Source organism: Paracidovorax valerianellae (assembly GCF_900102625.1).
Lineage (GTDB): Bacteria > Pseudomonadota > Gammaproteobacteria > Burkholderiales > Burkholderiaceae_C > Paracidovorax > Paracidovorax valerianellae.
On record NZ_FMZC01000023.1, the window covers coordinates 1 to 56,048 of the forward strand.

The following is a 56,048-nucleotide window of genomic DNA, read 5'->3' on the forward strand; positions in this document are numbered from 1 at the left end:
GAGAACTCCAGCTGCTGGGTGCGCGTGTCCCACCCCTGGGCGGGCCTGAACTACGGCAGCATCCACATCCCGCGCATCGGCCAGGAAGTGATCGTGGACTTCCTGAACGGCGATCCGGACTACCCCATCATCACCGGTCGCGTCTACAACGGCATCCAGATGCCGCCCTGGAAGCTGCCGGACAACAAGACGCAGTCGGGCACGCTCACCAACTGGAGCAAGGGCGGCGGCGGGGCGAGCATGCTGCGCTTTGAGGACAAGAAGGGCATCGAGCACCTGGAGCTGTCCAACACCTACGGCAACACGTACCTGAACATGGGCTACCTGATGCACCAGGGCAGCGGCTCGCAGCGCGGGTACGGGTTTGAACTGCGCACGGACCTGTGGGGCTCGATCCGGGCGGACAAGGGCCTGCTGATCACCACTTATCCGCAGGACTTCACCTCCAAGGTGGCGAACAACAATCCGGATGGGTTCGATCAATTGGGGGCCACTTTGGCCAATACATCTTCTCTGATGCAGGAAGCCGGGCAGGCCGTTTCGTCCGCGAATGCCACTATCGGCGCATTGGCAGATGCGAAGTCTTCGCAGATCGCCAGCATGGGGGCAGGCATCGCAGCGATGACCGGCGGGGCAGCGGGCGGCCTTGCCTCTCTAGCAAAGATGGCTGCCTCGGGAAGCGGCGGCGATGGAGGAGCAGGGGCGGAATCAGCCATGCCGACAAACACGGACCCGGCCATGCCGGATGCACGCGGCTTGATGAATCTGTCCAAGGACATCACCAAGCCCATCGTGTCGATCGTGAGCCCTGAAGGGCAGAGCATGATCAGTCCCAAGCCCATCGTGGTGAGTTCTGGGCAGAGTACTTCGGTGCATGCCCAGCAGCACGTGACGATTTCCAGCGGTGCGCAATTAACGCAGCTGGCGAAAGCCGGCATGCTCACCCATGTGACGTCTGGCGGCCAGAGCAACATGGTTTCGGCAGGAGATGTCGCTTCCGTGGCCAAAACCGGCAATATGAATCTGGTGGCCGAGCAGAACATCTCGCTGTCGTCGACGAGTTTGAATGCAAACGTATTGGCCAAAGAAAACGTCGTAGTCAATGCTCAAAGCGACACGGTATTCGTCAATGCGGGCAAGCACATCACGCAGGCGGCGGGGGAGAGCGTCACGCTGATGTGCGGGGCCGCGTCAATCACATTGAAGGCTGACGGCACGATCGTGCTTAACGGCGTCAAAGGGGTTTTCAACTTTCAAGACGACTTGGACCAGTTCGGCAAAAAGATCAATCTCAATTGCTGACCCCCTTTACCTTTGCACGGCTAACCCATCAAAAAAATTCAATGCTTTATCACTTTCAAGAAGGTTGGATCACTGCTCCCCCTCATGTGACAGACCGAACGATGCACCTGCTGGCGCCTGAACCAGGCTCTGGTGGCATGACCATCGCGATTTCTAAAGACCCTTTGGAGGCTGACGAAACGCCACCGGAATTTTTGAAGCGGCAACTCGATGAGCTGTCTCGCCAAGTGAGCAAGTTCACCCGCAGCGAGATCGAGCCCGCATTTCTGGGCGCCAGTCAAAAAATCGGTGGCTCGAAATTTTCCGTGAGCTACAAGCAGCAGGGAAAAACGGTCTACCACGTGCAATCTTTGTTCCTGTTGCCGGAGACGCGCCAAGTCCTGAGCCTTACGTTTTCGCTGCCGATTCCGTTCACCGATGCGCACCACCAAATGGTGAGCGAGGTTTTAGAGAGTTTCGTCTTGCGCGAATGATGAACCTGTAGCTATGACACGCGCCTGAAGGTGCGGCATAAAAGGATGGAGACAAAAAATGGGCGGAATGGCGGCGGCAAGGCTGGGAGACGACATAGGCCACGTTTCGGTGTGGTCGAGGCTGGCACGGGTGGGATTGAGGCTGGCGTCGGGGATCGTGGAGACGTTGCTGGTGGCAGGTGCTGTGGCGCTGCTGGCTGGGGTGTCTGTGGCCACGATGGGTTGCGGGGCGATCCTGGCGTGCGGACTGCTGGCGGGTTTCATCGGGGGGGCGACGGGCTGGAGCAGCTACAAAGAAAAAAAGATCCAGGAGATGACCGAGGACATCGGGGAGCTGGAGATCACGGGAAAGCTGGGTGCGCAGGGAGCGGCGACCGTCTTGATCGAAAAACGCCTGGCCATGCGGGCCGTTGCCGACTTCACCGCTTGCACCAAGCACCCCTCACCCGAGCCTAACTTCATCGCCGAGGGCACCGACAGCGTTTTCATTGAAACCTTTCCCGCAGCGCGCAAGGGCGACAAGCTCGTGTGCGCGGCGCAGATCGCCACGGGTGCGCAAACTGTCTTCTTCGGTGGTAACAAGACCGCATACCTGAACGTTGCCGACGACAAGCTGTGGTGGGAGACTGCTCTTGAAATCGGCATCGGCCTGGCCATGGGACGCGGCAGCTTCCTCGGGCGTGTGGGCTGCTTGGCCATGGGCGCTGTCGTCGGCATGGCTGGAGAATGGCTGGGGCGCGGGTTTCGGTCCCTGATCGGCTACCCGGTGCATCCAGCAACCGGCGGCAAGATCCTGGATGGCAGCCTGGATACCGACTTTGTGCTGCCCGGACCCCTACCCATCGAATGGCGCCGCTTTTACAGCAACCACGACCATCGCCAGGACACCGTTCACGGCGAAGGTTGGAGCGTGCCCTACGACATCGAACTGCACGTCGTGCGGCCTGCGCCGGGCAGCGGCGAAGCTGCGCGCCTTGTCTATGTCAACCCGCAAGGGCGGCACATCGACATGCCCCTGGTTGAGCCCGGCCATGCGCTCATGAACACCGGTGAAGGCATCATCGTCGGCTGCACGGCCGGGGGGCATTTTGAAGTCAGCGGCCTCGATCACATCCACCAGCAATTCGGTCCGGCCCCCGAGGCGCCTGGCACCCACGTGCTTAAGCTGCTGCGCCTGCGCGACCGCTTCGGCCACTGGATAGCGCTGCGCTACGACGGCGCCCGGCGGCTTTGTGGTCTGACCGACCACCTGGGTCGTGTGCTGCGACTGGACTATTCAGGCGCGCACCGCCAGGTGCGCGCCATTCATCTGGTGCAGGCAGCGTCCGGCGAGCAGCTTGGCCTGCTGGCCAGCTACCGCTATGGACCGGCCGACCTTGCCCCTGGTCAGCTCACTGAAGTGGTGGACCGAACGCGCAGCTGTACGCGACGCTTCGCCTATGCCGAGCGCCTGATGGTCCTGCAGGCCGATGCGGGCGGCTTTGAATGCCACTACGCCTGGGAGCGCGCCGAGCAGGCGAGCGGCCCCGAGCGCCAGGACGGCGCGATGGGGCCAGGGCGCTTGCCCTTGCACGACCGGCGCGTCGTGCGCCACTGGACTGAAGACGGTGAAACTTACGACATCGTCTACGCCCTTGCGCCGGGTGGTGAAGGGGAGACCTTTGCCACCGACCAACTGGGCCGGTGCCAGCGCTGGCAGTGGGATCGTCGGCACAACATCACCCGTTACCAAAATCCCCTTGGCCACACCTGGCAGCTGCGCTGGAGCGAGCGGCGTGAGCTGCTCGCCTGCACGCGTCCCAGCGGCGCCACCATCACCTTCCAGTATGACGAAAACGCTCTGCAAAGCGGCGTCGTCGATCCTCTGGGGCAGCTCACGCGCATCCTGTGGGACAGCCGCTGGTTCGTACCGCTGCGCGTGACCGGGCCGGATGGCGCCACTTGGCGCTGGGAATACGACGACAGGGGCCTGCCCACCACCGCCACGGCTCCAGACGGCATCACCACTGAAACCGCGTGGGACGCCAGCGGCCTGCCCGTGCAGATCGTTGACGCGAATGGCGGGCGCAAGACCCTCGTCTGGAACGAACGGGGACTGCTCACGCGCTATACCGACTGCTCCGGGCAAAGCACCCACTACACCTACGACGGCCACGGTCAATTGCAAAGCGTTACCGATGCGCTGGGTCAGACTACCCGCAGCACCTTCGATGCGCGCGGGCGCCTGGTATCGGTGGCTCTGCCCGACGGCAGCAGCCAGACCTTCGAGCACGACCATGTGGGACGTCTGGTACAGCAATCGGATGCCCTGTCGCGCATCACCCGCTACGGCTACAACCGCCGAGGTCAGCGCCTTTGGCGCGTGGACGCCGAAGGCCGTCAAACCGGCGTGCGCTACGACGCGGCGCACCGCATGGCCGAATTCACGACAGAAAACGGCGCCAGCTACCGCTTCGGATACGACGCGGCTGATCGTCTTATCGCAGAGGAGCGCCTGGATGGCACGCGCATCGCGCTCGAATACGACGAGGATGGCGAGGTCATCGCTATCACCCACCACCCGGCTAGCGGGGATGACGTCTTTACGGAAATCGAAGCGCAAGGGCAGGATGGCACGCTGGCACAAGGTTCTGCGGCGCAGCGCGCGGTGGCACCGCGACGCACCGAGCTTGTGCGCGATGCGCTCGGGCGCCTCACGGAAAAGCGCTGTAACGGGCAGATCCTGCGCTACCGGCACGATGTGGCGGGCCGGGTCTTGGAGGCCGAGCGCCTGCGCGTTGACGGGACCTTGCACGAACAGCTGCTGCACACCGTGCGCTTCGAATACGACGCCGTGGGCCATCTGGTGGCCGAGCACGCCACGGATGCATTAACCGGCCGCGCCCATCGGTTGCGCCATGCGCACGACCCGCTGGGTCACCGCATCCGCACCGAACTGCCCGATGTTGTGCGCCCGGGCGGACGGGTGCTGCAGCGCAGCCTGAACTATCTGCACTATGGCTCTGGGCACCTGCACCGCATTGGGCTGGGCCTGCGCCTGGATGCACTGCCGGGGAGCGAAGGGTCTGCCGAAGGAGAGGGCGAAGCAGCTTCACTGGCTGCTACGCTGGGGGGTGCGCATCAGGAGGAGGTGCACCAGCTGATTGCCGACTTCGAGCGCGATGTGCTGCACCGCGAGGTGCATCGCAGCCAGGGAAGCCTGGGCACGCGCTATCTGCTCGATCCGCTGGGGCGACGCGTGGGCAGCTGGACGCGGTCGGATGCAGGGCTGCAGGCGGCGGGCTGGGAGAGCGAGTGGCACCAGCAGCAGGCGGAGCTCGCCGAGCACGGCCCCAATCACGCCACGGGCCTGCTCAAGCAATACCGCTATGACGCCTCTGGAGAGCTGCGCGACAGCGTACACAGCCATAAGGGGCGCAGCAGCTTTCAGTATGACGGCACGGGCCGGGTGCTGCAGGCCCTGCGCCTGGGGCCGGGGGCGGGGCCAGGGGGGGGGCAAGCCAGCGGGCCAAGCAACCTGGGTGAGCAGCGACTTCAAGAGCGCTTTGACTACGACCCTGCCGGCAACCTGCTGGATCCCATGGCGGGTAGCCCAAGCCTTACCGGAGCGCGCTCGCACGGCTACCTGCGCGACAACCTCGTTCGCGTGTACGAAGACAAACGCTACGCCTACGATGGCCTGGGTCGGCTGGTTCAGAAGAAAAGCGGGCGGCACACGCTGCAGCGCTTCGAGTGGGATTCGGAAGACCAACTGGTGGCCGTGACCACCGTGCGGCGTCCGGGCACGCCCGAGGAAACCTGCCAGAGCACGCGCTACCGGTACGACGCGCTGGGGCGGCGGATCGCCAGCGAGGATGCGTTTGGGGTGACGGAGTTCGTATGGGAGGGGATGCGGCTCATCGAGGAGCGGCGCGGGGCGCGAGTGACGAGCTATGTGTACGAGCCAGGGGGATACGTGCCGCTGGCGCGTATCGACGCGCAAGGGGTATCGCTCCAGCCAAAAGATCATGCTGGGAACCATGGGAAAGGAGGGCCGGTGCCCCAGGCCGAAGACGGCGCCGAGATCTATTACTTCCATGCAGACCCCTCGGGTCTGCCGGAGGAGCTGACCGACCAGGAAGGGCAGGTGCGCTGGCGCGCCAGCTACCGGACCTGGGGCGGGGCGATTGAGGAGCACTGGGAGGCGGTGCGCATCGACGGCAGCGCGATCCCCGCCGCCCAGGCGCACAGCAAGGGCGAGCCGATCGTGCAGAACCTGCGGCTGCAGGGCCAGTACCTGGATCGCGACACCGGGCTGCACTACAACTCGTTCCGCTTTTATGACCCGGACATCGGCCGGTTCATCAGCGCTGACCCGATTGGCTTGGCCGGGGGAAGCCATCTGCATCTATATGCCGCCAATCCTCTGCGGTGGATTGATCCTTGGGGCCTGGAAAAGTACGTCATCATCGGCGAAGGGCAGGGTGCGGTGGAGGCATATGCCAAGGCAATGAGAGAGAACCCGAAGTTTGCAGGCATGGAGTTCAGAACCATCAAGAGGGATTGGATGTCCATCCTGCAATCCAGCGGCGCTGCCTCCGAAACCATGAGTTCTTACGAGTGGGAGCGCAAGGCGGTGCAAGGCAACATCGATTGGGTCAATGACCGGCACGCGGAAGGCTACAAATTCATCGATGTTGGCGTCGATGCTGCGGAAAATCGAAGTTCTTTCTACCTCGCAGAAAAACAAGCTTTGACAGAGCTTGGTATCAAACCAGCGCGTGGAAATTCAGCGGCGATAGCCGCTGCAAGAGCTGCGGCACCCGTCAGTAGCCGTCCAAAATCTAAATTGGGATGCTGAATGAACTATTCTTCACACGACGACATTGCTACCTGGATCCATGTGCCGATACCCAGAAGCGGGGAAGATTTGGCGAGAGATTTTTATGAGAAGAGCCTAGGGCTCAAAAGGAATTACAGCGAATTTCTGTTGACCGATGACGGCCTGATAAGACTGCAACTGAAGTTCGTCGATCAGATCGAGGCCATTAACGCACTGGGCCCTTCTTCGCTGTGCAGCGTTTTCTTGGCAGGGGATTTCCTGGCCCTTTGCGACCGCTGGGTACGATGTGGTGTCACCATTGACCTGCTGCAACTCGACCCCGGGGGATTCACCGCGGTGGTGCTCGATCCCTTCCGGAACCGGCTGGAATTCCGGGGGGATGAGGAAACCAGTGATTTCTCGGTCGACACGAGTCACTGGCCGTTCTTTCGCCGCTTGTAGAAGGCGCTCTGGGTTGCGCCTTGACTCGACCAAGTTCAGCCCATGCCTTCAGGCTTGATCTGCGCCCGTGCGATCACCGGCTTCCAGCGCGCCTGTTCCGCCTTGATGAAGGCATCGAATTCCGCGCTGGTGTTGCCCACCGCCAGAGCCGTTTCCTGCGACAGCTTTTCTTTCACCAACGTGCTCCGCGCGGCCTTGATGGCTTCGGCTTCCAGCTTGGCCAGATTGGCCTTCGGCCATTTGCTGGGGGCCATCAGGCCGTACCACTGCGTCATCTCGAAGCCCTTGAACCCTTGCTCGGCCACCGTCGGCACATCGGGCAACTGCGCAAGCCGCTGGGCCGTTCCGGTCGCGATGCAGCGCAATTTGCCGGCCTTGATGAAGGGCAGCAGGGCAGGGGCGCCGACCGATGCGGCTTGCAGGCGGCCCGCCATCAGGTCGGTGAGCATGGGCCCGGTGCCGCGGTAGGGCACGTGCAGCATGAAGGTGTCCGTCACCATCTTCAGGTACTCGAAAGCCAAGTGGCCGGCGCTTCCATTGCCCGCCGAGCCATAGTTGAGCTGGCCTGGGCGTGCTTTGGCGTAGGCAATGAACTCGGACAGGTTCTTGATCGGCAGGTCCGGGTGCACGACATAGAGGCTCGGCACCTTGGACACCAAGGTGATGGGCGCGAAGTCCCGGTTGGCGTCGTAAGCCAGCTTAGGAAAAATATAAGGGTTTACGGCCAGCGTGCCGATGTGCCCAAGGATCAGAGTGTGATCGTCGGTGCTGTTGGCGACCTCCTGCATGGCGATGTTGCCCGCCGCGCCGGGTTTGTTGTCCACGAAGACGTTCTGGCCAATGGTCTTGGCCATCTCCGCAGCCACGGCCCGGGCGACGATTTCAGAACTGCCGCCCGGGGCGAAAGGCACCACCAGCCGCAACGGCTTGGTGGGCCAGGCGGCTTGGGCGCTGGCGATGCCCCAGGGAAGTCCCGATGCGGCAGCGGTGGCGCCAGTCAGCAGCAAATGCCGGCGGCTCAAGACCACCGAAGGAAAAGACGATTGCATGGCTTGTCTCCTTATCGTTTTGATCGATTCAGTCAATTGCAGCCAACAAGCCAAGCTGTCACAGATTCATTCATTCGCTCGCTGACCGGCTGCGTTGACTATAAAACCCAAGCCACCGACGAAGTGTTGCTCATTCCTTGAATGCAATCTTTTGCTGCCGGGTCACCATGGTCATCTTGCCCAGTTCGGCATTGAGGTCCACCCAGAAATCTGCCGGCGAGTTGCCTATCGCCTCTGCACCCGCCTCCTTCAGCTTGGCACGCACTTCAGGAACCGCCAGCACGCGGGTGAACGCGCCATGCAGGCGGGTGATGACCGATTGCGGTGTGCCTGCCGGTACGACGACGCCGTACCAGGCTGAATCATTCAGCGTACGCAGTTCGGACTCTCGAAACGTGGGCACGTCCGGCAGGGCGGGGATTCTCTGCTCGGAGGCGATGGCCAGCGCGCGCACGTCGCCCGAGCGGATTCGGGCCATGGAGGAAGGCAGGTTGTCGAACATGATGGGCACGCGCCCATCGACGACGTCTTTAAGCGCAGGGCCGCCGCCTGCATAGGGCACATGGACCATCGATGTTCCTGTGCCCATCTGAAAGAGCTCCCCCATCATGTGGGCCACGCCGCAGTGGCCGCTGGTGGCGTACTGGTACTTGCCGGGGTTGCGCTTGACCTCGGCAACCAGTTCCTTCATGTTCCTGGGAGGAAAGTTCTTGTTGACCAACAAGACGTTCGGGGTCCGGGCGAGGTTGGTGACCGGCAGAAAGTCCTTGATCGGGTGGTAGCCGACCTTTGCATTGCAGGCGGGGTTGACGGCGTGCGTGCTCACCGTCGCCATCCCGATGGTGTATCCATCAGGGCGGGCCCGCGCAACCAGTTGGGTGCCGGCGCTGCCACCACCACCAGCCTTGTTCTCAATCACCACCGGCTGCCCGAGTTCGGCGCCCAGCCGGTCCGCAATGCTGCGGGCGATGACGTCGGTCGTCCCCCCGGGGGCGAAGGGAACAACCCACTGGATCGGTTTGCTGGGGTATGTCTCGGCGTGAGCGACTGCAGCGCCGAGCGACGCCGCGAGAAGAATGGCTAGAACTCTCATGAAGACCCTGGCTTTTTAGGTGGCCAGGAGCTTAGGGGGTACGTGGCTTTTTGGGTCAAGCGCCAGGGCAAGTTTTGCGGAATTCACGACATTTTCTACAGCCCTTGAATACAGTACCGGCTCGTCAACCGGGCCCGTAGCGCAGGTCGGTTACATGAATCAACGGACGAGGTGGCGCTTGGCTCGAACAGATCAAGACTTCAAAACGATATGACGCGCCCGACGTAGAGGGTTGTGTCGTGGCTTTCCACTCTTCGACGGTGGACACGAATCGGGCGATCGCCCCCGATTCCAGCGCCCAGCCGCCCCCGGCTTTCGGTTGGCACTCAATTTCTGGAAAAAACGCGACCGGCAAGACCACATCCACGCCGTGATCCAGTGCATAGCTGTAGCTGGCCGTCAATCTGGCAATCAAGGCGCCTTTGGCCTGCCAGGGGGCCGGTGGTGCACTCAACAACGTGTCAAAAAATCCGCCGAGCGATTCGGCCATTTTCTGTGGAAAGAGCCCGATTTCGATCGGCGAATAGGCTTCAACCAGCGGCACATCAGCACTTGCGGAATAGCGAATGGGACTGCGAAGAATAAAAGCCTGGTTCGTGCTCGCGCCCTGCAGCAGCGACAGGTTCCGCACGATCGACACACCGGCTGATGCGTTCTGGCACGCCAACGGATGCAGCCCGGTGAACAGGAAGGCCTGCGCTTCGCTGGACTCCGTGCTTTGCAGCGCGGTTGCCGGGGAGGGGGCCCCTTTGGGCGGAGTGGCCTCTGGCCAAGCGAACACTAAACGCTGCGCCACAGCGGTGTTCTCAGGAATGCTTTTGGGGTACGCATAGAAAGCCTGCGCCGCCCCGTGAGCTGGCACGCCGCTCGGCGACAGCAGCGTTTCTGTACCGTCAATCGTGGCGTAAACCGACGGCCATATGCCGAGACCGTTCACCGTTTGAACACCTGTCGTCGGGTCCACACAAGTCAAGGCCAGTCGAGCGAGGTCGCCCGACGCGTCTTGCTCCTTTTGCATCTGAAAAGCGTAGGCCTCCGTCCGCGCTGTTGCCGGCGTTGCATCGCCCTCTGACACCAGGGAATCCGCAACGCTGCCAACGAGTTGCGTGAAGGCTCGAGCTGCCGCAAATTGCGTCTCTGTTGCCGTGGTTGCATTGGCTTCCTGCAGCGACGCGAGGTCGCCTTGCAGCACTGGATAGACGGCCATGAACTGTGCAAGCGCAGCGAACAGTGCGGTCGGTGGTGCGCCCGGCACGACGGCCAGATTTGGCGGCGGCGAATTGTCGAAGCTGACGCCGAAGATCGGAACGTCTTGTTCAGCGATGTCCTGGGTTTGCAAAAACTTCAAATCCCATCGGAGCAGATCTTCTACGGTGTGCGGCAGATGGACGGACTGTGCAGTGTGGACCGCCAACAGGATCGGTGGCGGAAAGCTTTTCAACGGAATCGGCACGGCGATCTTGCCCACGGCAGACCGGGCGTCTGACAGCGGCTTGATGAAAGCGAGCCGCGTCGCAGGGGTGGCCGCATCGGTCGTCGATGCAGGGTCGGGCAGTTGCAGCGCAGTCACCGTGTAGTTCACCTTGATGTGCGCCGACCGGTAGTGGGCTGGAGATGCTGTGCTGAAGAGGAAGCTAGCGGTGGCGCCGGGATCAGTCAGAGTGACCTCACCACCCGAAACATTGAATGCGCTGGATGCATCGGTCGGCGCTGCGCTGCTTGCAGTCACGTCGCCGCAAAGACGCGGAGCAGTGGTCGGATCGCTGCCGCCACCGCTCGTCTTCACCGGTATTTGCACGAGCACATTGCCGGTGCAGGCCGCAGAGAGTTCTGCGAGCAGCGCCTGGTACATCGCCGCCTGTGCGTGGCTCAGAGAGCCTTTTTTATCGGAGAGGATGGGTTGCACGCGATGGGAGAGCGCACTTGCCAGCTTCGTTTTATGGGCAGCGATCTGTGTGCCAGCGTCCATCGATGCCGCACAGACGGCAGGATGGAACTGGTCAACTGCGCGCAGGAATGTTTCCAGCCATCCTTCCTGATCGATCGACTGAAACATCTGCATTTGCGGAGGGCCGGAGAGCCCTGTGCCACTCGCATACGGAATCACGGAGACCTGACCGCTGACGAGGGATTTCGAAAGGGGCGGTACGGCGAAGTAACCGGCCTCCGCACCTTCGAATTGGTAGGTGATCCTCGGCCCTTGGGAATGCTCGAAGTTGACGCACCAGAACGTAAGCCCAGCCAAGGTGGGTTCGCTGTTCACCTTCGGGCTGGTGGCAACTTTCACCCCGGGTAGCGCGGACTCGAACGCGATGGCGAAGTCATCAAATCGAAGTGTTCTGCCCGAGTCCGGCTGGGGCAGGGCAACCAGAACAGCCGAAGAGGGCGCCTCCTTGGTGTCTGGATCTGCCACTTTGGGGTCGAGCGACAGGCTGACATTCATCTCCAGCTGGAATGTCGCGGTCGCAAACTTCGGTGTCAGCTTGACCATCAGGCCGGCAGGCGAGGGCGGAGGCACCGGCGCCACCACAGAATCTGCCGCAATGAGCGCTGGCACGTTCGCCAGTTCGACGGTGACGCTGGCCACGCTGGTCTGGGCGCCCTGTTGCATCAACCGATTGACGATGGAATTCAACGTGTCGAAGCGGCCCGTTCTGATCGCCGGATTGCCGATTGGCAACTCGACATCGGGAGCCAGCAAGCCCAAGGTTGCCGCGTTTGCGGATGCCAGCGTCAGCGCATCGGTGCCGTATGCCGCGGCCAAGCCGTCCAAGGTGCCAGCCGGGTTTCCGGCACCGCCATCGCCGCGCATCGGTGGGCCGCGCCACAGGCTGGAGGGCACGACGAGCCCGATTTGGTGCTCGATGCTGGCTGCCAACGCTTCAAGGGTGATCGTGACGCCTTCGCCCTCGAACCTTTCGATGATCGACTCGAAAGTGTCGCCAGCGACTGTGACGATCTTTTCACCACTGGCGAGATCGACGATGGCCTCGCCGACGGCGAGCAACTCGCTGACGCCAGCGTTGAGTGCAACGACGTCCACCGACTGCAACGATAAGCGCTGAGCGATAGCACTGACGGTGTCGGATTCCATGGCGGGGCAGGGCTGGTAAAGCTCGGAGGTATCCAAGGCGCCGGGGATACTGACCACCGCACCGGCGAACAATGCTGTCTGGGTGCCTGAGTTGGCAGCACTGAGCTGTTCAATGGTGACCTTGTTGGCCGCAGCGAACCCGGCGAGCGTGTCGTCATCAGCGGGCACGACGGGGGTGGCGAGACCGGTCTGAAGAAGAGTCTCTGCCGGCCAAAGCGCAGGGCCATCAGCATTCAGGGCTGCGAGTGTCGCGACCTCGATGCCAACCCGTTTGGCGAGCGACTGGAGCGTGTCGCCATCGACCGATCGCACCGTGTTGACCTTGAGACCGGTTCCGTCGATGGGCAGCGCGGTCACGTCCTGGTTCGCGTTCACGACCGCGTTGGCGACCAGTTCAACGCCTGCCAGCAACGGTACCGAGGCGTTGTCCGTTGCCAGCATCGGTACCGTGACACCAGTCGTTCGCGCTGCAATGGCGGCGAGCGTGTCGCCTGGAACCACCATGTACAGGGCTGGCACCTGCAGCAAAGTGGTGCCGAAAAGCGCCGCATAGCGCTGATGCTGATTGGCAGCGAGAAGCTGGCCCAGCGTGAGCCCATAAGCGCTTGAGATCTGCTGTACCGTGCCGTCCACTGCCGTGGCGCTAGCAGGCTTCATCGCTGCATGGGCGTCGAGGTACAAGTAGGCCTGTTGAATGAATGAGGCGAACGGAGCCGCATCAAGCGCATGGGGCGATCCGTTCATCGAATCGGCATCGAGCGTCGTTGCCAAGGAAAACGACAGCCTAGGACGTGCCAATTGGAGGAGGGCAGCCCTGTAGCTTTGCCGATCGGCGCGGATGCACGCCAGTGCCTCGTCTGAGGCCTCGCCCGGCAAGAGTCCGTAGCGCGAAGACTGCATCGACAGCGCAAGCGTGATCTCAGCGTCCTGGCCAGCAACGGTATAACCAATGGAAAGGGGCGGCCATTTGGCGGGTGCCGCCAAATCGTCGTTACCCACTGAAGGCACAAGCGGTACCGAACTGTCCGGTGCCGGCTGGGCGTTTACCTCAAAACCAAGATCAGAATTCATAGGTCCTTCGTGTGGAAATCAACGCCTAGGCAGCGGGCTGTCTGCCCATATGGACCGTGAGTCTAGGCTGTACTAAATTCTTAACTGATGAACCCAACCCATTTTTCTCGATATGCACTCGCTGGAATTGCCGCATGTGTTTTCACGGCCGGCTGCGCATCCCAGTCTGAAGCCGAATATGCATGGCCTTCGAAGATGGTGGGCATCGCAGAAATGCGGCCCGTCCAGCGCCTGAACCTGGCTCTTTTAGTGAGCAGGATGAGCGGAAGTCCCGCAGGCACCGTGGTGCTGCGCGTTCACGTGGATGAAACCGGCAAGGTCTTGCGCACATCTGTCCTGGAAGGCGAAGCTACGCCGCGAATGGACGGCGCTGCGCTTGGGGCCATGCGCAAGATGAAGTTCGCTCCATTCATTGAAAACGGGCGAGCGATTCCCGTCACGGTCATCGTGCCGCTGCACTTTCCGGCACTGGGCTGACGGGCCTTATTGATTGCTCAGAGCGGTTGCCGCGGTGGATTCGCTCCAAGCCATTGGCACTCAGAGGGTGGACGACTGGACTGGATTGAATTCAACCCAGGGTGCCTGCATCCAGCGCTGGTGGGCGAAGAAGATCTTCGTTCACGCCCATGGCATGGCTGGCACGCTCGACCGCCTGCCAAAGCGGCGTGGGCATCTGCAGAATTTCCTCGGGCGAAGCCGATCGGTCAATCCACGCGCTGATTTGGGAATGCTGCTCATGGGTGAGCAAATCAAGGTTCAGCATCTCGTCAATGGTCTTCATCTTGGGTCAGTGTTGGATTCGCTGGATCGAACATGGGGCCTTGGCCCGATGAGACAAGTTAAACACAGCGAGTACCTTGCTGAAGGTAGGACATTGTTTGCCCTCAGCTGTCCGACAAGACTTTGCCCGTTCATTCCCAAAGGAACTACTTCCACCGGGCCACCTCTGGCGGCCGGTGAATTCAAACGTTAGAGAGCATGTGCACCACTCGCATGGGCTGGTTGAGCGGCAGAGGCGACGGAATGAGGCGGTGCCAGAAGGTCCACCTCACGGGGTTTAGCCCTGCATTCAAGTCGACGTCAGCTCAGCTGCCGCTGCACCCGGGCAAGGTTGCGCGGGTAGCCACGGTTGCTGCACTGTCGTCGCGTCCACCTGCGTTGCGGGTATAGGTGCAGCCATAACGTGCGTCGGCGACAGTGGCTGGGGTTTTCACGTCGTCGCCCGCGGGCTTGGTGCCTTTCTCGACCCAATCGGCCATCGCCTTGAATGCTTCAGACTGCTCGGCCACAGTGAAATCGCAGTGGCTGGGGGCGCGGACGGCGCGCTGCACCAGCCACTGGCCATTGCCGTTGGCCTCGACGCGGTCGCGGTAGACCTGCTCCATGTGGAAGGGCACGTACATGTCGCCCAGCGTATGCAGGGTGACCACCGGGATGCGGAACTGGCCATTAACCCGTGGCACCCAGCGCAGGCCATCGGTGCGCAGGCGGTTGGCGTCCGGTGCGGGCACCCACTTGACGATGGTGGCGTTGAAGTCTGTCACCTCTGCCGCGCTGGCGTTGAACCGGTAGACCGTACCGGTGGTGTCGATCCCCTGCTTGTTCAGGATGCCGTTGAGGGTGCCATCGCGTCCGAAGGTGCCCCACACGGTGTTTTGCAGCGGTGCATTGGCAAAGCCCTGATCGAAGATCGGCCGCGGCCCGCCGGCCAGGTTCATGACGATGTCTTTGAGCTTCTGTCCTTGCGGCGTCACCGACGCAAACGATGTCTGGCTGCCGAACATGGCATCGCGCACGCGCGGGGCGAGAGCGGCCCAGTCGGTGGTGGGTGCGGCGATGGCGGGCACACCGGCCAGCTTCTGCGCGGCCAACTGGTAGGCACCGAAGTAGTTGTACAGCGACAGATCGCCCAGCACGGCGCACATCGGCAGGGCGCCCTGGTAGCGCCGCTTGTGGACCGCCGTTTGCTGCGCCTCGTCCTCGATGGCGGCGGCGGCGATGTGGCCGCCCATCGAGATACCGGTGACATAGGTGCGGGCAGGCTCTGCCAGCACGCGTCCGTTGGCGGCGGCAATCGCCACAAACGCATTGGCCAGCGCATTGGTGTCCTCCACACCCACGCGCACGTCATAGAAATTCTTGGTATAGCTAGATGCCGCCCAGGCATAGCCGTTTTCGATCAGGTAGCGCCGGAAGGCCGGGTTGGACACGGTCAGCGCATTGCCTTCGCCCGCATAGCCGTGGGCGTACATCACCAAAATGCCGTTCCAGTTTTTCGGAACCTCTACACGGTAGCCCGCGCCGGCATTGGTGCCGCTCCAGCGGTCGGTCTGCACAGTGGTGCCGTCCATGGCCGCGAAAGGCAGGCTGGCGGTGGCCACGGCAAAACTGGTGCGGGTGTCTTGCACACGGGCTTCCTCTGGCGCTAGGCCCCCCGCCACCACCGCAAGCCGAGAGCAGCAACGCACTGACGGCGCCGATGGCAGCCGTGCGGGAAGGAATCAAAGATTGGCGGCGCCAGTCTAGGCACGGCTTGCGCTACCCCTGTGCGGGTTTTCCCGCTCGTTTGTCACGCGGGCGACGGGTGTCGGCAGTAGCGGTTGGTCTGCCATATTGGAACGTCGGCGGCTGCGTGACGTGGCGGGTATTGAATGCTGGGACGACGGAGTGTTTCCTGTCGGATAGCTCCCATCTCTACCAAACGACGATCAACCATCTAATTGATTTTACATAATATACATCGTATCTACTCAATGTTGCGCCTTATGAAACGCAAGATGCAGGAATGCATGGGCGCATTTGCTAAAGCAAACCGGGCTCTGGCCTCCGGTTGAGCCACCCGAACCCCACCACGCCAGCCGCTAAAGCTCGGGGTTCGGCACTTGCCCTGCGGGGCGTCTCACTTGTCCAGCGGGGCCGCACAGTCGGCCTCGGAGCACGGCAGTCGGTCTGGCCTCCGAGCTGCGCTACGCTTGCATCTCTGCGGCCATTCCTCGGGGCCGCGCAGTCGGCCTCGGAGTGCGGCACTGGTCCTGCGGGGATGCGCACTCGTTCTGCGGGGCCGCTCAGTCGCATTGTGTTGTCCTGATGAGGCCCGTGCGTCTCACTCGCACGGTAGCGACTAACGATCCCTTGCGCAGGGCGTTGCCCTCGGTCTTTGACCTCACCCAAGACCACGGCCATTCGGCCGAGTTAGAGCGACTACGTCGCTTTGGGCGCTCGCCGCGCGGCGTCCGTTGCCCGTCAGGCATTGCGTCCACACCATTCCCCAGAGTTCTTCGCCTCTTCGGCCAACGCTAAGCCAGGACCGGGCCTGCGGCCCTTTGTCTTTCTACGGGTGGAATCCATAAATCTGCGATTTACAAACCCCCCCCCCTCCGAAAGCCAATCCCGGCAACGCTAATGGCACGGCGAAGAACTCAGGGGAACGGTGCAAGCGAGGGCGGCTTGCACGGGCAACAGACCACTGTTGACCGGCTCGGAATCTAGGGGCCCGGTACACATTCAGGAGAGAACCATGATCGCAGCTAACTATCGCAAGCATCCAGAGGCAATGGCTTTGCAATTGGTGTTGCCGTTCGGGCGGTTGCTGGTGTGGGCACTGGCACGGCCAACGACGCGGGTTTTGCGGGCAATTCGCGCAGATCGGGCAAGGGCGTTCAAGGCGGCGGGCATGGTGCGGTATCCAGACGCCAAGCGCACGCCAGCATGGGTAAACGAAGCGGCACGGAAGGCGCGCGAGCTGGGCGCAGATGTTCGCCAGTCGTGCAGGTCGCTAGGACTGGCGTTTAGCTGCGACACCTCGACCATGAATCCATTCATGGCGAGGCTAGTGGACATGAGGATGGAAAAGTGGAGCGGTATTTGAGAGCTGTGCAAAGCAGATCGATAGACTTGGCGCATGCACCTCAATGCGCTGGCGGCATGGGCCGCATCACACCCATGGATCACTTCCACGCTGGCAGTGGTGGCGGGTTTCGTCGCCTGGAAGGTGGTCACGCGGCGATGGCGCACCGGGCCTAGCCTGCGCTTGCGGAGCCGGCAGGAACAGGCTCAGTTTGAGCCTGTGCGGACGGTGTATGCCCCGAAGGCTTTTCGGCGTCGGCCACGTAGGGATTGAAGGGCCGGTCAATGCGCCATTGGTTGCAGGCATCGTTGGTGACGTCCAGAAGCTTGCGCTGCCCGGAAAAGCACACGCATTGGCCGTCGATGCACATCGCGCCGGTGATCACTGGCATGACTACGACCCTGCGGAGATGGTCATATGCGGGGGCGGTCCATGGCCTGTCGCTCAGCCGAGGGATGAAATCAACGCGCTCATCAGGTGGCGCAGAGGGGGCCTGCTGCGATTGAGTCGGCGGGGCCTGGACTGTTGCGCCAGGGAGAGGCTGAGGGAGAGTCGCTGGTGCAGGAACCTGAGGCGGGCTCATGCGTGTACTGATGGCTTTGTACGCGTACCAGGACAGGACCGCGACGAGCACGAGGGCAGCAACCATGACGGAGAGCATCCAGGGCACCGAGCGGATTGGCTTAACGTGGATCGACGCGCTTTTGTACTTGCCAAAAATGTGCTTGGGAAGCCGATAGCGCTTTTTGATGGGGGCGTTTTTCCAGGCGGTACGGCAGTTGTCCGCACACTCCGGCCATTCGTACCACCAGCGGCCGAGGATGCCGAGATCTCGAAGATGGACGTGTCGGCCGACCAGGGCTCGGACGTTCGAATCTACGAGGTTTGGGCCTTGAGTGATGATGTAGAAATCAAGGCCGCGATGCCGGTGGGTTTCCAGCATGGCGACGTGATCGGGCACCTTCTGACCGGGCCCACGTGGACGCCATACGCGCTGCACCTCATCAATGATGATGACTGACCCATCGGGAACCAGTTCGGGCCAGCGCTCAGGCTCAGCCAGTTCTTGATGGTCAATTTTCAGGTCGGGGATGCCGTTGACGTATAGCTGTCTGCCCTTCCCTACTTCTTCGAGCATGGAGACGAGAGCAGCGGACTTTCCGGAGCCTGGAGCGCCTGTTATCAGCGTAAGCATTAGCTGCCCGACCCGGTAGTTTGCAGCGCAAACTTTTTCATGACCATCCAGGCGAGCCCGGAAACGATACCGCCGCTGGTGATAGCCATGGCCTCAAAGAAGCCGGCCATTGCGAGCAGTTGGAGCACTTCACCACCAAAGCCGGTAAATGCAGCTTTGGCTGCGCTCATGGCTCCGCTCAATGCGGAGTCAGCGCCCTCATAGGTGGTGTAGCCAAAGCCAAGGGCGACCATCACACGCGACACCAAGGGCCACGATATCTTTGCAAGCCATTCGGCCATACCTTCCATTCAATCCCTCCTAGATAGGCCCATGAAGGCCAGAGCAGCAGACAGATAAGCGAAGCCGACGAGCAAGGGGCGAATCTGTGATGCAAAGTCGCAGAGCAAATCCCACCTGAAAGCCATTGGTTTACCGAAAACGGCGAACTCTTTAGGTGCTGGACAGGATGAATTGGATGGCCCAAAACCATCCTCCCTATTGATTGAAAGAGTGACTGTCTTCTTCTGCAAATCTTTGGGTGTTATGTCGCCCAGCTTCTGGCAGGCCAAGATTTCCGGGTTCTTCTCACACAGGTCTGGCGTCTCTTCCTTTGGCGCGTCGTCCTTGGGGTCTGGATCAGTGACCGGATCGGGGTTAGGGTCAGGGCTATCAACGGGGCGATCTACAGGCTGTAGATCGACTTGCCAAGGCAGCCTTGGCGTTGGGGTAGGCACGACACGCACCCCGGGCTGGATGTAGGGCTGATTGGCAGGACTAACAGGCGCACTAGGGTCGAATTTTGGGTTTGGCACCGGGTTGCCCGAAGGGACAAACAAAGGCTGAGGCAAAGGGTTCAAACCGGGAGAGGGATTAGGCACAGGTTGCTCGACAGGCAGAACGGTTCCAGGTGGCAACTCTTTGGGAACCGTTGACGGCATGGGCCATGCAGGCTGATTGTCTGGATTCAATATCTTGTCGAACTCCGGGGCAGGAATGGCAGGCGTCGCGCATCCGCCCAGCATAGGAATGGTGCCGGGCTGACATTCATCCTGGACAGGCACTTGGCGCTTTGGAGGCGTAACCGTTGACTTAGCCCATTGAGCGTTGGGCCCTTCGGAGAAGGAATATTCATACGAGCATTGACCAGGACCTGACACAGCAACGGCTCGATAGAAAGCACCACCGCTTGATCGGCTAAATGCCAAGTGAGCAGTGCAAGTGCCGATAAGGCTGGTGCTCCACGATCCATCAGGCATTTGATATTCCAATCCGTCGGTGGAGTTGGGGTCAAACACCTGCCGCCAAACACCATCAGTGGCATCCCACACAAGTTTTCCAGTCAGCAGCCATGCAGCGATGCCGACACCGATACGCAGCGCAGGGTTGGCGAAGACGACAGCCGCCGCGATACGTGGAGCATTGGCAGCAAGACGGTATGCGACAGGCATCTTCACCGCTTGACCTCCGACGTTTGCCGTCAAGGCTCCCGCCTGAGTGATAACGCGCCCTGCAACTGCGTCATTGGCTGCTACGGCGTAGCCAAAGCCACCACCGACAGAGCCAAACCCGCGTGGCGGAGCTAACTGAGCGTAGCCAGCGTGGGCACTCCCACAGAGTGCGAAGGCCGCCGCTACCAACGTGCGCAGATGATCCATACAGTGCCCAATACGCCGGCAAACGCGGCCCAAAATTCAGGAGTCGCCATCGTTGGTTTCACCTTTCAGTATGCGAGCGAGAAACATCAGTGAGAAGGCCCCGATCCATGCACCCGCGACCATCCAGCCCATTGCCAAGCCGTCCTGCACTTGCAGAAGGTTGCAAGGCTGCGGCGTATAGCCCGCGACAAGCTGCATAGGTGCACCGCCAGCCACCGGTTGAAATCGGTAAGTGATGGATGCATCAGCAGCGCCTGCTACGTCGATAACGTAGACAGTGCCACTGTGGGACACGACAGCCCCAACCTGCTGAGAAGCCGATGCTTGTGCGGCCTGTTGCGCAGTGCCGTAGCAAGCACCGTTGACCTGATAGGCCATCAAAGCCCCTTTTTGATGAAGTGATGCACGAAAAGCGCAATACGGGCTGACAGCACCAACCCGGAAACGAGCGCGACGTTCACACCCATTTCAGCCAGGATTGGTGCTATCAGTACCACGGTCTTCTGCGCGTGTTACAGGCCCTTGCGGATGAACTTGAAGGCATAGACGGCCACGATGGCGGCCAAGACGATGCCTGCCACAGTCAACGCGTCGGTGGACAGCGAACCCAGAGCGGTGTTGACGTTTTCAGGGATGGCAGCGTGTGCGGAAACAGCCAGGGAGGTGCCAGCAGCGATGGCGGCATAGCGAAGGGTTTGCAGGTTCTTGCGGTTCATTTTTCAGTCTTTCAGATGGTTATTCCGGCCAGTCATTGAAGGTACGCAGCGGGGCCGGAGGCCGCTGTGTTTTGGTGTTGGTTGAGCCAAGAAAAAGGCCCTGCTGCATCAACCTGCCGGGGCACGGTGCGGATGCGCACAAATCGCGTAAAACCGCCGCCAGTTGGTGCGAACTCAGACGGTAGGTATTCCCCGGTTTGAGCATTGAGGTAGCCGCCACCCGGCGAAGGTTTGAACGGGTCAGCGATGGACGCATTGCCCTGCACATAAGCAGGCCAAAGAACCCAACGGCGTATAGAACGTCCAACAGCGTCAAGGCCGCCAGTTCCATGTATTCGCGCTCCATGAGGAAAGCTCCCTACGTTTTTTGAGTCCACCTTGCTGGCGTACTTCATGAGATAGGCGACAGGTGCAGTGGACCTGTCGCGGCGCGTCATCCCGTGGGGCCACATGGGGGGATGCCATTGCTTGACACCTTTGCGATCGATGGATGACCACTGCATATCGCCTTTGGGGGGGGTAAGGCCAGCGGCGAGCCAGCAAATGACGTGGTAGTGGATAACGCCGCGTTGCTGGAGCTCAGCGACCCAGGCATATCTGAGGGTTTTGGTGCCGGTGCGCGCGTAATGCCAGCGGCGCATGGCATCGAGATAGCGGCTGATGTGCTCAGGGCGCCAATTGAGATTTGTGCCCGCGTAGGTCAGCGTTTGCATCCAGATTTGCTGGTTGCGGGGGCCGAGGTTATGGAGTTGCTTTGCAGCGATACCGAGGCCTTTGCGCAGCCGCGTCACGCGAGTCTTCTTTGGGTCGATGGTGATGCAGTTATGAGCCCAATCAACTGCAGAAAACAACCCTGTGCAAGTTGTTGAATCTGAGACAAGCCCGGAGGCGCTGCGCGCCTCCTGCCGGTCAGCAAGCGCCGCGAACTCAACAGCGGAACGAGCACGCAAGACGGCATCGGCAGCAACCATGCGAGAGGTCTTGCCACCGATGCAGCGATGCAGCTCAGCGAAGTCAACAACGGCGGACATCAGCAGTCGCGCCCGATGATGTAAGCGGCCTGATCGCGCAAGCTGCTTTCGGTCAAATACAGGTCACGCTGATACCAGTCGGAGCGGGCTGGACGGGCCATGAGGCCGTCAAGCCAGTAGCGGTATTGCAGCAGGCGGCGGGCTTTGTCGCTCATCAAATGCCCTCTTCGCCAACCACCAAGCCATCGCGGCTATAGGTGATCGAGAGCGAAACGCCCTCCTCTTCGCTCCAGTGGAACGATGCAGTAACGCCATCAGGGGCAAGCTCAGGGGTTTGCTCCAGCAGCAGCGAGAGCAGTGCGGAATGCACAGCGACCACACGGGCCGCGTGCTGCGCCTGTTGAGGGGCGACCAACATGGTCAAGCCTTGGCAACGGCGGCTGGCTTGGAGATGAGCTTGGGGGAGATAGCCAGATTGCCCTGGCGATCAACGTAGATGGATTCGGGGGCCAACATGTAGTCACCCACCTGGTAAAACAATGCAGCGCCCTGCTCGTTCTTTTCGAGGATGATTTCAGTCTTTTCAGGGTACGGGTTTGGCTTGCCTTGGCGGTCAACCGTGTGCACGTAGACGGTTTGGAAATTCAGCGAGTAAGCCTTGCCGCTGACTTTTGCATTGCCGCTTTGATTGCGGACGTCGGTCGATGTCACCGATACTTTGATCATTTTCTAACTCCGATATTTACCGTTAGAAAGAGTTCTAACAATCGGAAATGTCCATTAGAAGGAGTTCTAACGTGAAGCTAGGTGAAACCCTAATTGACAAAGCGTCGAAAGCATGCGGATCGGACGCGGCTCTAGCACGTCGCATGGGAATCTACCCAGCAGACGTATCAAATTTGAGAGCAGGTAAACGGCCACTATCGCCAGAACTGGCAGCAGAAATAGCCGACATTGCAGGAGAAGACGCGCGGCAAGCCGTAATCGATTCGATCATCGAACGGAACGCAGCAAGCAAGAAGGGACCGATCCTGAGGGAGATTCTGGGAAAGGCTCTAGCCGCTGGCGTGGCGGGGATGTTGGTTTTTTCCTACAGCGGAGACTCGATTTCCGCTACGGAAAAGATAGCGAATAACGCCGGATCAATTTACAAATCTATACATCGTATCTAGTCGGCAGATATTAAAAAATGGGATCAATATCCAGACAGATAGATGCATTTAGACAACTTTCCGGCGTTCACCCGCTGAATCGCACGGTGTGGACTGTAGGTGCATCCAGCTACCCATGTCAATTGTTGAACGGCTGTGTTTGTGTCAAGACAATTCTTTTCTGACTTCAAACTTACTCTTGCGGTTTGACCCGATCACTCCAGCTTGAGTACCGGGTTGGGCGGCGGCACCGGCACCACCCAGCGGTCGGGTTCGGACAGAACGACCGCAGCGAGCCGCCCGACGCTGGCGCCGCCTCGGCCCACGACCTGGTAGCGCAGGATGTTCACGCGGCCCTTGCCCTGGCCCGAGGTCATGCGGTGCCAGCCGGCCTTGATGACCTCCCGTTGCACCTGCAGGCCCATGGCATCCGCTTGGGTCGCAGGACCCGTTTCGCGGGCGTAGAGCTTGAAGATCAGCGGCGACACGAGCGCCATGCCTTCTTCCACGAAATGCACGGCAGCGCCGGTTTCGTTGTGCTTGATCTCGCGGCTGGCCAAGCCGTTTTGCAGCCAGCGCATGAAGGCGATGGCGACCTCGCTGGGCTCGGCCTTGCGGGCGGCCGCTTCATGAGGCAGCTCGGGCAGGTGCGGCGCCATGACCACGGGGGTGGGCGTCGTGCGCGCGGAAGTTTCAGGTGCCGAGGAGAACAGCGGGCGCACGAAGCCTGTCTCGGGCATTTGCGCTTGCGCTGCTGGAGCTGGCGACTGCACCGGCGCCGGCGCTGCCGAGGGCGCCTTCGGCTTCGCTGCGACCTTGGGCTGCGCTGGTGCCGGCGCAGACGGTGTCGACCGGGCACTTGGAGCTGGTGCAGTCCTGGGCTGCACGGCAGGGGGCCTGGATGGTGGGCTCGGTGTGCGAGGCGGCACTGGCACGGATGTGACAGCGCGAACGTCATCGTCTTGGTCCAGCCATCCATCGTCGGCATCGAAACCGTCATCCTTGCCCCCGATGCGGATCACGTCGTCCAGGGGCGGGAACGTGGGCTCGGTGCGTTGCGCAGGCCTTGCTTGCGGCAATGTCTGGGCCGGGGCGGTTGCCGAGGGCGCAGCTACCGATGCACCAGTTGATGCATCAGCTGGTGCAGTCGATGGCGTAGCAGCTGCAGGAGTTGCCGCAGTCTCCTGCGCATTGCCGTTCGATCCTGCCGCAGGCTTGGGCTTGGGCCGGTTGAACGCGGGGGCCTTGAGTTGGTTCTCGTTGGGCTTTGGCGAAGTTGCCGCAGCCTTGGGCTTGTTGGGCTTTGCTCCAGCTTCCGGCGTGTGGGTTGCCGCAGGTTGGGGCGCTGGCGCGAGATCTGCCGCATCCTGAGTCGGCTTGCCCGGTGCTTGTGTTGCCCCATCCTCCGGTGCGCCCTCGCCTGCTTCATCCTTGCGTTTCTCCCGCACCTCGATGCGGCCGGCCATCGCTTGCGGGTACTGGCTGGGATCGTCGTAGAGCTTGGCCAGCGGAAACCTCAGCATGGTCAGCGAGTGGCTGTAGCCTGTTGCAGCCGAGTCCTGATGCGTTGCGGCAGCTTCCTGCGGGCTTGCTGCACTGTCGGTACTGCTTGCTGCATCCTGGGCCTGACCCTGCACCGTCACGTACCAGATCGCCTGGCCGCTGTGCGGATTGACCTCAATGCAGCCATACTCCTGCCAGGTGTCGAACAGTCGGTCGTTCTTGGCCTCGCCCGGCACAGCTTCCTCGGGGGCATGGTCCTTGATCCAGTTGCGTACGCCATCGGCCAGGCGCTTGGCCACGAACCACATCGAGCCGTCATGCACCCAGCCCGCCGCGCCCGAGCGGTTCAGCGGCAGCGCGGTGCCCGCGCGCAGCATGGCCTTCACCGCATTCATCAGCAGGTCGATGAGCGGGATCGCATTGCTGGTGGTGAACCGCGCCCGGCTGCCGTGCCGCAAAGCTCGCTGGGTCGATGCCTGATCGGCGCGGCCGACGATGCTCGCCACCAGCCCATCCTTCGTGCCCGAGAGGAAGCGGGTCAGCGCCTCCAGCGTCTGCGGCCGGCGAGCAAGAAACGTTACCGCCGTGGCCGGCGCGATCTGGCCCAGAAGCGTCACCGCCAGGCGCGAATGCGCGCCATAGTCTCTTGCGGATTTCGGAGCGAACTCGACCAGGTATTCCGCCGCCCTGCCCCGCTCAATCCGCGTCATCGGTCCCCCGATCGGATTCCACCGGGTGCGCTCCGTCGCCCCAGGCGTGCGCCACGTGACGCGCAGATCCGTCATCGGCTTGGCGATGTCGTGCAGCAGCGCCGAGAAGAACACCACGTAGGTCCACTCGTCGCGCTCCGCGTCGATCTGCTCGATGGGCGCGCCCTCGGGCAGGAAGTGCCCGTTGCGCCAGGTCATGGCCGCCAGGAGCATTTCCAGGGTGTGGGCCAGCAGCCCGCCCACATGCGCGTGGTGATGGGCCTCGGACGCCGGCATCAACTGCACCATCTCGGCGTAGCTGTGGATCGCGGGCAATAGATCGCGCTGCCATACGCTTTGCGCCAGGCGCGACTGGCGCCACATGTCCTGCATCGCCTTGTCCGCGTTCACGCACGCCAGCAACTCGTCGGCGGGCAACAGACGCAGCCACCCCTGCTCCGAGCCCTCCACCGCGATGCGCCGCGGCGTGGTGGGTGGGTTGGGTGTGGACGGCGTGGACGGTGTGGCCAAGGCAGGCGTCGTGGCGGGAAGGGAGGCGCGGGTGAGCTTGCCCTGCCCGCCAAGCAATCGGCCTGCATTGCCCCATCGGCTGCGAAGCCATTCGAGTGATCGCTTCATGCTGCTTGTGCCAGCAGGTAGCGGGACAGGTACTCCAGCCATGGCGTGGATGCCGGGCGGCTGTCATCGACGCACAGCCAGTCCTGCTCCCCATGAGGCATCTCGATGAAGTCCAGCCAGCACTGCTCCAGCGGACTCCAAAAGCAAGCGGATGCCTCGGGCCGGTGTTCATTGCCCCACCAGGCGCGCACGCGCACCAGGTCCAGTGTCAGCAGATCCTGCACGATGGCAAGCCGGCGGGCGTGGGCCACCCGAAAATCTAGGGTTGCGGCAGCTTCACCGGGGATGCGGCAGACATGCCTGAGCAACACGTCACGCACGCAGATGTTGGGCGCTTGCCAGTCCTCCAGGTGGCGCTCCAGCCCATCGTAGCGGCCCAGCCATTGCAGCAGCCTCGATGTCCAGCTGGCCAGGCCCAGCGTGGATAGGTGCTGCACGATCGAATAGACCGCGTGAGCGTGGTCCAGTGCATCGCGGCCAGAATGTGGCCATCCCGCGTTCGGTGCGGGGTTGCTGTGCTGCGCCCTCAGCCGCGGTTGCTGCGGAGGAGTGGGTGGCGAGAATTCAGAGTCCAGTGCATCTTCCATGATGGCGAGGCACTGTAGAGACGATCTGTTGGGCGCGCTAGCGAGAACCGTTCGCGACATGGCGGAGGGTTTACGCTTGCTTGGCCGGCCCGGTTCTGCTACGCACGCGATGAAACAAGAAAGAAAGGGAATGAATGCAGACCATGAAACAATCGCCTGACATGAAGCAGCAGTTCGCTCAAACACTGCGACAGGCGATGGAAAACGCTGGCTATGCGGCCAAGCCCGCCGTGCTACAGCGCGAGTTCAACAGCCGACACCCGGCCGAAAAGCCCATCACGCTGCATGGCGTGCGCCGCTGGTTGATGGGAGAGACCATTCCCAGCTATCCCAAGCTGCAGGTGCTATCCGATTGGCTGGGGGTGCCTGTCCACGACCTTATGCACGGCACAACCGTCCCTTCAGGCAGGCCGACGAAAACGCCCAATCCTTCTCGGCCCATGGGTTATGAAGACCGGCAGGTAGTCGAGGCGTTTCTCAAGTTGCCCGCTGCACCACGTCGCATCGCGCGGGATGTGATACTTGCCATCGCCCGTGCGGATGAGGTCGGCAGATCTATGTGATCGCGTGGGTTCGATCAACCAAAAAAAGGGGAGTTTCTTATGAGATTGAATCGTCTGGATCTGGCGGGCTTGGTTGGGGGAGCGATGCGTCCTGGGGCCGACATCGGTCCCGCGGACGTGCAATCGGAGGGCAGTTACCGACGTGGCTACCAGCAAGCCATCGCCGAGGTGGCCGCGCAATTGCGCGCCGACCAACCCGTGACCCCTGAACTGCTGGATGCCTGGGTGGAAGGCGTCGGCATGCAGTGGCGGCATGGCAGCCCCCTCGACCGAAAGATTCTTGCGCCGGCACTGGTCGAGACTTGAAATGTGATGCCGCCGAAAGGCGGTGTCGATATACTGGTATTTCATACAGCTTTTTGGGGAGCGCCATGAATGCCATCGAGACCCGATACACCGTTGCCCTGCGCGACTGCCCTAGCCTTTCCGCGAGCGAGCGCATTGCGGCCGAGGCCGCCTACGCTCGCTCCCTGGAGCGCCTGCTCGGAGGGCCGGAGTGCATCGTGGAAACCCTCGCATCCGTGCAGCGCATTCAGGAGCAGGAACGCGATCGCCTGGATGCGGGGACTGTGGGTGCATTGGCTCTCGCCTCGGCGAGCAACGGGCGTGGAGACGATCCAGATTGCTCCAGGTCGGGAGCGTTGATCTTGAGTTGTTGGGGAGTAAACTGGCGGCATGGAACTGGAAATCTACGAAGCCCTCACTGCTGTCAATGTCCCAGCTGACAAGGCGCGGGCAGTCGTCGATTCAATCAACAAGGAAATTGACAAGCGCTATTCCTTGCACGCCGCCCAGTTGGCGACCAGAGGAGACTTGCATGAGGCAAAAGGTGCCCTGGAAGTCAAGATAGCCCAGGCACAGGCCGAAATCATCAAATGGTGCATTGGCTCCATGTTCGCTGCTGTGGGCCTCTTTGCCACGATCACCAAACTCTGGCACTGAATCAAGTTACTCCACCCCTTCGGCCCGCCTCGTGCGGGCTTTTTTACGTCTTTCAGCAGTAATGATTAGGAAAGCCAGATACAGCACCTCAGCTTCGCCTGGATGGTAGTTGCTTCGCATCCGTCATTGACGTGAGGTATGCCTCTTGCAAAACTGGCAGTCAACAAGCAAGGAGAGGTTGCATGGGTTTGTGCTTTTCGACATCAAGCGGTAGTTCTAGCAGGCGTGGTTCCAATGTGGATTCCACAAGAAATTCGTCTGCAACGACCGATCGCAGCGCACAAGAGCGCACAGCGAGCCAAGCCGGCAGCCATTTGAGTGACCTAAGTCGCAGTCGATCTGGGCTGTCCAACGCCGAGACCGTAGCCTTCCAACGGCAACGGACGGCTGTATTGTCTTCGGCGCGGCGCTTGACCCTATCCGAGGCGAAAGCTGCTGTGACCGATGTCCTGAAGTTGGTGCGGGATACCTACTACAGACCTAACCTGAAGTCGGGCAACAAAGTGCACGGTGACGGCGGGCCCGAGGAAGCAGTCCGGCAGGAAAGAGCCACGCTTGAGGTCGAACGAATTCGTGCTCAAGCCGATCCACTCAAGGCCGCTATGGAAGGAGAAGCCCATCAGTGTCAGGAACTGGCGCTTCTGGCAATGCATCACCTGCAAGAGCGTGGACTGAACGCGCAGATTCTTGAACTCGGCGGAGATGACGAAGGTGTTGCCCATGACGTTGCCATCATTGGCCCCGCACCAAACCCCTTGCCTGCAGACATGAAAAACTGGCCTGCAGACGTGTATGTCTGCGATCCGTGGAGCAACATCGCATGCAGTGCAAAGGATTATCCCAAAGAGTTCACTAGCAAGATGAAGAAGTGGGAGGACGCGGGCAAACTGGTTGGCTATCAACCCAAAGGCTTTGTCTTGCCGACGGATCGGCAGTGGGTGAATGACGTGCTGCACGGAGAAAAGATGATCTAAGTGCGTGGGCTGTCACAGACGACTTCGACATTGCGACCTCATCTGACGATTTTCATGTCGCTCGCGGAGCCTGTACACTGACCCAGGCTACTCCAGCAACCTTCGGCCCGCCTCGTGCGGGCTTTTTTCTGCCCGCTGCGCCAGTTTGGTTGGCCAGAACCGGGGCAGGTTCTGACGGGGGGAAGAGCGGCATTCTTGCGTGGAAACGCTTGCCTCTGGATCAACTGGACGTTGCCCCATCAGCCGCCGATAGGCTGATTTACCTCTCCAGAAATGCTTGCTGCGCATTTTATTGTTGTATGTTGTATTGCAATACAACATACAACCAATACAGATTGGTATTTGTCGCGGCGGTAGGGTTGTCCCCTTTCATCATCGACCTCCGAGCGCTGCCGGGCTTTGGCCTTGCAGCCTCGGGTGCTGCATGGCCTGTCGGGATCATGGGCCGGCGCCCCGCCGCCGGCCCATGACTCCTCTCCCGTAAAAGCCCTTTTCCCCGTCCCTGTAGGCCCTTTCGTGCGTCCGACGATTTAGGAGGACGCACGCCCTTTGGATAGGCCCCTTGCGCCTGTAGGAAACCCTTTGCCCGTAGGCCCCCGCTCTCGGGGGGCGCCTTTCTCCTGCATGCGCCTTTCACCCACATTTTTTCACGGAATTCCGCTTTTTTTCTTGCGTACCACTAGTTGGAATGCTCGTCAAGCGTAAACCGTCTGCCACGTAGCGGAGGGTTTCGGCTTGAGGCCGCCACCTACAAAAAAGACACTGCCGGCCATTGGCGACGTTTCCCGGATGGGTGACGTTTTTGGCCCGCAGTCTCTCGGCTTGCGGGCGTTTTCTCTACAGGTGGTGGATTCATGGGGCAGGCGCACGCAAGGGCGGCAGGTGCAGCGGCACGGGCTGCGGTCATTGGCACGGCGATGGGGGTGCTGACGGGCTGGCTGGCAATGCCGGCATGGGCGCAGCAGGCCGTGGGCGATGGATCGGTGCGCATCGGCCGCTACAGCACGCAGCAGGCGGCGCCGGTGGCGAGCGCCAGCGACCCGCTCGCCGTCTTCGCCACCATCACCTTCCCGCGCCAGCAGGTGAGGACCGTGGGGGACGCCGTGCGCCATACGCTCCTACGCACGGGCTGGCAGCTGGTGGACGTCGCCGCGCTCTCGCCCGAGGCGGCTCGCTTTCTGGCGCTGCCGCTGCCCGAGTCGCAGCGCGTGCTGGGCCCCTACCGGGTGCAGGACATCCTGGATCTGTTGCTGGGCACCACCTGGCAGTGGCACCACGATCCGGTACAGCGGCGCCTGTGGTTCACCGTGACGCCTGCCTATGCGCAACTGACGCAGGCCGGCACTGCCACCGGCCAGGCTTCGCTCGCCACCACGCATCCCGTGCCCGAACGGGATGCTCAGTCGTTGCCGGGAACGCCGCTCGACGCTGCACGCAACACCGCACCGACCACTGCGCAGGAGGCCCGCGATGCAGCAGCACGTTGAGCGCGACACGGCGCAAGAACCTGGCCAGCAGACCCACCGGGATCACGAGATCGACCTCCTGCTAGACCACCAGGACGACGTGCATCGCCAAGACGGCCAGCCGATTGACGGTCAGGATGCCGCCCGTGCATGGCACCCCGACACCGCCGCGATGCCGCTGGCGGATGACCCGGCATCGGCTGTGGATACCGGTACGCGCTCGCGCCGGCCATTCGGCAAGGCAACGACATTGATCCTGGTCCTGCTGCTGGCCCTGATCGCCTGGATGGACTACAGCCGCTGGATACGCTCCGACGCCACGCTGGCGCCCGAGCCGGCTGCTCTGGCTCAACCGGCCGAGCCTTCGGCAACCGCTGATGCCGCCCAGGCCGATCCGGCTTCGGTTGCTTCCAACCCTGCGGACAGCCTTCCCACGGCGGCGCCGTCGCAGTCGGCATCGCCCTCCGTGGCGACCGCGAGCGCGGTTGCGCCCCAGGCCCTGCCGGAGCCGACACACCCGGAACTGCCCGCGATCGACGCTGCGCCAAAGGCTACCCGCACGCCTGAACCCGGCGCGGCTTCACTGGGCACAGTGGCAATCACCGGCGTCCAGGACCAGCGGCTGGAGCGGCTGGAGTCCCAGCTCGCTCGCATCGAAACGCTGCTGACGCAGCGCTCGCCAAGTCAAGCGGCTCCCGCAGTGCCTGCCGCGCCTGCGGCCAACGCCGTCGTGTCGGCCACCCGCCCCCAGGTCCGGCCTCGCGTTCCAGCCGCCAAGCCTGCCGCAGCGGTCAAGCCGGAAGAGCCAAAAATCGCTGGCCAACTGCTGTCCGTTGATCTCTGGGACGGGCGTCCTTCCATCGTCGTGGGCACCGGCGAGACCGCGGACCAGCGCGTGCGGGTGCTGCAACAGGGCGACTCCTACAACGGCATCACCCTCAAATCCATTGACGTGGCGCCGCGCCGCGCCACGTTCGACGTGGGCCAGGGCCGTCTGGTCCACCTGTCCGTGGAGGGCCAGTGACATGAAGCGGATGCACTCGCGGGCGGTACTCGCCTGCCTGATCGCTTTGGGTGGCTTGGTCAGCCTGGGCAGCGTTTGTCAGCCCACCTTCGCGCAGCCAAAGACCCAGCAGCAGCGCACGCAGGAGGTGACGAGCCAGCGAGGCGGCGCCGACCGTGCGGGCACGGTGCTGGACGAGAGCGACCAGCTCATCGCCTCCATCTGGGGCCTCTCTTCCGAAGAGATGCTGCGCGCCAAGGTCCTGCTACAGGGGCCGCGCAAGTCGTTCTCCGTGGAGAACCTCTCGCCCGTCGAGGCGCTGGGCATCCACGCCCGCAGCGATGCGGAGCGCCGCAAGTACGCCGAGATGTTCGCGCGCACCTTCCACGCGGATGTGGAGCGCTCGCTCGCCTGGAATGCCGCCTTCACGGAGGCCATGGCCCGGATGTATCCCAATGAGCCTGTCATGGACTTCAGCGGCCAGGCCAAGGTGGCCGCGCCCATCGGCACGGCGGACGTGCTCAATGTGCCTCGCTCCCTGGTGGTCGATACCGCGCCAGGCGCCAGCGCACCGAAAGCGGCAAAGGCCCGCTGATGCAGACGATGCTGCCACGCCGATCCGTGGTGCTGGGTTTGCTGGCGGGCATGCCCGCTTGTGTCATGTGTGCAGAGCCCAACGGCCCATGGTTGCCCTACCGGCTCGAGGATGTGAAGCGGATCGAGCCGACAGGCGTGCAGATCTCGCGCACGCCGACCGCTGCGATGCGCCGCATCGAACCCGTAGTACAGGACATGTTCTCCGCATCCATGGTGCAGAGTCACCCACCGAAGGCCTACGCGGTCACCGCAGTGCGCATGGGCGTCCCGCCCTGGCTGCTCTTCGGCGTCGCCCTGCAGGAATCCAAACTCAAGTTCGGCGAGCGCACCCTGCCCTACCCGTGGACGCTGTGCGTGCGTGGACAGGGACTGCGCTACGCCGACTACCCCGAGACGCTGGCCGCACTCAAGGGCTTCATCGCCCGCCGCGTGACCAACATCGACATCGGCGCGATGCAGGTCAACTGGCACTGGCATGGCGACAAGCTCCAGCAGCCCGAGCGCGCCCTCGATCCCTATCCCAACCTCGCCGTGGGAGCGCAGATCCTGCGCGGGCATTTCGAGGCGGGCGGCAACTGGCGCCGCGCCATCGCGCTCTATCACACGGGCTCGGACAACACCCACGAGACCCTCTCGCGCGGCGCGCGCTATGCCGATCAGGTGCTCCAGCGACTGGTGCGCATGGGCGTGCCCGTGTCTGCGCTGCTGCACAGCGTGCCGCGCCCATCTTCGGAGGCCTCGCGTGCACAGGCTTGATTCATTGGTCCTGGCTTGTGCCCTGATGTGGACTGCTGCTGCGAACGCCGGCCAGCCTGCACTGCAACAGATCCATGGCAGCGATGCCACCGTGCCAGTGGTTCCCTACCTGGCCGCGCTCGTGGGCGGCGAGGACCAAGAAGGCGTGATGCAGGGCGTGGCATTCCCGCTTCGCACCCAGCTGCGCCAGGGCGTTCTGACCGCCGAGGGAGTGGCCGTTTTCAACGCCCGCTGGATGACCCAACCCATCGTGGTGATGGGCACCGACTGGGCATCGCTGCAGTGGCTGCAACTGCACCAGGACCGTCTGCGTGGCCTTGGTGCCGCGGTGATCGTCGTCGCCGCCGACAGCGAGGACGAGTTCAAGGCGCTGCAGCGCGCCGCAGCCGGTGTGCCGGTTGCGCCCGCGCAGAGTCCATGGCTGGAGTCCCGCATGCGGGCGGCCGGCGTTGCCATCTACCCCGTCCTCATCGACCTCGATGGCCGGGCGCGCCAGGTCATCTTCGACGGTGCCGAGGACGATCTCGGGAAAGGCACGCCATGAAGAACCACGCGGTCCTGGAGGCGCTGCTGCGCCCGCCCATCGAGTTGTGGAGCGTGGCCATGGCCTGGGGCGTGGCCCTGGTGGCGGTCGTCGCGCCGTGGGCGCTCATGATGCCGCCCCTGCTGGGTTGGGTGGCGGCAGTGATCGCCTTCGCGTTCGGCTACCAGCGCCTGCGCCAGGCGCTGCAGATCCTGCGCTACCAGCACTACATGAAGTATTACAAGGTCACGCGCATCTCGCCGTCCAAGATCCCAGTGGGCAAGGATGAGTATTACCTGGGAGAAGGCTTCGAGTGGACGCAACTGCACACCCAGCGCAAGCGGGATGCCACGCGCACGGAAGCCGAGCCGTTCGTGAAGCCCAGCGCCACAGAGGTCGCCATGCGCCGCTGGGGCACGAAGCTCAACGAGGACATGCAGGCGAAGCTGCGCAGGAATCCCTCCGAGCCCACCTTGCTCGTGCGCGCCCTCGCGGGCGCCCTGGCCAGCGAAGCCTGGTTCAATCCCCTGCGCTCCTATCCTGACCTGGGCGGCTCGCCCATCCTGCACGGCGTGGGTGCGCTGCAGGAAGGCCCCGTCAAGATGCGCCAGTCTTCGCGCTCCGGCCACATGATCGTCATGGGCACCACGCGTGTGGGCAAGACGCGCATGCTGGAGATGTTCGCCACCCAGGACATCCACGCCGGCCACGTGACCATCGTGATCGATCCCAAGGGTGACGCGGAATTGATGCTGCGTCTGTACGCGGAAGCCGCCCGCGCAGGTCGGCTGGACCAGTTCTACCTGTTCCATTTGGGCTACCCCGAGATTTCCGCGCGATACAACGGCATCGGCAATTTCGCGCGCATCACCGAGGTGGCCACGCGCGCGACCAATGCCCTGCCGTCCTCTGGCAACTCGGCCGCGTTCAAGGAGTTCTCCTGGCGCTTCACCAACATCGTGGCGCAGGCCCAGGTGGCGCTCGGGCGCGTGCCGACCTACGAGACGCTGCTCAAAGACGTGACCGGCATCGACGGGCTGTTCATGGACTACGCCCGGATGATCTTCACGCGCCTGGCACAACAAGGTCAACACACCGACTGGGAGAAGCGGGTCGCCGCCCTCGAAGCGGTCGTGGGCACCAAGGGTGGGCCGGCCGTGCCGCGCAGCCTGGCCGACCGCACGCCCGATTTGGTGGCGATGTTCCTCTGGATCAGAGACTCCAAGGTCGAGGACACGGTATTGCGAGGCTTGGCCGCCGCGTTCAGCTACGAGCGATCGTTCTACGAGAAGATCATCGCCAGCCTCGGGCCGTTCCTCGAAAAGCTCACCACCGGCGCCGTGGGCAAGCTGATCTCCCCGGACTACTTCGATGCCAGCGACAAACGGCCGGTCTTCGACTGGATGACCGTGATGCGCCAGGGCGGCATCGTCTATGTGGGCCTGGATGCCCTGTCCGACTCGGTGGTGTCCTCGGCCGTGGGCAATTCCATGCTGGCCGACCTCGTGAGCGTGGGCGGCAAGCTCTACAAGACCGGGCTTGATCCGCACCACCCGGATGGCAAGCTGCAACTGCCCACCGTGTGCTGCCACTTCGATGAGGTCAATGAGATCGCAGGCCCCGAATTCGTGCCCATGGTCAACAAGCTGGGCGGGTCGGGCTTTCGGATCACGGCCTACACGCAGTCGATGTTCGACATCGAGGCGCGCGTGGGCGACAAGGCCAAGGCCGGGCAGATCCTGGACAACTTCAATCACCTGGTGATGCTGCGGGTGCGTTCGGTCACCACGGCCAACCTGCTGGCCGAGCAGGTGCCGCAAGTGGAGGTCGTGCACCTCACGCCCATGTCCGGCGTCACCGACACGGCGGCGCAGGGCACGGGCGTGGACTTCACGTCCCGCAACGACGACATCGTGACCACCACCAAGGTGGCGATGATCGAGGCGGCCGACCTTCTCAGCCTGCCGCAGGGCCAGGCGTTCGCGCTGCTGGAGGGAAACCGACGCTTCAAGATTCGCATCCCGCTGGCGGACTCCACCAACGATCCGTTCGTTCCCGAGTCGCTCAAGAAGGTGGCCAGCGACATGCGCAACCGCTACCGCACCAGCGAGCAATGGGCCAAGGAGACGGACTGGATGGGCGACTGGATGGCCGCGCAGCCGTTGGGCGCTGCGGCCGCGGACCTGATCGCCACCGACCTGTCGCAGGAGGACGCGGGTGCCCATGACCATGAGGGCGGTATACAAGAAACCGCTGCGAACGAAGCCGCGATGACCAGCACCGCCCTGGGGCAGATCATGAGGCACGGATCATGAGCGAGGCACCATCCAAGGGGCCGGTGCGTCCCCGCACCCGGGGCCCGGTCGAACTCGCCCTGGAAGTCGGCATCGGCCTCACCTTTGTGGCCCTGTTCTCCTGGTTCGTGGGCATTCTGATCGAGATCGGCGGGATGTACCTGCTGTGGAAGGACGAGGGCGTGGGCCATGCGCGCGCGCTGGTGGAGCAGGACCTGGGGTACATCGCCGCGGCACCGCGCAGCCTCCTGGTGCCTGACACGGTGGCGTTCTCCGAGCGGATCGTGCACTGGGTGCAGATGCCCTACGAGCGGCTCGGCGTGCTGCGCTGGTATGCGCGCTTCAACGGTCCGCAGGCGGCGCCTGAATCCACGCAGGCCGAAGCCGGCGCTGCGGCCGGCGGCAATCCACTGCCCAAGGGCGTGGGCCGGGTCAGCCGCTCCATGGGCAAGTTGCTGTCGCAGTGGGCGCTCGTGTCGATGTACATCGCCCAGGACGTGCTGCTGCGCATGTCGGTGGCGCTCTTCGCCCTGCCCGCCTTCGTCCTCGCCTGCCTGGTGGGGGCCGTCGATGGCCTGGTGCGCCGCGATCTGCGCCGCTGGGGCGGCGGGCGGGAAAGCTCCTTCGTCTATCACCACGCCAAGCGCTACACCGCCTGGTCGCTCACGGGCGGCTTCGGCCTCTATCTCACCTGGCCCTTCGGCGGCTTCAACCCCGCCTACATGGTCCTTGTCTTCACCGTCCTAGTCGCCGCCACCCTCTCGACCACCGTGGCGGCATTCAAGAAATATGTCTGAACTCATCAGGAGAACAATGATGCAATCCCCGCCCTCCCACGAAACTGGCCAACGCTGCCGCAGCGCCTGGCTGATCGCCCTGCTGATGGCGGCGGGCGCTGCCGCAACCGCTCCCGCGCACGCCGGCGACGAGGACACCGAGCGCGAGCACCTGGCGCGCATCGCGCACGAGATCGAGCGCGTGCAGGCCATGGTGGCCACCGCCGCGCAGGATGCGCCCAACGGCCAGCGCGTCAAGTTCCGCTACGACTGGCTGGCCAGTGACCTGCAGATGCTGCGCGAGGGCATCGAGCGGCACACCGACACCCCGCGCCAGCCACGGCCCGTGGCGCCGCTGCGCGGCGACTACCGCCAGTGATCAGGGCAGCACCATGAACCAGACCATGCGCGAGGCCTTCCGCACCGGCTCGGGCACCGATCCCGCGGCCTTCAAGACCACGCTCACGCTGATCGTGAGCGCCGTGATCCTGACCTTCTTCGCCTGGATCGTGATGCAGCTCATGGATGCCTACCGCCACGAGCGCGTCACCGCGATGCAGGCCACCATCGCCGGCGTCAAGGCCATGGTGCTGCTCTCGCTCGTCTTGTACGTCGTGGTCTAGCCGCGACCGTTTTTTCATCCCACTTTCACAGAAGGACCCATCCACATGCCATCGTCCCGATTCCACCGTCTGCAACGCCTCCAGGCGCTCGCCCGCAACACCCTTTTCATCGCCCGGGACCGCGCAGCCCGTGCACTGCTCGCTCCTGCCGTGGCCCTGATATGCACTCCTGCCTTGGCGGCGCTGCCCACCCTGCCCAAGCCCGGCGAGGCCATCGGCGGCGGCACGGTCGCCGAGGGCGACTGGCTGGGCAACATGGGGGCCCTGATGAAGGCCGGACTCATCATTCTGGGCCTCATCATCGTGGGCTATGGATTCATCCATGTCGTTGCCGGTTCGATCGCGAAATGGCGCGCCTACACCGCGGGAAAAGCCGAGAAAGCCGACCTGGTGGAGTACTTCATCATGGCTGGCGTCCTGGGTGGGTTCATGGTGATCATGGTGACCTACGCGCTGGAAACCATCAAGTGAACCGGCAAGTCGCGCTGAATGCCTCGCACTCCCGACAACTCTGCAGACGCACCGCAGCACTCCGGACCCTCGCGCGGGGCCCCGCTGACCGCTCATGTGAACGTCGAGCCATCGATCTTCAACGGGATGACCACGACCGAGGCCAAGGTGATCGCAGCCGCGGCACTCGCTGCATCCCTGTTCATGGGCGCCATCGTCACCACCTTCACGGGCCTGTGGCAGGTCATGCTGATGCTCGCGATCTTCGGACCCATGGCGGTGCTGTGGTTCTCCTCGACCTGGCTGGCGCGCATCAAGCGCGGCCGGCCCGATGGCTACTACACCCAGTACCTGCACCTCTGGGCCGCTCGCCGGGGATGGGTCCGGTGCCGCTTCATCGGGCACGAGGGCTGGTGGGACCTGGGCCGCTCCTTCGAGGGCTCTCTTGCCTCTCCCTTGCAGCCACCGAGGGAAGTGCCCAAGGACTCGCCCAGCCGCACAGGGGCCGGCAAAGGCACCTGATCCGACCGTTCGACTGAGCCTACCGACATCCCCATGAATCCTTACCTCGACGCTCTGGCCTCGGCCCGGGCACAGAACGCCACGCTGCGCCACGCGATCCTCATCGTCGCCGCCATGGGCGTCCTGGGCATGTACTACGCCCACTCCATGCCCAAGAACCTGGACCTGCACCTGGCGCCCAACGTCAAGGCCGGCGACAGCGTGCACGTGGAGAGCGGCAACGCGCCCGTGCCCGACACCAACGTCTATGGCTTCGCCTACTACATCTGGCAGCAGGTCAACCGCTGGCAGGCCGATGGCGCCAAGGACTATGGCTCGCAGATCTTCGCCCTGCAAGCCTTCGTGACGCCGGCCTGCCGGGCCCAGCTCGAAGCGGACATGCAGTCGCGCTACAACAGCGGCGAGTTGCGCTCGCGCACGCGGCAGATGACCGAGATTCCCGGCTTCGGTTACTCCGGCGCGCGCGTGGTCGCGGACGGCCCTGATGCCTGGACCGTGCTGCTGGACATGCAGCTCATGGAGAGTTTCCGGGGCCAGCCCGTCAAGGATGCGTTCATCCGCTACCCGCTGCGCATCGTCCGCTACGACGTGGACCGCGAGAAGAATCCCTGGCGCATGGCCATCGACTGCTACGGCGCCAACCGTCCGGCGCGCCTGGAGATGAGCGAGGTGCAGGCGGTGCGCAGCGGCCAGGCCGCGCCCAAGCTGCCCACCACCCTCACGCCTGCTGCCCTACCGCGCACGGCCGACCAGCGTGTGGACCCCAACAGTCCCCAAGCCACTCCCCTGCAGGCCCAGGGCGCCTCGGCGTCCGCACACGCCGGTGCCGCTGCCAACACATCCACTCCTCCGTCCAGCCCTTCGCAATGACTGCTCACCGCACCATGCACCGCTTCACCTACCGACTCTCCGCGCTGGCCGCGGCCGCCTTGATGCTGCCCTGCCTGCCGCAGGCGCAGGAGGTCCGCCAACTCTCCCTGGCCAACGTCCCGCCGGACATGATCGACGCGGGGCCGCAAGCCGGCAAACCGGCCACGAACGACATCGACCTGGGACAGGATCTGTCTCCATCGGGTGCCAATCCGCAGCCTGGCTCATTCGGAGCCGACTCGTGAACGGGAGTGAGATAAAGGAAGAGAGGGAGGCGCGATAAATGGGATTTTGTGGTCCGCGGCCGGGATGTTGTGGGATTGATCTTCGCAAATCTCTTTCTCAAGGCGAAACAGGTAAGCGAAAGAAAAAAAGGCGCCCGATCGGCGCCTTTTTGCTGGCCGCTCGCCGGATCAGTCGGTGATGGTCATGCTACCGCCGATGAACTCCGCGTCCGCACGCAGCGAGTCGCGCAGCAGGTAGCCTTCCAGCTCCCAGAGCTTGGACCGCGCGGCGGCTCGCGCGTTGTCGGCTGCAATCTGCTCGCCGATGTCGCGTTTGAAGTTGGCGGCGCTGATGCAGGCGGAATGGCCGGTGGCCACCACGAAGCCATCCGGCAGTGCGGCCACGGCGACGGTCGTAGTGGTGCCCGGGAAGTGGTGCGAACGCACGACCAGGGAGGCATGCAGCGCGTCGATCTTGCCGGCTGCAATGCGTGGGGCGACGTCGGCCCCTGCCGACCGAATCTCGAGCTCGATCTCGTCGTCGCTCATGGGAGGCAACGAAGTTTCCGCGGTGGAACCCAAAGCCACCGGCAGGGATTGAGGCTGGCTGGCGTCTATCAACGCCTCGGCAGGCGTGTAAAGGCGCTCCGCCAGGCAAACCGCACGGGTCAGCTCGGGCGAGGCACCGCAGGCCTCGATGGCATAGATCAGATCGCTGATCTGTTGGAGGATGGGATGCTTGCTGATGTCGGGCATGGTTTTCAGTGTTTGACAGGTCGGGCCGCCTGCCGTCGGCTACTTGCTCAAGTCGTCCAGCCAGAGAGACAGGATGTCCAGCACCGCAGCCTCATCGTCCTCACCCAGGGTGCCGGAATCGGGATCGGCGAACAGCAGCCCGCGCCGGGGCATGTGCTCTGTTCCCCATTCGTGGAAAGCTGCATAGGGCTGGCCGAAGCCCACGCGCACACTGTTGGCGTCCGCTTCATGGCTCAAGCTCCCCAGCATGTCGCCATAGCGGTCAAGCAGGCGCCGGTTGCCGCCTTCCGGGTAGCTGGCCTGCGTGGAAGGAGCCCAAGGCGCCCAAGCCTGGCCGCGCGGGTCGGTGCGGGTCTCGAATCGGCTGCTCACCTGGCTCTCGAGCTCCATGCCGATGCTCTGCATCAGCGGCGTGAGGTCACCCAAGCGCTGATAGATCGCCCTCAGGTCGCTGCCAAATGCACCGTCGTCTGCAGAAACGATCAGCATGCTCAGTCCTCCGAGAAACCCGCGCGCCGCGCGGCATCGGCCAGGCGCGGATCAGCGCCCTGCAGCTTGCTGGCCACCAGCTGCTGCAGGGCCTGCTGCCGCGCCTGGCCCGGGTTGTAGGCGAACCCCGGATCGACGCCCAATGGCACCTGGGTTACCTCGCCCGTTCGCGGGTTAACGTAGTCCTGCAGCTCCACTTCCGGCGCCTGCTTGTTCAGGGGCTTGCGCACCAGCGAGGCGCCGGCATCCGTTTCCGCATCGGGGCGGCTCAGCGTGTAGCCCTTGTCGTAGTCCCGCTGGCTCATGGGCATGACCCTGCAGCGGCATCGCCAGCCATTGGGCGGCCAGTGCTGGCGCCAGAACGGATCGTCCACTGGCAGCACCAGGTTGTCCCAGGCCCGGTGGCTGGCGCGCACGCGTTCGTCCTGCCGCGTGATGTAACGCACGTAGGGGTGCGTACGTTTGGTGCGTTCCACTCGCTGCCACAGGCCGGTCGCGTAGGCCTGGCGCGTGTTGGTATCGAAGATCAGACGCAGGCGGGCCGAATCGAACTTGGTCAGCTTAATATCGCCATCCATCGGGTCGGTCACAGCCTTCACGCCCCACCAGCCAGCGTCCCTCAAGAGCTGCTCAGAATCCTTCATCCAGTCGGTTCGGCTCAGATCGCCCTGGACCGACTTGACGATGGCATCGTGCAGCGCCTGCAGCAGATCCAGCCGCGTGAGGCGCGATACCGTGAACTGGTGACCATGCTCATCCTGGAACACGTCCTGCCACGCATAGGTGCGGGTAAGCTGGCCGCGTGCCACCAGCCAAGACACAGCCTCCTGGGGAGACAGCTTTTGCAGTTGGGCGAAATCGGTAGCGGCTGACATGGGCTACTCGTTCGCAATGCCGGCATCGGCGGCCAGCCGTGCCGTAAACGCAGCCCGGGTCAGCGACGTGGCCAGCGGCCCGAGGTCCAGTTGGGCCAGCAGCTCGGGCAGGCGAGCGAGCAGCTCGGCCGCCGTCTGTCCCTGAGCGGCCGCGTCGGCCAGCAATTGCCGGATCGGGTCCACCATCGGGTCCATCACCGGCCGCCATTGCGCCTGCTCAGCGTCGATCAGTGCATCCAGCGCGTCGGGCTGAGCTGGCACAGTGGCGTTCTCGGCGAAGTTGGCCGCGCGCCGACCGGGATCGGCGACGACCGGCAAGGCTGGATCCAAAGCAAGGGCTGCTGCGGGAGCGGCGGGTGGCGGTGGTGCTTTCTTCTTCCAGCCCTCGCCGTATTTCGCCCGCACCGTGTCTTCGTCCATCTCGAAGCCCATGTCGTAAATCAGCTTGTCGCCTTCCGCCTGGGTCTTGGTGTCCTCTTCCTCCTTGATCTGGCGGTAGACATGGCATGGCGCCAGGCCGTTGTATTCGCAGATCCACGCGATCAGCGTTTCGTTGAGCGTCTCCGAGAGCAAGTCGCTGTCGGCCTGGGTCAGGTCCTGGCGCACGTCCTTGCGCTCCTTGCTGGCCGCCGCCAGCGCGCCGCCACCCGATCGGGCCGGCTCCTGGCCGGTCAGCACCTCGGAAATCCAGTCGTCCATGTACTCGCAAAGCTGCTGCTGCGTGGTCACATTACCCGACAGCTTGCTCTCCAGCAGGGATATCTCCATGCCATCGGGCGTCATCAGGTAGCCGTCGTTCGACATGGCGCGCAGCGCATCGGCCAGCGTGCCCTTTTCCTTGGGGCCCGCGTTGCGGGGATACTTGCCGTGCGGTGTGGGCGACCCGAAGCGATCGCACAGCTTGTTCCACGCCACGACGCCCTTGCGCTTGAAGAACACCGGCCAAAAGAGCTGCAGGCCTAGGCCCGTCCCGTAGGGGTTGTCATCTTCCGGATTGACCCGGTGGGCAATGAACTTGCGGTCAGGCACGGGAACGCCAGTCAGCATGTTCTCGCGGGTGAGCAACTGCAGGCGTGCGGGGCTGTGCTCATCGTCCTGCACATACACAAAGCGCCGCTGAGCCCTCTTGATAACGCGCGCAGGGACTACCAGGCCATCCCGGACGGTCCACACGATCTCAGCCACGGCAAACCCGGCCAGCAGCGCCTCCAACAGCTCGCCGCAAAGGCGATCGAAGGCAATGCCTTTCAGGATGGCGGTGAGCGTCCCCGCATCCTTAGTGCCCTTGCCATCGTTCTTGATGTGCTGGCGCTCGACTATGAAATTGAAGTGGCGACACTGGCGACCACACCGGGGGTCTATGCGTCTGGCCACGTCCTGGCCCTGGCAGGAGGCACGAAGTGGAGTTCGTCCACCGGCACGCCGGTCACCGATATCCGCGCAGCCGCCGACGTGGTGCGCAAGAAGATCGGTAAGCGCCCGAACCGCCTGACGCTGAGCGCGGATGCCCTCAGTGCTCTGTCCACCAATCCCGAGGTGAAGGGTTACCTGCCCAACTCCAACCTGGGTCCGGCCAGCATCGAACAGCTCAAGGTCATCCTCAACGTGGAGCAGATCATCGTGGGCGATGCCGTGTGAGCCGACTTCGCCCGCAAGCGCGCCGAGGAAGAGGCTGCGGCGACTCAGGCAGCCGCTGCCGACAGCAAGGCCAAGGCGGACGCTAAGCCCAAGAAGTAATTCCACAGCCATTGAATCCCAACACTGACAGGAGCCCATCACATGGCATCGCAGAACAATACTGGCCGCCAGTTCGACAAGCAGCACGCCGTCACGGTGGTGGCCACGGCCGCGCTGGCCGCCTACCGATTCTTTGCCTATGACGGGGGCTACCCCACCGCCGCGGGCGGCCCCAAGGACGTGCAAGGGGTGTCGGAGACCGCTGCCGAGGTCGGTGATGCCTTTAGCGGCGTCACCAGCTACAGCTATCTGGTCGAGGCTGGCGAGGCGATTGCCTTCGGCGCCTTGGTCAAGCCCGACCTGGTCGGCAAGGCCGTGGCCGGCTCTGCCGCCGATCACTGCGGCCGCGCATTGGGTGCGGCCACGCAAGCGGGCCAGCTGATCGAAGTGCAGCTCTACAAGCACGTCCACGCCTGATCGATCTCGCCCGCCACCATGCACTACGCCAGCGTCCAGGACATGATCGATCGCTTCGGGGAGCGCGAGCTCATCGAGCTTACCGATCCAGAGCTCACAGCCGTTCAAACGGCCAAGGCCGAACGCGCACTGGGCGATGCCCAGGCGCTGGCTGATGGCTTTGTCGGCCGCGTCTACCAGTTGCCCCTGGCCGGCTGCCGCAAGCCAGCACCGGTGCCGGGCAACCCTGGCGCGGTGGAGTTCGTGCCCCCGCCCCAGCTCACCCGCGTGGTGTGCGACGTGGCGCGCTACTACCTTTATGACGACCTGGCACCAGAGCATGAGGTCTACCTGCGCTACAAGGCGGCCGAGCGCGAGCTCGGGCAGATCGCCGAGGGCAAGTCCGTGCTCTCCTGTCCCTGGGGCGGCGCGCCTGGCACGTTGGTGGCCGGCGATGCACCAGGCGATGCGGAGGTGTTCTACGGCTTCAGCCCGCGCAGGATCACCGACGACAGCACGCGGGACTACGCATGAGCACGCAGGACCAGACCGTCGCCGAAGCCAACGATTTCATGGCCCTGGAGCCGCGCCTGGTCGAGCTGGTGCGCCAGGCCGTGGGGGGCATGAGCCCGGCCGTACACGTGCTCACGTCGGCAGAGATCGCCGACATCAAGGAAACAGCGCAGCGCACGCCGGCGGTGCATGTGATCTATGGCGGCTACCGAATCAGCGATGACATCGGCATCGCCTGGGAGCTCACGCACACCTGGTATGTGGTGGCCGCGGTCAAGAACGTGTCCACGGTGCGCAGCGGTGAGGCCGCGCGCAAAGGGGCGGGCGTGCTGGCGGCCCATGTCGTCGGCGCCCTGGCGGGCGCACAGGTGCAGGGTGCCACCAAGCCGCTCACCCTCATTTCCCCACCCCCTGCGCGCTACTCGGCCGGCTTCCAGTACCTCCCCTCGGCCATCTTGGCCACCACCGTTTTTCGCAAACCGCAATAGGAGCCAGCATGGCAGCCAACGAAATCATCAAGCGCACCTACGCCCCGAGCGGCCTGGTCGGCAAGATCTACGCATCGCCCTACGGCTCGGCCGCGGCGCTGATGCCGATCGGCAACGTTCTCGAAGCATCGACCGAGCAGGCCGAGTCGGTCGAGAAGCAAGACGACATGACAGCCGTGGGCGGCGGTGTGCACGCCGAGATCCGCCGCGTCACCGGCGTCACGTTCAAGGCCAAGCTCGCGGACCTGAACCTCGTGAACATGGCGCGTGCGGTGTTGGGCACGGTGAACCCACAGGATGCGGGCACCGTGGCCGACGTCCCCTATGTCGCCCGGCTCGGTGGCCTGATCCCGCTGCCCCACATCAACGTCAGCAGCCTGGTCCTCAAGAAGGGCTCGACCGTGGTCGCCTCGGCAGGCAACTTCGATCTGCTGCCCGAGGGCATCTGGATCCGTGCAGACGCCGCGGCCCTGACCGAAGCCGACGCCATCACCGTGAGCTACAGCTATGCGGACCAGGTGGTGATCGAAGCACTCACCAGCAAGGCATCGGAATTGACGCTGCGCTTCGGGGGACTCAACGAAGCCGACAGCGGCCGAGCGGTGGTGATGGATCTGTGGCGCGTGAGCCAGGGCGTGACCAAGCAGCTCACCCTGATCAAGAAGGGGTTCGGTGCGCTGGACATCGAAGGCGAAGTGCTCCAGGACCCCACCAAGAGCGGCGTGGGCATCAGCCGCTACATGCGCACGATCCACGTCTAGGACGTGGCGGCCTGGCTACTTGGCCTGGCCGAGAAAAAGCCGCAGGAGGCTCCAGGCCAGGTAGCCCACCAGGCCCAGCACCGCCACGGCGGCAACCACCATGCCTGCGCGCACGGACGCACCCGCGCCCACCAAGAAGGCGATGCAGAAGACGAAGGCGATCAAGCGCGGCATGCCCGCATTGTAGGAATCCACGGTGGACAAGCAAGCGAGATACGAGATCCGGGCCGATGTGAAGGGACGCGAGTCGATCCTGGGCCTGGCCGACGACCTCGAAGGCGTCTCCAAGGTCCTTTCCGAGGATCTGTCCAAGCAGGCCACCGCCACAGCTGCGCGCCTGCGTGAGCTGGCAGAGCAGGATGCCGCGATCAGCGCATTCAACCGGCTGCAGGCCGAGGCCCGCGAAGCCGGCCGCGCACTCAAGACCGCAGAGACGGAAGCCAGCAACTTCGGTAAGCAGGTCACGGCCATGGGGCCGCCCACAGCGCAAGAAGCGGCAGCGCTGCAGCGGTTGCAATCGGCGGCGGAAGCGGCGCGCACGACCTTCGGTCAGCAGCAGCAAGCACTTGCCGGTGCGCAGAGCGAACTGCAGCGCTACGGCATCGCGGGCCAGAACGCCCAGGCGGCCCAGCAGCGCCTGCGCCAGGAAGTGGCGCTGGTCCGCGACTCGGTGCAGGGCCTGGTGCCTGCATACCAGGGGGCGGCCACCGGAGCGCAGAACGCCGGCACCAGCATGGGCCGTTCGCACCGGGCGATCGGCGATGGCGTGGAGTCCATCAGCCAGCAGCTGTCCCGGCTGCAGAGCTTCTACGCTGGGTTCGCCGGCCTGCAGGGATTCAAAGTCATTGCCGCGGACCTGGCAAAGACAGCGGACGAGGTCAACAACCTGCAGGCACGCCTCAAGCTGGTCACGGGCGAGGGCGACAACTTCACGCGCAGTTGGCAGGGCGTTACCGAGGTGGCCTTGCGCACGCACAGCGCACTCGAAGAGACGGGCGTGCTGTTCAGCCGCCTCGCGCAGGCCGGCAAGGATGCCGGGCTCTCCACGGCCCAGGCGAGCGCTCAGAGCCTGGCGCTGACCGAGACGATCAACCAAGCCATCCAGCTGAGCGGCGCTGGCGCCCAAGCCTCCAGCGCCGCCATCACGCAGCTGGTGCAGGGTCTGCAAGGCGGCGCGCTGCGGGGCGACGAATTCAACTCCGTCATGGAGCAAAGCCCGCGCCTGGCGCGTGCCCTGGCCGATGGGCTGGGCGTCACCACCGGCGAGCTGCGCAAGATGGCCGAGGCCGGCCTGCTCACCAGCGACACCGTCATCAAGGCACTCAAGGGCCAGAGCCAGACGGTGGCCGGCGAATTCGCCAAGCTGCCGCCCACCGTGGGCCGCGCATTGCAGGATCTGTCCACGCAATGGACGCTGTACGTGGGCGAAACTGACAAGGCCACGGGCGCGAGCGCAGCTGCAGCGAAGGGCATCGAGGCGCTGGCAAGCAATTTACGAACCGTTGCAGGCTTGTTGATTGATGCTGGGCAGGCAGTGGCGGCGTTTAGTGCGTTGCGCCTAGCGCAGCATTTTTTGGGCATCGGCGCGGCAGCACAAGGGGTGGCGACTGCAACAGCAGCGAGCACTGCAGCCACTGCAGCAAACACCGCCGCCACAGCGCAAAACACTGTCGCCATCGCGACCAACGCGGCAACAAAAGTGGCCAATACGGCAGCGACGAGCGCCAATGCCACAGCCAATGCTGCTGCGGCTTTGAGTACGAACCGGTTTGCTGGTGCGTTCTCAGGGTTAGGCGCGCAGGTGCGCGCCGCCTCGGGGGCGGTATCTGCTGGCACGGGTGTCCTGGGGCGGTTCGCGGGGATGCTGGGTGGCCTGCCTACGTTTGCCTTGGTTGCCATAGCCGCCAACTTCAAAGACATCGGCACATGGATCGGCGAGAGCGCCGCCAAGCTGACAGGCTACAAGGACCGCACGGAGGAACTCGCCCGGGCGGAGAAGCTGCAGGCGGACATCGCCAAGGAGGCGGCTGCCGATCGGGAGCGTCTGGCGGTATCTATTCAGGTTGCGATTGATCGCACGTTTGATCTGTCGACGGCCGCGCGTACCAGCGTGACAGAGTTCGAAAAGCTAACCAAGGAAGGCAACAGCACCGCCGAGGCCTTGAAGAAGGCCACTGACTCGTTCGATCTGAACAAGGCGCAGGGCATTCGTGACTTCTCCGCGGCGCTCGAAAAGCTCTCTGCCGATGGAAAAATCACCGTAACGGAGTTGCAGGCCGCTTGGGCGCAGGCACTCAATGGCAAAGACCTTGCTGACTTCGAAATCAAGGCGAGGATGGCCTTTGGTGCCGCCCGAGCAGAGGCCGAGAAAGCTGCAGTTGCAGTGCAAGCTGCTATCGCACGAGGGGTAAACGGCGATGAGCTCACGGCTCTGAAGGCGAAGGCTGAGGCAACGTTTGCGGTCCTCACGCGAGAAAGCTCCCGCGCCGCGCAGTTGACGGACAGTCTGCTGCGAGAGGCCGTGCGCCGCACAGGTCTGGAATACGAACAGCTGCAGGGCAAGATCGGCTCGGTCTCTCGCAGTGCGATCAACGATGTAGAAGCCATCGTGAATGGGCTGGATAGCCTCAAGGCGCAGGGAGTGGATACCGGTCGGGTGCTGGTTGCAAGTCTGTCCAAAGCGATCGAAACGGCCGATGGTCAGGCCGCGATCGACAACCTGCGCGGTCGCATCGAGCAACTCCGCAAATTGCTCGGAGACAAGATCACCGACGGGCTGCTCGACCAGGCGCGGGAAAAAGCCAATGAGCTGAAAGATGCCATGGACAAGGCGACTCCGGCGATCAACAGCGTGCGAGAAGCAATGAAGCAGCTCGGCATCACGTCCGATGAGTCGCTAAAGAAGACCGCGGCGAATGCCAAGGAGGCCTACGACACGCTGACGGCCAGCGGCACGGCCAGCGCTCGCGAGCTCGGCGAAGGCTTCCGGAAAGCAGCCGAGGCGGCCATCGCTGCCAACAAAGGCATTGCACCCGCCTGGGTCGAGGGCCAGGCCGCCGTGCGTGGCTTCAAGGTGGTCACCGATGAAGCGGGGAAATCCTCGCTCGAGCTGGCCAATGCCGTTGACCGGTCAGCAGCCTCCATGCGGTCCGGGGTCAGTGCGGCCAGCGCGAACACGGCTGCCGTCAGAGACATGGGCAACGCCTACACGGATGCCGGCGCAAAGGCGCTGGCCGCACAGGGGCAGTTCCTCGCCGCAGCGGCGGCACAAAAGTCCGCTGATACATCGGCATCCAGTATTACCAACCGCCCCCAGTCCGAAAACCAGTTCGCCTGGACGCGCCTGGCGATCGTGGACTGGCTCAAGCAAGCCGGCCTGGACGACGAGACGGCCAAGCAGATATCCGGCGAGTTCGTGGACAACGAAGGCAACGTGCCGTACATCAACAACGGGGGGCAGATCAAGTACGCGGGCAGGAACAGCACGATGACCCAGGCCCTGTCGAAGGCCGCAGAGAAAAGCCTTTTCGCGTCCAAGCAATCGACGTCTCAGCCAACGACTCCGACGACCCCCACGACCCCGACCCCGACCACGCCTGGCGGCGGTGGAGGGGGTGGCGCAACCTACGTCAACAACATCACGATCAACGGCGCAGGCGACTGGGGCGTGGTCCGCGGCACCACGCGCCACGTCGATGCCCAAAGCGCGCAGACCGAGATCGATCTGCTGCGCGACCTCGCCCAGGCCAAGGGCGCCGCCATCTGAGGCAAGGCAACACCATGATCACCCTCACCTACAACGGCACCACGGCCCACATCAGCGATCGCCTGCAGTGGACCGACGAATTCGGCTGGAGCCCGGTCGACCAGGCCACGGCCTACAGCACCACCGGCGCGCTGCTGGTGGACGTCGCGCTCAAGCAAGCGGGCCGCCCCATCACCCTGGTCGGTACCGACACCGCCGCCTGGATCACCCGGGCGCTGTGCACCACGCTGCAGGCCTGGGCCCGATTGCCCGGCATCGAGCTCGATCTGGTACTGCGCGGCGACACCTACCGCGTGATGTTCGACCACGCGGGCGGAGGCTTTCAGGCCCAGCCGATCCACAAGCTCGAGGACGGCGAGATCACGCCCGAGCTGCTCTATCTCCCCACCTTCAAGCTCTTCGAGGTCTGATTTTTATGCCCATCCTGGACGGTGACATCCACCTTTTCGCAAGCCGCGTGATGGCCGACGTGCCGGAGGCCGGCGGCGGGCCGACCGGCACCGTGATCCCCTACGGCGGCTCCAACAACGTTTTCCCCGACGTCACGGAGACCGACCGCGCCGGCGGCAACGTGTCCATGCGGCAGCTGCACGTGGGCGTCCTCACCCCCAACACCGACGTGTACATGGGCAGCAACATCGTGCTGTCGCAGCTGCCCACCGATCCGCAGGTGAGCATCACGCTCGCCAAGTGCGGCCTGTTCGCCCGCCGCACCGAGATCGCCGCCGCGATCGCGGCCTATCTCATCGAAGGCACCCAGTGGTCGGGCTACCTCCTCGAGGACCACGTGGTCGGCATGCGGTCCATCCAGATCTTCCACCGCCCCGGCACGCCCGCGCCGGACATCGGCCGCACCCTGGTGCTGACCTACCAGGCGGGCACGCCCACCGAGCGGGTCCAGTTCGTGCGCGTGACGCGCACCGAGACCGAACAGCGCACCTACACCTACGGTTCCAGCGGCGGATTCGTCGACTATCAAGGCTCGGTCACCAAGGTGAACCTGACCGACGCACTGCGCTACGCCTTCCCCGGCTCACCGCCATCGCGCGACTACGCGCCTGCTGCTGGCAAGGCCGTGATCCGCGACACCACCGTGGCCGATGCGGCCGTGTACTACGGCGCCTCGCCCCTGGCCGCGCCCACGGCGCTGGGCGATTCGGTGCTGCGGGTGGCCAGCATTTACACCCAGCTGGTGCCCAGCTCGCGCACCGAGACCACGGCCCTGGATCAGCGCCCTGCAGCGGAGCGCACGATCGTGTTGGCAGACGCGCCGCGCCGCGTGGAGGTGGCCGTGGCCGCGCACACCCAGCGCACCAAGATCGGACAGAGCAATCGCGGATTCAGTTACGTGGCGATGCTCAAGCCGCTGCCCGAGCCCGGCACCGTGGTCATCAGCTACCGGGCCCTGGGCAACTGGTACACGCTCACCGACGACGGCACGGGCGTGCTGGCCGGCTCGGGATCCGGCCGGGTGATCTACGCCACCGGCAGCGTGGACATGACGCTGCTTGCGATGCCAGACGACGCGAGCAGCATCATCATCCAGTGGGCCGAGCGCGTGGGCTACAACAACCGCTCGGCCCAGGGCGCGCAGGTGCGGTCGCCGGAGTACTCGTGGACGCTGGCCCATCCGGGCGCGACCCCGGGCGCCGTCACCATCACCTGGCTGTCGGCAGGCCAGGTGCGCACCGCCACCGACAACGGCGCCGGCAAGTTCACGGGCGATGCGGCCGGCGAGATCGACTACCCCAGCTCCAGCATCTTCCTGCGCCCGCTGCAGATGATCGATGCCGGCGGATCGTTTGCCACGAGCTACACGGCGGCGGCGATGCAGGAGGAGGTCTTTACCGGGCCCGCCTTGGATCCGACCGGCTCGGCCACGATCACGCTGGCCCAGCAGCCGGTGGCCGGCAGCATCGAGGTGGCCTGGTCCACGGCGCAGGAGGTGAGCAGCACCAGCGGCGCCAAGCTCACCAGCGCCAGCACGTCCAAGGCGCCGGAGGCGATCACCGCCTTGAGCTGGATGGAGGAGCCACTCTGGGAGCGGTACGGCAACCTGGTCCCCGGCATGGCGGTCGAGCGCAAGGTCATCGACGGCCGGCCGTATGTCTCGGGCTTCCTCAACGTGATCGGAACGCTGACCACCACCAGCCGCTACAGCCGCACGTCGGGCAGCGACACCACGAACTCCAACCGCGTGATCACGCTGCACCGCGCCACCGATGACGGTGCGGGCGGCTTCGCGGCGGGCCTGGGCACCGTGGCCTATGCGGCCAAGACCGTGGTCCTCAAACTGGTCAGCTACAGCAAGACCACGGAGAGCTACAGCAGCGACTACGAGGACGCGCAGGAGTTCGACCGCGTGTCCAGCCAGTCATCGTCGGGCAGCAACTCGGCCAAGGGCGGCGAGTACAGCACCGCGGCCGTGGGCGAGCAGATGCTGGGCACGGTGATCGTGCGCTACAAGGTCGCGCCCCTCGCGCCCAACGCCTACGAAGAAGAGTTCGCGCCGCCCGAAGTGGTGATCGACCTGTGCCGCTACACCACGGATCGCATCGTGCCAGGCAGTGTGCGGTTCACCTGGATGGGCCAGAGCTACGACGACTTCGAGGGCATCCTCTACCGCGGCCGCACCAATGCTGCGCCCGGCGTCGTGAGCGGCACCGTGGACTATGGTCGGGGCCTGGCGCGCATGACGGACTACGTGGTGGCGGGCGCACCGACCGCCTTCGCGCTTGCCAGCCTGTGGACCCAGCGCAGCGCCTGGAACACGGCAAGCGTGTTTTTTCGGACGCAGAGCGCGCCCATCAAGCCCGGCGGCCTGGTGCTCACGCTGCTGGACCTGCAGGGCAATGCGCTCACGGCCACGGCGGGCCTGGATGGCAACTTCACGGGCGAGCACATGCGCGGTCGCATGGACTACGAGGCCGGCGTGGGCGAGTTGCAGTTCGGTGACTTCGTGGTCGATGCGGACCTCACGCCCGCGCAGCAGGCCGAGTGGTGGTATCGCGCGGCCGACGTGGGCGCGGTCGAGGCCGGCAAGATCTGGCGCCCCTGGCCCGTGGACCCGACCACCTTGCGTTACAACAGCGTCGCGTATTTCTATTTGCCCCTGGACGCGGACATCCTGGGCCTCGATCCCGTGCGCCTCCCGCCCGATGGCCGGGTGCCGATCTACCGGGTGGGAAGCTACCTGGTGGTGGGCCACACCGGCACCGTGCCCGCGGCCACGTACGCGGCGGGACAGACGGTCTCCGCGGCCCGCACGCGGCTGTCGCGCGTGCACCTGGTCGGCGCCGACGGCAAGCTGATCCAGGCCGGATGGACGGCGGATCTGGACGCCGGCACCGTGCAGATCGTGGACCCGGCCACCTGGGTGCAGCCGGTGCGCGTGCTGCACCGCATCGAGCAGATGGTCCGCGCGGCCGACGTGCAGATCGACGGCACGATCAAGCTCACGCAGCAACTGTCGCACGCGTTTCCGGCCGGGACCGTGGTGTCCTCGGCCCTCATGTCCGGCAACCTGGCCGCCCGCGCGCTGCCGGTGTGGGACCAGCTCAACTGGGATGGTGTGACTTGGCTCGATGCGGTCGGGCCCGCCGGTCCGGCACCGGCCACGTACAACGACGGCGCCTTCCCGGTGCAGGTGACCAATGCCGGCGCGCTGACCGAGCGCTTCGCGCTGCGCGTGCTGACCGGCAGCACGGACGTCGAGGTGATCGGCGAGCACGTGGGCAACGTCGGCACCTACAGCCGCAACACGGACATCGTGCCCATCAATCCCATCTCCGGCGCGCCGTACTTCGTCCTCAAGGCGGCGGGCTAGGGCAACGGCTGGGCGGCGGGCAACGTCCTGTTCCTGCCCACCGTGGGCGCGTACTACCCGTTTGCCGCCATCCGAGCGGTGCAGCCGGGCGTGGCGAGCGCCATCGACTACTCGTTTGAGCTGCTGCCCCGCGGCAACGTCGACCGTCCGCCCTCGGCCTGAGCCCTTCCCATCACCACTAGACACCCAGGATCCACATGAGTACTTCCATCAAAGTTTTCGAGTCCAGCCAGGCCGGCGCGCCGGTGCTGTCCGGCACGGCCGGCGCGCTGCGTGCAGTGCTCAAAGCCTGCCTCGTGGACGGCTTCGGCGCCGGCGCCGTGGCGTCGCTCACCGTCACCGCCGGCGTAGCCACGGCCGTCTACGCCTCGGGCCATCCCTATCGCGTGGGCTCGGTTGCCCTGTTCGCCGGCGCGACAGGCGATGGCCTCAACGGCGAGCGCCGCATCCTCACGGTGGCGGCCGACCGCGTCACCTTCGCGGCCCCCGATGCGGCGGCCGGCGCGGCAGCGGGCAGCATCACGAGCCGCATGGCTCCGGCGGGCTGGCAGGAGCTGTATGCCGGACAGGCCGACAACGTGATCGCCCTCAAGCCCGCGGCCGTCGAGGCGACGGGTTGCGTGCTGCGGGTCGATGACACGGGCACCACGAATGCCCGCGTGCGCGGCTACGAGTCGATGAGCGATATCGGCACGGGCCTGGGCGCGATCCCGCTCGATGCGCAGGTGGCCGAGGGCCTGTACTGGCCCAAGAGCGGCGCGGCCAGCACCGCCGCGCGCCCGTGGATCGTGGTGGCCGACGAGCGCGGCCTGTACCTGGCCGTGAGCCCGCAGGGCATCGACCGCTACACCTTGCTGTACGCGGGCGATATCGCCAGCGTCAAAAGCGGCGATGCCTACGGCTGGCTGGTGAGTGGCAACCAGTCCGACCAGGTGGCGCAGACCACCACGCCAGACGGCTGCTGCGGCTACAGCCACCGCAGCGCGCGCGGCGGGGTCTACCTCGCCCGGGCCCACACGGGGGTCGGCCAGGCAATCGCCGCGCAGCGCATCGGCGCGCACCACACGGGCACCGTGGCGGACGTGTATGCCGGCGTGGCGGGCTATGCCTGGGGCGCCTACCCCAATTCGCCCAACAACGGGCTGCTCACGGGCCTGGTGGAGGTGGTGGGCCAGGGGGTGCGCGGCACGCTGCCGGGCCTGCTGCACCCGATCCAGGACATGGGCGGGGCCTTCGCCACGCGCGGCACCGTCGTGGGCACGCAGGACTATGCGGGCCGCACGCTGATGGCGGTGCGCGTGGGCTCGCCGGTGGCCGGCGCCGAGGCGAGCGGCACCGTGTTCTTGGACCTGTCCGGCCCCTGGAGCCGCTGATGGCCGCGGCACGCTACTGGCGCCTGGTCGCCGTGCGGCCCTGGGGCCTGGGGGCGCTCTCGATCAGCGAGGTGGCGCTGTACAACGGCGCGGGGCGCGCTGACCTGTCGGCCACGCTCACCAGCCGCATGGCGCCGGTGGCTGGTGCGGTGGCGGCGCTGCAAGACGGCAGCGCGGCCACGGCGGTGACCTGGTCGGCGGAGCAGGTGGCTGCGCCTGGCTGGGCACTGGTGTGGGACTTCGGCAGCGCGGTGGACATCCTGTATCTGGCGATCGGCGGCGGTTCTGACCAGGCCCGCTATCCGTGCGATCTGCGCCTGGAATCCTCGGCCGATGGCCGGGCGTGGACGGTCGTGGGTGAGGCCAGTGGGCTGCTGTTCCCTGGAGCGTACACGCTGGGGTCGGTAGACGATCTGCGCCAGCACGTGTTCGCGATGGATTTCAACGGGCCGGCGATCACGGACGCATACGGTCATGCAGTCACCGTGTACGGCGGCGCGCACATCGAGGCCACGGCGCCGCTGCAGGACGGCACGTCCTACTTGGCCCTGTCCGGAGGGGATGACTACCTCGAGATCGCCAACAGTCCCGACCTGCATCTGGGCAACGACTACGAGATCGGTTTCGACCTGTTCATCCCCAGCGCCGCGGGCGAGGTCCTGGGGGCGATTTGGCACCATGGCTTCTACGACACCAACTCGCTGAGCTGGACGTCGCCAGGGCTATCGATCCGCGTGCTGCCGGGATATCTGCGCTTTTACTTCTGGGTGCAGACCAATCCAACAGATCAGTTCGTGGATGCCACCTACACCGCCGATGTCGCGCAGCGCTGGCGGATGGTGCGCTCGGGCACCAATGGCGCCATCTACCGAGATGGCGTGCAGGTGGCCTCGCGCAGCGGCCTTGGCACCTTGCCGGCTCCCACCCTGCCGTTGCAGATCGGTCGATGGGCGTTTAGTGCCGGTACACCGACGCTCAATGCCCGGGTGGACAACCTGTATGCCGACAGCGGCGTTCGGATCGCGCGCACCGGGGCATTGCGCGCCGTGCCGGTACAGGGATCCAGAGCCCAACTGCTCACGGCCAGCCCTGTGGCCGCGTTCAGCGCTGGGGCGCCCGCCGCCGCCGCGATCGCGCGCGATATGGAGTTCGGCGGGGCCGGGCGCATCTGGGGCACTACCAAGGTCAAGGGCGCGAGCAATCTGCCCACCCGGGCGCGTGTGGTGCTGCTGCGCCAGCGGGACAAGCTGCTGGCCCGGGAGACCTGGAGCGATGCCGCGACCGGGGCGTTCGAGTTCAGGGGCATTGACATGGCCCACCAGTGGCTGGTGCTGGCGGAGGACCAGGCCGGCAACTACCGGCCCGTCGCGGCCAACCGTCTGGAGGCCCAGCCATGAGCACCTGGCGCATCGGCCCCGAGGTCGCTTTCGCGCAGCTGGAAGCCACGATCGCGCGCGCGGACGCCGGCAGCGGCCGGGCCCGTGTGCGGCTGCACACCACCGCCCGGCCGACCACGATTGCCGGGGCCGCGGGCGGCACGCCCCAGGCCGAGATCGTGCTCGCCAAGCCCTGCGCATCGATCGTCAACGGCGCCCTGGTCTGGCATGCCGAGGACGCGGGCGGGGCGCTGGTGATGGTGGCGGGCGTGCCGCGCTGGGGCGTGTGGATCGGCGCCTCGGGCATTGTGGTCAGCGAGGGCAGCGTGACGGATGCCGACCACGTGGGCGACTTCCGGGTGGTTGGCGGCACCACGCCCGAGGGCGACGACAGCCCGCTGCTGCTGGCCGGCGGGCTGGTGGTGCTGGCCGCCTCGGCGTTGACGTAAGGCCGGGCATGGCGGGCGATCTGGATCTGATCTTCGGCCAAGCGGCCAACCCGGCCGGGTCGCCTGTCGAGATCGTCTTCGGCGACGATGGCGGCGGCGGCACGGGCGAGGCCGTCGAGCTGCAAGCAGCCGGGTCGATCACGGGCCTGCGTGCGCCGATCCTGCTGCGCTCGGGGGTTCGCGCCATCGCCGCAGGGCAGATCACCGGCCTGCGGCTGGTGGCCGCGGCCCAGTACGACGTCAATGTGACCCGGCCGGTGGTGGGCACGGTCGCCCAGCGCTGGCAGGATGCGGTGCGACGCGGCGTGCCGGCGCGCGAGCACTACCAGGCGGCGCTGCCCCTGCAGGCGGGCATCCGCGAGCACTGGCAGGACGCGCGC

The 56,048-nt window shown here is 64.2% G+C and carries 56 protein-coding genes (1 of these 56 running past the window's edge); 35 read left to right on the forward strand and 21 right to left on the reverse strand.

What is annotated here, in order from left to right:
- From BLT03_RS22140 to BLT03_RS22155, 4 genes are all read left to right on the forward strand, one after another.
- A partial coding sequence (locus BLT03_RS22140; RefSeq protein ID WP_139160489.1) for a type VI secretion system Vgr family protein occupies window positions 1-1,302 on the forward strand: 1,302 nt, incomplete at its 5' end.
- Window positions 1,296-1,775: a DcrB-related protein gene (locus tag BLT03_RS22145; protein ID WP_245711515.1), complete on the forward strand. Its 480-nt coding sequence runs from the start codon at window positions 1,296-1,298 to the stop codon at window positions 1,773-1,775. The genes BLT03_RS22140 and BLT03_RS22145, both read left to right, overlap by 7 nt.
- 58 nt (window positions 1,776-1,833) lie before the next feature.
- Window positions 1,834-6,615 carry an RHS repeat-associated core domain-containing protein gene (locus tag BLT03_RS22150; protein ID WP_092745948.1) on the forward strand — a complete coding sequence of 1,594 codons (4,782 nt, stop codon included), beginning with the start codon at window positions 1,834-1,836 and terminating at the stop codon, window positions 6,613-6,615.
- Window positions 6,616-7,038, forward strand: coding sequence for a VOC family protein (locus tag BLT03_RS22155; RefSeq protein ID WP_092745949.1), 423 nt, complete (start codon window positions 6,616-6,618; stop codon window positions 7,036-7,038).
- Between the two features lie 35 nt (window positions 7,039-7,073).
- On the opposite strand, the gene BLT03_RS22160 is transcribed toward BLT03_RS22155, so the two are convergent.
- The 3 genes from BLT03_RS22160 to BLT03_RS22170 form a co-directional block, all read right to left on the reverse strand.
- Window positions 7,074-8,087 carry a Bug family tripartite tricarboxylate transporter substrate binding protein gene (locus tag BLT03_RS22160; protein WP_092745950.1) on the reverse strand — a complete coding sequence of 338 codons (1,014 nt, stop codon included), beginning with the start codon at window positions 8,085-8,087 and terminating at the stop codon, window positions 7,074-7,076.
- A gap of 130 nt (window positions 8,088-8,217) precedes the next feature.
- Window positions 8,218-9,180, reverse strand: coding sequence for a Bug family tripartite tricarboxylate transporter substrate binding protein (locus BLT03_RS22165; RefSeq protein ID WP_092745951.1), 963 nt, complete (start codon window positions 9,178-9,180; stop codon window positions 8,218-8,220).
- Between the two features lie 124 nt (window positions 9,181-9,304).
- On the reverse strand, window positions 9,305-13,345 hold the full coding sequence (locus tag BLT03_RS22170; protein ID WP_139160490.1) for a LysM peptidoglycan-binding domain-containing protein: 4,041 nt from the start codon (window positions 13,343-13,345) through the stop codon (window positions 9,305-9,307).
- An 87-nt stretch (window positions 13,346-13,432) separates the two neighbouring features.
- Between BLT03_RS22170 and BLT03_RS22175 the strand changes: the two genes are divergently transcribed.
- A complete protein-coding gene (locus BLT03_RS22175) occupies window positions 13,433-13,822 on the forward strand; it encodes an energy transducer TonB (protein ID WP_092745953.1) in 390 nt (129 codons plus the stop codon).
- Window positions 13,823-13,913: 91 nt separating this feature from the next.
- Here BLT03_RS22175 and BLT03_RS22180 read toward each other — a convergent pair whose 3' ends face one another.
- Entirely contained in the window at window positions 13,914-14,126 is a 213-nt protein-coding gene (locus BLT03_RS22180; protein WP_092745954.1) for a hypothetical protein, read from the reverse strand.
- A gap of 304 nt (window positions 14,127-14,430) precedes the next feature.
- The gene (locus BLT03_RS22185) at window positions 14,431-15,753 is read right to left on the reverse strand and encodes an alpha/beta hydrolase (protein WP_245711517.1); all 1,323 of its coding nucleotides are present in this window, start codon (window positions 15,751-15,753) and stop codon (window positions 14,431-14,433) included.
- Window positions 15,754-16,862: 1,109 nt separating this feature from the next.
- Between BLT03_RS22185 and BLT03_RS22190 the strand changes: the two genes are divergently transcribed.
- A complete protein-coding gene (locus BLT03_RS22190) occupies window positions 16,863-17,213 on the forward strand; it encodes a hypothetical protein (protein ID WP_139160491.1) in 351 nt (116 codons plus the stop codon).
- Window positions 17,214-17,364: 151 nt separating this feature from the next.
- Here BLT03_RS22190 and BLT03_RS22195 read toward each other — a convergent pair whose 3' ends face one another.
- From BLT03_RS22195 to BLT03_RS22220, 9 genes are all read right to left on the reverse strand, one after another.
- Window positions 17,365-18,330: a zonular occludens toxin domain-containing protein gene (locus tag BLT03_RS22195; RefSeq protein ID WP_245711518.1), complete on the reverse strand. Its 966-nt coding sequence runs from the start codon at window positions 18,328-18,330 to the stop codon at window positions 17,365-17,367.
- 56 nt (window positions 18,331-18,386) lie between these two features.
- Complete coding sequence (locus BLT03_RS22200; protein ID WP_092745957.1) at window positions 18,387-18,677, reverse strand: DUF2523 domain-containing protein; 291 nt, start codon at window positions 18,675-18,677, stop codon at window positions 18,387-18,389.
- On the reverse strand, window positions 18,678-19,850 hold the full coding sequence (locus tag BLT03_RS24195; RefSeq protein WP_175537837.1) for a virulence factor TspB C-terminal domain-related protein: 1,173 nt from the start codon (window positions 19,848-19,850) through the stop codon (window positions 18,678-18,680).
- A gap of 210 nt (window positions 19,851-20,060) precedes the next feature.
- A complete protein-coding gene (locus BLT03_RS24200) occupies window positions 20,061-20,402 on the reverse strand; it encodes a hypothetical protein (RefSeq protein ID WP_139160493.1) in 342 nt (113 codons plus the stop codon).
- 134 nt (window positions 20,403-20,536) lie between these two features.
- Window positions 20,537-20,740 carry a major capsid protein gene (locus BLT03_RS22205; protein ID WP_092745958.1) on the reverse strand — a complete coding sequence of 68 codons (204 nt, stop codon included), beginning with the start codon at window positions 20,738-20,740 and terminating at the stop codon, window positions 20,537-20,539.
- Window positions 20,741-20,772: 32 nt separating this feature from the next.
- Window positions 20,773-21,771, reverse strand: coding sequence for a rolling circle replication-associated protein (locus tag BLT03_RS22210; protein ID WP_245711519.1), 999 nt, complete (start codon window positions 21,769-21,771; stop codon window positions 20,773-20,775).
- The gene (locus tag BLT03_RS24595) at window positions 21,771-21,926 is read right to left on the reverse strand and encodes a hypothetical protein (protein WP_175537838.1); all 156 of its coding nucleotides are present in this window, start codon (window positions 21,924-21,926) and stop codon (window positions 21,771-21,773) included. The genes BLT03_RS22210 and BLT03_RS24595 overlap by 1 nt, the downstream gene beginning before the upstream one ends.
- On the reverse strand, window positions 21,926-22,129 hold the full coding sequence (locus tag BLT03_RS22215) for a hypothetical protein (RefSeq protein WP_092745959.1): 204 nt from the start codon (window positions 22,127-22,129) through the stop codon (window positions 21,926-21,928). Before BLT03_RS22215 ends, BLT03_RS24595 begins: the two co-directional genes overlap by 1 nt.
- 2 nt (window positions 22,130-22,131) lie before the next feature.
- Window positions 22,132-22,437 (reverse strand): single-stranded DNA-binding protein, encoded by a 306-nt coding sequence (locus BLT03_RS22220; protein WP_092745960.1) that lies wholly within the window; start codon window positions 22,435-22,437, stop codon window positions 22,132-22,134.
- A gap of 143 nt (window positions 22,438-22,580) precedes the next feature.
- Between BLT03_RS22220 and BLT03_RS24205 the strand changes: the two genes are divergently transcribed.
- On the forward strand, window positions 22,581-22,883 hold the full coding sequence (locus tag BLT03_RS24205) for a hypothetical protein (RefSeq protein ID WP_245711520.1): 303 nt from the start codon (window positions 22,581-22,583) through the stop codon (window positions 22,881-22,883).
- 194 nt (window positions 22,884-23,077) lie between these two features.
- On the opposite strand, the gene mobH is transcribed toward BLT03_RS24205, so the two are convergent.
- Together mobH and BLT03_RS22230 are read right to left on the reverse strand one after the other, a co-directional pair.
- Complete coding sequence (gene mobH / locus BLT03_RS22225) at window positions 23,078-25,693, reverse strand: MobH family relaxase (RefSeq protein ID WP_092745961.1); 2,616 nt, start codon at window positions 25,691-25,693, stop codon at window positions 23,078-23,080.
- On the reverse strand, window positions 25,690-26,130 hold the full coding sequence (locus BLT03_RS22230) for a hypothetical protein (RefSeq protein WP_139160495.1): 441 nt from the start codon (window positions 26,128-26,130) through the stop codon (window positions 25,690-25,692). The genes mobH and BLT03_RS22230 overlap by 4 nt, the downstream gene beginning before the upstream one ends.
- Before the next feature lie 284 nt (window positions 26,131-26,414).
- Between BLT03_RS22230 and BLT03_RS22235 the strand changes: the two genes are divergently transcribed.
- From BLT03_RS22235 to BLT03_RS22315, 17 genes are all read left to right on the forward strand, one after another.
- A complete protein-coding gene (locus BLT03_RS22235; protein ID WP_245711521.1) occupies window positions 26,415-26,843 on the forward strand; it encodes an XRE family transcriptional regulator in 429 nt (142 codons plus the stop codon).
- 39 nt (window positions 26,844-26,882) lie between these two features.
- On the forward strand, window positions 26,883-27,149 hold the full coding sequence (locus BLT03_RS22240; protein ID WP_139160496.1) for a hypothetical protein: 267 nt from the start codon (window positions 26,883-26,885) through the stop codon (window positions 27,147-27,149).
- Between the two features lie 369 nt (window positions 27,150-27,518).
- Window positions 27,519-27,785, forward strand: coding sequence for a hypothetical protein (locus tag BLT03_RS22245; RefSeq protein WP_092745964.1), 267 nt, complete (start codon window positions 27,519-27,521; stop codon window positions 27,783-27,785).
- Between the two features lie 437 nt (window positions 27,786-28,222).
- Window positions 28,223-28,759, forward strand: coding sequence for a hypothetical protein (locus tag BLT03_RS22250; RefSeq protein ID WP_217640196.1), 537 nt, complete (start codon window positions 28,223-28,225; stop codon window positions 28,757-28,759).
- Between the two features lie 854 nt (window positions 28,760-29,613).
- A complete protein-coding gene (gene pilL2 / locus BLT03_RS22255; protein WP_092745965.1) occupies window positions 29,614-30,246 on the forward strand; it encodes a PFGI-1 class ICE element type IV pilus protein PilL2 in 633 nt (210 codons plus the stop codon).
- A complete protein-coding gene (locus tag BLT03_RS22260; RefSeq protein ID WP_092745966.1) occupies window positions 30,230-31,249 on the forward strand; it encodes a hypothetical protein in 1,020 nt (339 codons plus the stop codon). The genes pilL2 and BLT03_RS22260 overlap by 17 nt, the downstream gene beginning before the upstream one ends.
- Before the next feature lies 1 nt (window position 31,250).
- Complete coding sequence (locus tag BLT03_RS22265; protein WP_245711522.1) at window positions 31,251-31,823, forward strand: hypothetical protein; 573 nt, start codon at window positions 31,251-31,253, stop codon at window positions 31,821-31,823.
- Complete coding sequence (locus BLT03_RS22270; RefSeq protein WP_092745967.1) at window positions 31,823-32,581, forward strand: transglycosylase SLT domain-containing protein; 759 nt, start codon at window positions 31,823-31,825, stop codon at window positions 32,579-32,581. The genes BLT03_RS22265 and BLT03_RS22270 overlap by 1 nt, the downstream gene beginning before the upstream one ends.
- A 25-nt stretch (window positions 32,582-32,606) precedes the next feature.
- Window positions 32,607-33,125 carry a PFL_4695 family integrating conjugative element protein gene (locus tag BLT03_RS22275; protein WP_092745968.1) on the forward strand — a complete coding sequence of 173 codons (519 nt, stop codon included), beginning with the start codon at window positions 32,607-32,609 and terminating at the stop codon, window positions 33,123-33,125.
- Window positions 33,122-35,419 (forward strand): type IV conjugative transfer system coupling protein TraD, encoded by a 2,298-nt coding sequence (traD, locus tag BLT03_RS22280; RefSeq protein WP_092745969.1) that lies wholly within the window; start codon window positions 33,122-33,124, stop codon window positions 35,417-35,419. The genes BLT03_RS22275 and traD overlap by 4 nt, the downstream gene beginning before the upstream one ends.
- The gene (locus BLT03_RS22285; RefSeq protein ID WP_092745970.1) at window positions 35,416-36,195 is read left to right on the forward strand and encodes a TIGR03747 family integrating conjugative element membrane protein; all 780 of its coding nucleotides are present in this window, start codon (window positions 35,416-35,418) and stop codon (window positions 36,193-36,195) included. Before traD ends, BLT03_RS22285 begins: the two co-directional genes overlap by 4 nt.
- Window positions 36,196-36,214: 19 nt before the next feature.
- Window positions 36,215-36,553 (forward strand): integrative conjugative element protein, RAQPRD family, encoded by a 339-nt coding sequence (locus BLT03_RS22290; RefSeq protein ID WP_092745999.1) that lies wholly within the window; start codon window positions 36,215-36,217, stop codon window positions 36,551-36,553.
- Window positions 36,554-36,566: 13 nt separating this feature from the next.
- Window positions 36,567-36,797 carry a DUF3262 family protein gene (locus BLT03_RS22295; protein WP_092745971.1) on the forward strand — a complete coding sequence of 77 codons (231 nt, stop codon included), beginning with the start codon at window positions 36,567-36,569 and terminating at the stop codon, window positions 36,795-36,797.
- 45 nt (window positions 36,798-36,842) lie between these two features.
- Window positions 36,843-37,268: a DUF2976 domain-containing protein gene (locus BLT03_RS22300; RefSeq protein ID WP_092745972.1), complete on the forward strand. Its 426-nt coding sequence runs from the start codon at window positions 36,843-36,845 to the stop codon at window positions 37,266-37,268.
- Window positions 37,269-37,286: 18 nt separating this feature from the next.
- On the forward strand, window positions 37,287-37,769 hold the full coding sequence (locus tag BLT03_RS22305) for a TIGR03750 family conjugal transfer protein (RefSeq protein WP_092745973.1): 483 nt from the start codon (window positions 37,287-37,289) through the stop codon (window positions 37,767-37,769).
- A gap of 33 nt (window positions 37,770-37,802) precedes the next feature.
- Window positions 37,803-38,639 (forward strand): PFL_4703 family integrating conjugative element protein, encoded by an 837-nt coding sequence (locus BLT03_RS22310; RefSeq protein ID WP_092745974.1) that lies wholly within the window; start codon window positions 37,803-37,805, stop codon window positions 38,637-38,639.
- A 14-nt stretch (window positions 38,640-38,653) separates the two neighbouring features.
- Entirely contained in the window at window positions 38,654-38,884 is a 231-nt protein-coding gene (locus BLT03_RS22315; protein ID WP_139160498.1) for a hypothetical protein, read from the forward strand.
- 168 nt (window positions 38,885-39,052) lie between these two features.
- Here BLT03_RS22315 and BLT03_RS24730 read toward each other — a convergent pair whose 3' ends face one another.
- Genes BLT03_RS24730 through BLT03_RS24945 form a run of 4 tightly spaced genes read right to left on the reverse strand, consistent with a single transcriptional unit; the run spans window position 39,053 to window position 42,759 of the window.
- Window positions 39,053-39,619, reverse strand: a complete 567-nt coding sequence (locus tag BLT03_RS24730; RefSeq protein ID WP_217640197.1) for a Gp49 family protein — start codon at window positions 39,617-39,619, stop codon at window positions 39,053-39,055.
- Between the two features lie 39 nt (window positions 39,620-39,658).
- The gene (locus BLT03_RS22325) at window positions 39,659-40,108 is read right to left on the reverse strand and encodes a phage virion morphogenesis protein (RefSeq protein ID WP_092745976.1); all 450 of its coding nucleotides are present in this window, start codon (window positions 40,106-40,108) and stop codon (window positions 39,659-39,661) included.
- 2 nt (window positions 40,109-40,110) lie between these two features.
- Complete coding sequence (locus BLT03_RS22330; RefSeq protein WP_092745977.1) at window positions 40,111-40,983, reverse strand: phage head morphogenesis protein; 873 nt, start codon at window positions 40,981-40,983, stop codon at window positions 40,111-40,113.
- Window positions 40,984-40,986: 3 nt separating this feature from the next.
- Entirely contained in the window at window positions 40,987-42,759 is a 1,773-nt protein-coding gene (locus tag BLT03_RS24945; RefSeq protein ID WP_353615288.1) for a DUF935 domain-containing protein, read from the reverse strand.
- 3 nt (window positions 42,760-42,762) lie between these two features.
- Here BLT03_RS24945 and BLT03_RS22340 point away from each other — a divergent pair, with 3 nt between their 5' ends.
- From BLT03_RS22340 to BLT03_RS22355, 4 genes are read left to right on the forward strand one after another with little or no spacing between them, the layout of a single operon-like run.
- Complete coding sequence (locus tag BLT03_RS22340; protein ID WP_092745978.1) at window positions 42,763-43,137, forward strand: capsid cement protein; 375 nt, start codon at window positions 42,763-42,765, stop codon at window positions 43,135-43,137.
- An 18-nt stretch (window positions 43,138-43,155) separates the two neighbouring features.
- The gene (locus tag BLT03_RS22345) at window positions 43,156-43,650 is read left to right on the forward strand and encodes a gp436 family protein (RefSeq protein WP_092745979.1); all 495 of its coding nucleotides are present in this window, start codon (window positions 43,156-43,158) and stop codon (window positions 43,648-43,650) included.
- On the forward strand, window positions 43,647-44,117 hold the full coding sequence (locus tag BLT03_RS22350; protein WP_092745980.1) for a phage tail terminator protein: 471 nt from the start codon (window positions 43,647-43,649) through the stop codon (window positions 44,115-44,117). The genes BLT03_RS22345 and BLT03_RS22350 overlap by 4 nt, the downstream gene beginning before the upstream one ends.
- Window positions 44,118-44,125: 8 nt before the next feature.
- Window positions 44,126-44,878, forward strand: coding sequence for a phage tail tube protein (locus BLT03_RS22355; protein WP_092745981.1), 753 nt, complete (start codon window positions 44,126-44,128; stop codon window positions 44,876-44,878).
- 15 nt (window positions 44,879-44,893) lie between these two features.
- Here the strand turns inward: BLT03_RS22355 and BLT03_RS24605 are convergent, their stop codons facing one another.
- Entirely contained in the window at window positions 44,894-45,052 is a 159-nt protein-coding gene (locus BLT03_RS24605; RefSeq protein WP_175537840.1) for a hypothetical protein, read from the reverse strand.
- Window positions 45,053-45,074: 22 nt separating this feature from the next.
- Here BLT03_RS24605 and BLT03_RS22365 point away from each other — a divergent pair, with 22 nt between their 5' ends.
- The 7 genes from BLT03_RS22365 to BLT03_RS22395 all read left to right on the forward strand — a co-directional run.
- Entirely contained in the window at window positions 45,075-48,644 is a 3,570-nt protein-coding gene (locus BLT03_RS22365) for a tape measure protein (protein ID WP_092745983.1), read from the forward strand.
- A gap of 14 nt (window positions 48,645-48,658) precedes the next feature.
- Window positions 48,659-49,054: a hypothetical protein gene (locus tag BLT03_RS22370; protein ID WP_092745984.1), complete on the forward strand. Its 396-nt coding sequence runs from the start codon at window positions 48,659-48,661 to the stop codon at window positions 49,052-49,054.
- Between the two features lie 5 nt (window positions 49,055-49,059).
- Entirely contained in the window at window positions 49,060-52,470 is a 3,411-nt protein-coding gene (locus BLT03_RS22375; RefSeq protein WP_245711524.1) for a hypothetical protein, read from the forward strand.
- A gap of 197 nt (window positions 52,471-52,667) precedes the next feature.
- Window positions 52,668-53,843: a hypothetical protein gene (locus tag BLT03_RS22380; protein ID WP_092745985.1), complete on the forward strand. Its 1,176-nt coding sequence runs from the start codon at window positions 52,668-52,670 to the stop codon at window positions 53,841-53,843.
- Window positions 53,843-55,240, forward strand: coding sequence for a LamG-like jellyroll fold domain-containing protein (locus BLT03_RS24610; RefSeq protein WP_175537841.1), 1,398 nt, complete (start codon window positions 53,843-53,845; stop codon window positions 55,238-55,240). The genes BLT03_RS22380 and BLT03_RS24610 overlap by 1 nt, the downstream gene beginning before the upstream one ends.
- Window positions 55,237-55,668 carry a hypothetical protein gene (locus tag BLT03_RS22390; RefSeq protein ID WP_092745986.1) on the forward strand — a complete coding sequence of 144 codons (432 nt, stop codon included), beginning with the start codon at window positions 55,237-55,239 and terminating at the stop codon, window positions 55,666-55,668. The genes BLT03_RS24610 and BLT03_RS22390 overlap by 4 nt, the downstream gene beginning before the upstream one ends.
- Before the next feature lie 8 nt (window positions 55,669-55,676).
- On the forward strand, window positions 55,677-56,048 hold the 5' portion of the coding sequence (locus tag BLT03_RS22395; protein ID WP_092745987.1) for a hypothetical protein. 1,527 nt of this gene lie beyond the right edge of the window; the window shows 372 of its 1,899 coding nt (coding positions 1-372); its start codon is at window positions 55,677-55,679; the stop codon falls past the right edge of the window.

What these genes read in the sequence shown, in the direction of transcription:
- BLT03_RS22245 (WP_092745964.1), top strand. Translation starts at nt 27,519, where the DNA reads ATGGAACTGGAAATCTACGAAGCCCTCACTGCTGTCAATGTCCCAGCT.
- BLT03_RS22350 (WP_092745980.1), top strand. Translation starts at nt 43,647, where the DNA reads ATGAGCACGCAGGACCAGACCGTCGCCGAAGCCAACGATTTCATGGCC.
- BLT03_RS22210 (WP_245711519.1), bottom strand. Translation starts at nt 21,771, where the DNA reads ATGTCCGCCGTTGTTGACTTCGCTGAGCTGCATCGCTGCATCGGTGGC.
- BLT03_RS22285 (WP_092745970.1), top strand. Translation starts at nt 35,416, where the DNA reads ATGAGCGAGGCACCATCCAAGGGGCCGGTGCGTCCCCGCACCCGGGGC.
- BLT03_RS22190 (WP_139160491.1), top strand. Translation starts at nt 16,863, where the DNA reads ATGATCGCAGCTAACTATCGCAAGCATCCAGAGGCAATGGCTTTGCAA.
- BLT03_RS22180 (WP_092745954.1), bottom strand. Translation starts at nt 14,126, where the DNA reads ATGAAGACCATTGACGAGATGCTGAACCTTGATTTGCTCACCCATGAG.
- BLT03_RS22345 (WP_092745979.1), top strand. Translation starts at nt 43,156, where the DNA reads ATGCACTACGCCAGCGTCCAGGACATGATCGATCGCTTCGGGGAGCGC.
- BLT03_RS22205 (WP_092745958.1), bottom strand. Translation starts at nt 20,740, where the DNA reads ATGAACCGCAAGAACCTGCAAACCCTTCGCTATGCCGCCATCGCTGCT.
- BLT03_RS22260 (WP_092745966.1), top strand. Translation starts at nt 30,230, where the DNA reads ATGCAGCAGCACGTTGAGCGCGACACGGCGCAAGAACCTGGCCAGCAG.
- BLT03_RS22200 (WP_092745957.1), bottom strand. Translation starts at nt 18,677, where the DNA reads ATGGAAGGTATGGCCGAATGGCTTGCAAAGATATCGTGGCCCTTGGTG.
- BLT03_RS22375 (WP_245711524.1), top strand. Translation starts at nt 49,060, where the DNA reads ATGCCCATCCTGGACGGTGACATCCACCTTTTCGCAAGCCGCGTGATG.
- BLT03_RS22265 (WP_245711522.1), top strand. Translation starts at nt 31,251, where the DNA reads ATGAAGCGGATGCACTCGCGGGCGGTACTCGCCTGCCTGATCGCTTTG.
- BLT03_RS22165 (WP_092745951.1), bottom strand. Translation starts at nt 9,180, where the DNA reads ATGAGAGTTCTAGCCATTCTTCTCGCGGCGTCGCTCGGCGCTGCAGTC.
- BLT03_RS22270 (WP_092745967.1), top strand. Translation starts at nt 31,823, where the DNA reads ATGCAGACGATGCTGCCACGCCGATCCGTGGTGCTGGGTTTGCTGGCG.
- BLT03_RS24595 (WP_175537838.1), bottom strand. Translation starts at nt 21,926, where the DNA reads ATGAGCGACAAAGCCCGCCGCCTGCTGCAATACCGCTACTGGCTTGAC.
- BLT03_RS22380 (WP_092745985.1), top strand. Translation starts at nt 52,668, where the DNA reads ATGAGTACTTCCATCAAAGTTTTCGAGTCCAGCCAGGCCGGCGCGCCG.
- BLT03_RS22330 (WP_092745977.1), bottom strand. Translation starts at nt 40,983, where the DNA reads ATGTCAGCCGCTACCGATTTCGCCCAACTGCAAAAGCTGTCTCCCCAG.
- BLT03_RS24205 (WP_245711520.1), top strand. Translation starts at nt 22,581, where the DNA reads ATGGGAATCTACCCAGCAGACGTATCAAATTTGAGAGCAGGTAAACGG.
- BLT03_RS22155 (WP_092745949.1), top strand. Translation starts at nt 6,616, where the DNA reads ATGAACTATTCTTCACACGACGACATTGCTACCTGGATCCATGTGCCG.
- traD (WP_092745969.1), top strand. Translation starts at nt 33,122, where the DNA reads ATGAAGAACCACGCGGTCCTGGAGGCGCTGCTGCGCCCGCCCATCGAG.
- BLT03_RS22215 (WP_092745959.1), bottom strand. Translation starts at nt 22,129, where the DNA reads ATGTTGGTCGCCCCTCAACAGGCGCAGCACGCGGCCCGTGTGGTCGCT.
- BLT03_RS24610 (WP_175537841.1), top strand. Translation starts at nt 53,843, where the DNA reads ATGGCCGCGGCACGCTACTGGCGCCTGGTCGCCGTGCGGCCCTGGGGC.
- BLT03_RS22295 (WP_092745971.1), top strand. Translation starts at nt 36,567, where the DNA reads ATGAACCAGACCATGCGCGAGGCCTTCCGCACCGGCTCGGGCACCGAT.
- BLT03_RS22235 (WP_245711521.1), top strand. Translation starts at nt 26,415, where the DNA reads ATGCAGACCATGAAACAATCGCCTGACATGAAGCAGCAGTTCGCTCAA.
- BLT03_RS22305 (WP_092745973.1), top strand. Translation starts at nt 37,287, where the DNA reads ATGCCTCGCACTCCCGACAACTCTGCAGACGCACCGCAGCACTCCGGA.
- BLT03_RS22340 (WP_092745978.1), top strand. Translation starts at nt 42,763, where the DNA reads ATGGCATCGCAGAACAATACTGGCCGCCAGTTCGACAAGCAGCACGCC.
- BLT03_RS22290 (WP_092745999.1), top strand. Translation starts at nt 36,215, where the DNA reads ATGCAATCCCCGCCCTCCCACGAAACTGGCCAACGCTGCCGCAGCGCC.
- pilL2 (WP_092745965.1), top strand. Translation starts at nt 29,614, where the DNA reads ATGGGGCAGGCGCACGCAAGGGCGGCAGGTGCAGCGGCACGGGCTGCG.
- BLT03_RS22195 (WP_245711518.1), bottom strand. Translation starts at nt 18,330, where the DNA reads ATGCTCGAAGAAGTAGGGAAGGGCAGACAGCTATACGTCAACGGCATC.
- BLT03_RS22325 (WP_092745976.1), bottom strand. Translation starts at nt 40,108, where the DNA reads ATGCTGATCGTTTCTGCAGACGACGGTGCATTTGGCAGCGACCTGAGG.
- BLT03_RS22150 (WP_092745948.1), top strand. Translation starts at nt 1,834, where the DNA reads ATGGGCGGAATGGCGGCGGCAAGGCTGGGAGACGACATAGGCCACGTT.
- BLT03_RS22310 (WP_092745974.1), top strand. Translation starts at nt 37,803, where the DNA reads ATGAATCCTTACCTCGACGCTCTGGCCTCGGCCCGGGCACAGAACGCC.
- BLT03_RS24945 (WP_353615288.1), bottom strand. Translation starts at nt 42,759, where the DNA reads ATGGGCTCCTGTCAGTGTTGGGATTCAATGGCTGTGGAATTACTTCTT.
- BLT03_RS22300 (WP_092745972.1), top strand. Translation starts at nt 36,843, where the DNA reads ATGCCATCGTCCCGATTCCACCGTCTGCAACGCCTCCAGGCGCTCGCC.
- BLT03_RS22175 (WP_092745953.1), top strand. Translation starts at nt 13,433, where the DNA reads ATGAACCCAACCCATTTTTCTCGATATGCACTCGCTGGAATTGCCGCA.
- BLT03_RS24200 (WP_139160493.1), bottom strand. Translation starts at nt 20,402, where the DNA reads ATGGCCTATCAGGTCAACGGTGCTTGCTACGGCACTGCGCAACAGGCC.
- BLT03_RS22160 (WP_092745950.1), bottom strand. Translation starts at nt 8,087, where the DNA reads ATGCAATCGTCTTTTCCTTCGGTGGTCTTGAGCCGCCGGCATTTGCTG.
- BLT03_RS22355 (WP_092745981.1), top strand. Translation starts at nt 44,126, where the DNA reads ATGGCAGCCAACGAAATCATCAAGCGCACCTACGCCCCGAGCGGCCTG.
- BLT03_RS22315 (WP_139160498.1), top strand. Translation starts at nt 38,654, where the DNA reads ATGCACCGCTTCACCTACCGACTCTCCGCGCTGGCCGCGGCCGCCTTG.
- mobH (WP_092745961.1), bottom strand. Translation starts at nt 25,693, where the DNA reads ATGAAGCGATCACTCGAATGGCTTCGCAGCCGATGGGGCAATGCAGGC.
- BLT03_RS22275 (WP_092745968.1), top strand. Translation starts at nt 32,607, where the DNA reads ATGTGGACTGCTGCTGCGAACGCCGGCCAGCCTGCACTGCAACAGATC.
- BLT03_RS24730 (WP_217640197.1), bottom strand. Translation starts at nt 39,619, where the DNA reads ATGCCCGACATCAGCAAGCATCCCATCCTCCAACAGATCAGCGATCTG.
- BLT03_RS22220 (WP_092745960.1), bottom strand. Translation starts at nt 22,437, where the DNA reads ATGATCAAAGTATCGGTGACATCGACCGACGTCCGCAATCAAAGCGGC.
- BLT03_RS24605 (WP_175537840.1), bottom strand. Translation starts at nt 45,052, where the DNA reads ATGCCGCGCTTGATCGCCTTCGTCTTCTGCATCGCCTTCTTGGTGGGC.
- BLT03_RS22370 (WP_092745984.1), top strand. Translation starts at nt 48,659, where the DNA reads ATGATCACCCTCACCTACAACGGCACCACGGCCCACATCAGCGATCGC.
- BLT03_RS22390 (WP_092745986.1), top strand. Translation starts at nt 55,237, where the DNA reads ATGAGCACCTGGCGCATCGGCCCCGAGGTCGCTTTCGCGCAGCTGGAA.
- BLT03_RS22240 (WP_139160496.1), top strand. Translation starts at nt 26,883, where the DNA reads ATGAGATTGAATCGTCTGGATCTGGCGGGCTTGGTTGGGGGAGCGATG.
- BLT03_RS22170 (WP_139160490.1), bottom strand. Translation starts at nt 13,345, where the DNA reads ATGAATTCTGATCTTGGTTTTGAGGTAAACGCCCAGCCGGCACCGGAC.